This window comes from Actinoplanes sp. G11-F43, assembly GCF_050589265.1.
Taxonomy (GTDB): Bacteria; Actinomycetota; Actinomycetes; order Mycobacteriales; family Micromonosporaceae; genus Actinoplanes.
Genome location: NZ_JBNZCE010000041.1, coordinates 1 through 56373 on the forward strand (window position 1 = coordinate 1; position 56373 = coordinate 56373).

Annotated in this window: 50 protein-coding genes (1 of these 50 only partly in view); 19 read left to right on the forward strand and 31 right to left on the reverse strand. The window is 70.8% G+C overall.

Translation table 11 applies throughout. The features are described from left to right. Nucleotides 1-1030 precede the first annotated feature (1030 nt). From ACQ0O7_RS36355 to ACQ0O7_RS36380, 6 genes are read right to left on the reverse strand one after another with little or no spacing between them, the layout of a single operon-like run. Nucleotides 1031-3043, reverse strand: a complete 2013-nt coding sequence (locus ACQ0O7_RS36355) for a xanthine dehydrogenase family protein molybdopterin-binding subunit (RefSeq protein WP_430789296.1) — start codon at nt 3041-3043, stop codon at nt 1031-1033. Then, nucleotides 3040-4002 carry an FAD binding domain-containing protein gene (locus ACQ0O7_RS36360; protein WP_430789434.1) on the reverse strand — a complete coding sequence of 321 codons (963 nt, stop codon included), beginning with the start codon at nt 4000-4002 and terminating at the stop codon, nt 3040-3042. The genes ACQ0O7_RS36355 and ACQ0O7_RS36360 overlap by 4 nt, the downstream gene beginning before the upstream one ends. After that, a complete protein-coding gene (locus tag ACQ0O7_RS36365) occupies nt 3999-4445 on the reverse strand; it encodes a (2Fe-2S)-binding protein (protein ID WP_430789298.1) in 447 nt (148 codons plus the stop codon). Before ACQ0O7_RS36365 ends, ACQ0O7_RS36360 begins: the two co-directional genes overlap by 4 nt. 45 nt (nt 4446-4490) lie before the next feature. Continuing rightward, on the reverse strand, nt 4491-5540 hold the full coding sequence (locus tag ACQ0O7_RS36370) for a hypothetical protein (RefSeq protein WP_430789300.1): 1050 nt from the start codon (nt 5538-5540) through the stop codon (nt 4491-4493). Continuing rightward, the gene (locus tag ACQ0O7_RS36375) at nt 5537-6247 is read right to left on the reverse strand and encodes a hypothetical protein (protein WP_430789302.1); all 711 of its coding nucleotides are present in this window, start codon (nt 6245-6247) and stop codon (nt 5537-5539) included. The genes ACQ0O7_RS36370 and ACQ0O7_RS36375 overlap by 4 nt, the downstream gene beginning before the upstream one ends. A gap of 20 nt (nt 6248-6267) precedes the next feature. Next, nucleotides 6268-7095: a transglutaminase-like domain-containing protein gene (locus tag ACQ0O7_RS36380; protein WP_430789304.1), complete on the reverse strand. Its 828-nt coding sequence runs from the start codon at nt 7093-7095 to the stop codon at nt 6268-6270. 124 nt (nt 7096-7219) lie between these two features. On the opposite strand from ACQ0O7_RS36380, the gene ACQ0O7_RS36385 reads away from it, so the two are divergent. Next, nucleotides 7220-8197, forward strand: a complete 978-nt coding sequence (locus ACQ0O7_RS36385) for a nucleotidyltransferase domain-containing protein (protein WP_430789306.1) — start codon at nt 7220-7222, stop codon at nt 8195-8197. Here the strand turns inward: ACQ0O7_RS36385 and ACQ0O7_RS36390 are convergent. The 3 genes from ACQ0O7_RS36390 to ACQ0O7_RS36400 all read right to left on the reverse strand — a co-directional run bounded on the left by ACQ0O7_RS36390 (nt 8175) and on the right by ACQ0O7_RS36400 (nt 10197). Beyond that, entirely contained in the window at nt 8175-9050 is an 876-nt protein-coding gene (locus ACQ0O7_RS36390; RefSeq protein WP_430789436.1) for a sulfotransferase domain-containing protein, read from the reverse strand. The genes ACQ0O7_RS36385 and ACQ0O7_RS36390 overlap by 23 nt on opposite strands. Before the next feature lie 264 nt (nt 9051-9314). Beyond that, on the reverse strand, nt 9315-9926 hold the full coding sequence (locus ACQ0O7_RS36395) for a hypothetical protein (RefSeq protein WP_430789308.1): 612 nt from the start codon (nt 9924-9926) through the stop codon (nt 9315-9317). Beyond that, the gene (locus ACQ0O7_RS36400) at nt 9916-10197 is read right to left on the reverse strand and encodes a hypothetical protein (RefSeq protein ID WP_430789310.1); all 282 of its coding nucleotides are present in this window, start codon (nt 10195-10197) and stop codon (nt 9916-9918) included. Before ACQ0O7_RS36400 ends, ACQ0O7_RS36395 begins: the two co-directional genes overlap by 11 nt. 107 nt (nt 10198-10304) lie before the next feature. Here ACQ0O7_RS36400 and ACQ0O7_RS36405 point away from each other — a divergent pair, with 107 nt between their 5' ends. Next, on the forward strand, nt 10305-10691 hold the full coding sequence (locus ACQ0O7_RS36405; RefSeq protein ID WP_430789312.1) for a hypothetical protein: 387 nt from the start codon (nt 10305-10307) through the stop codon (nt 10689-10691). Between the two features lie 20 nt (nt 10692-10711). On the opposite strand, the gene ACQ0O7_RS36410 is transcribed toward ACQ0O7_RS36405, so the two are convergent. Together ACQ0O7_RS36410 and ACQ0O7_RS36415 are read right to left on the reverse strand one after the other, a co-directional pair. Beyond that, nucleotides 10712-12679 carry a molybdopterin cofactor-binding domain-containing protein gene (locus ACQ0O7_RS36410; RefSeq protein WP_430789314.1) on the reverse strand — a complete coding sequence of 656 codons (1968 nt, stop codon included), beginning with the start codon at nt 12677-12679 and terminating at the stop codon, nt 10712-10714. Next, nucleotides 12676-13152, reverse strand: coding sequence for a (2Fe-2S)-binding protein (locus ACQ0O7_RS36415; RefSeq protein ID WP_430789316.1), 477 nt, complete (start codon nt 13150-13152; stop codon nt 12676-12678). Before ACQ0O7_RS36415 ends, ACQ0O7_RS36410 begins: the two co-directional genes overlap by 4 nt. Before the next feature lie 20 nt (nt 13153-13172). Here ACQ0O7_RS36415 and ACQ0O7_RS36420 point away from each other — a divergent pair, with 20 nt between their 5' ends. The 3 genes from ACQ0O7_RS36420 (at nt 13173) to ACQ0O7_RS36430 (ending at nt 15968) form a co-directional block, all read left to right on the forward strand. Continuing rightward, nucleotides 13173-14216: a hypothetical protein gene (locus ACQ0O7_RS36420; RefSeq protein ID WP_430789318.1), complete on the forward strand. Its 1044-nt coding sequence runs from the start codon at nt 13173-13175 to the stop codon at nt 14214-14216. Next, on the forward strand, nt 14203-14868 hold the full coding sequence (locus ACQ0O7_RS36425; protein ID WP_430789320.1) for an enhanced serine sensitivity protein SseB C-terminal domain-containing protein: 666 nt from the start codon (nt 14203-14205) through the stop codon (nt 14866-14868). Before ACQ0O7_RS36420 ends, ACQ0O7_RS36425 begins: the two co-directional genes overlap by 14 nt. Nucleotides 14869-14966: 98 nt before the next feature. Continuing rightward, nucleotides 14967-15968, forward strand: coding sequence for a LacI family DNA-binding transcriptional regulator (locus tag ACQ0O7_RS36430; RefSeq protein WP_430789322.1), 1002 nt, complete (start codon nt 14967-14969; stop codon nt 15966-15968). 501 nt (nt 15969-16469) lie between these two features. Here the strand turns inward: ACQ0O7_RS36430 and ACQ0O7_RS36435 are convergent. Beyond that, nucleotides 16470-16958, reverse strand: a complete 489-nt coding sequence (locus tag ACQ0O7_RS36435) for a MarR family winged helix-turn-helix transcriptional regulator (protein WP_430789324.1) — start codon at nt 16956-16958, stop codon at nt 16470-16472. Nucleotides 16959-16976: 18 nt separating this feature from the next. Here ACQ0O7_RS36435 and ACQ0O7_RS36440 point away from each other — a divergent pair, with 18 nt between their 5' ends. From ACQ0O7_RS36440 to ACQ0O7_RS36465, 6 genes are all read left to right on the forward strand, one after another. Beyond that, nucleotides 16977-17393, forward strand: a complete 417-nt coding sequence (locus ACQ0O7_RS36440) for a hypothetical protein (protein WP_430789326.1) — start codon at nt 16977-16979, stop codon at nt 17391-17393. Nucleotides 17394-17570: 177 nt separating this feature from the next. Further along, complete coding sequence (locus ACQ0O7_RS36445; RefSeq protein WP_430789328.1) at nt 17571-17783, forward strand: DUF2283 domain-containing protein; 213 nt, start codon at nt 17571-17573, stop codon at nt 17781-17783. Nucleotides 17784-17857: 74 nt separating this feature from the next. Further along, nucleotides 17858-18163: a hypothetical protein gene (locus ACQ0O7_RS36450; protein ID WP_430789330.1), complete on the forward strand. Its 306-nt coding sequence runs from the start codon at nt 17858-17860 to the stop codon at nt 18161-18163. 33 nt (nt 18164-18196) lie between these two features. Next, nucleotides 18197-19102 carry a HEAT repeat domain-containing protein gene (locus ACQ0O7_RS36455; RefSeq protein ID WP_430789332.1) on the forward strand — a complete coding sequence of 302 codons (906 nt, stop codon included), beginning with the start codon at nt 18197-18199 and terminating at the stop codon, nt 19100-19102. 765 nt (nt 19103-19867) lie between these two features. Next, on the forward strand, nt 19868-20275 hold the full coding sequence (locus ACQ0O7_RS36460; RefSeq protein WP_430789334.1) for a hypothetical protein: 408 nt from the start codon (nt 19868-19870) through the stop codon (nt 20273-20275). A gap of 409 nt (nt 20276-20684) precedes the next feature. Then, a complete protein-coding gene (locus ACQ0O7_RS36465) occupies nt 20685-21251 on the forward strand; it encodes a DUF4240 domain-containing protein (protein WP_430789336.1) in 567 nt (188 codons plus the stop codon). Nucleotides 21252-21453: 202 nt separating this feature from the next. Here ACQ0O7_RS36465 and ACQ0O7_RS36470 read toward each other — a convergent pair whose 3' ends face one another. The 10 genes from ACQ0O7_RS36470 to ACQ0O7_RS36515 are packed head-to-tail and all read right to left on the reverse strand — an operon-like array spanning nt 21454 to nt 32261. After that, nucleotides 21454-22668, reverse strand: a complete 1215-nt coding sequence (locus ACQ0O7_RS36470; RefSeq protein WP_430789338.1) for an O-antigen ligase family protein — start codon at nt 22666-22668, stop codon at nt 21454-21456. After that, a complete protein-coding gene (locus ACQ0O7_RS36475) occupies nt 22665-23900 on the reverse strand; it encodes a lipopolysaccharide biosynthesis protein (protein WP_430789340.1) in 1236 nt (411 codons plus the stop codon). The genes ACQ0O7_RS36470 and ACQ0O7_RS36475 overlap by 4 nt, the downstream gene beginning before the upstream one ends. A 10-nt stretch (nt 23901-23910) precedes the next feature. Beyond that, on the reverse strand, nt 23911-25239 hold the full coding sequence (locus ACQ0O7_RS36480; protein ID WP_430789342.1) for a GNAT family N-acetyltransferase: 1329 nt from the start codon (nt 25237-25239) through the stop codon (nt 23911-23913). Beyond that, nucleotides 25232-26281, reverse strand: a complete 1050-nt coding sequence (locus tag ACQ0O7_RS36485) for a DegT/DnrJ/EryC1/StrS family aminotransferase (RefSeq protein ID WP_430789344.1) — start codon at nt 26279-26281, stop codon at nt 25232-25234. Before ACQ0O7_RS36485 ends, ACQ0O7_RS36480 begins: the two co-directional genes overlap by 8 nt. Beyond that, nucleotides 26278-27285, reverse strand: coding sequence for a glycosyltransferase family 2 protein (locus ACQ0O7_RS36490; protein ID WP_430789346.1), 1008 nt, complete (start codon nt 27283-27285; stop codon nt 26278-26280). The genes ACQ0O7_RS36485 and ACQ0O7_RS36490 overlap by 4 nt, the downstream gene beginning before the upstream one ends. A 9-nt stretch (nt 27286-27294) precedes the next feature. Then, a complete protein-coding gene (locus ACQ0O7_RS36495; protein ID WP_430789348.1) occupies nt 27295-28407 on the reverse strand; it encodes a DegT/DnrJ/EryC1/StrS family aminotransferase in 1113 nt (370 codons plus the stop codon). Further along, nucleotides 28382-29329: a transketolase family protein gene (locus ACQ0O7_RS36500; RefSeq protein WP_430789350.1), complete on the reverse strand. Its 948-nt coding sequence runs from the start codon at nt 29327-29329 to the stop codon at nt 28382-28384. The genes ACQ0O7_RS36495 and ACQ0O7_RS36500 overlap by 26 nt, the downstream gene beginning before the upstream one ends. After that, entirely contained in the window at nt 29326-30126 is an 801-nt protein-coding gene (locus ACQ0O7_RS36505) for a transketolase (protein WP_430789352.1), read from the reverse strand. The genes ACQ0O7_RS36500 and ACQ0O7_RS36505 overlap by 4 nt, the downstream gene beginning before the upstream one ends. Then, nucleotides 30127-30867, reverse strand: a complete 741-nt coding sequence (locus ACQ0O7_RS36510) for a TylF/MycF/NovP-related O-methyltransferase (RefSeq protein WP_430789354.1) — start codon at nt 30865-30867, stop codon at nt 30127-30129. Continuing rightward, on the reverse strand, nt 30864-32261 hold the full coding sequence (locus ACQ0O7_RS36515; protein ID WP_430789356.1) for a polysaccharide biosynthesis tyrosine autokinase: 1398 nt from the start codon (nt 32259-32261) through the stop codon (nt 30864-30866). The genes ACQ0O7_RS36510 and ACQ0O7_RS36515 overlap by 4 nt, the downstream gene beginning before the upstream one ends. A gap of 111 nt (nt 32262-32372) precedes the next feature. Between ACQ0O7_RS36515 and ACQ0O7_RS36520 the strand changes: the two genes are divergently transcribed. Next, complete coding sequence (locus ACQ0O7_RS36520; protein ID WP_430789358.1) at nt 32373-34142, forward strand: polysaccharide biosynthesis protein; 1770 nt, start codon at nt 32373-32375, stop codon at nt 34140-34142. 698 nt (nt 34143-34840) lie between these two features. On the opposite strand, the gene ACQ0O7_RS36525 is transcribed toward ACQ0O7_RS36520, so the two are convergent. The 4 genes from ACQ0O7_RS36525 to ACQ0O7_RS36540 all read right to left on the reverse strand — a co-directional run bounded on the left by ACQ0O7_RS36525 (nt 34841) and on the right by ACQ0O7_RS36540 (nt 44512). Then, nucleotides 34841-39799 (reverse strand): DUF4011 domain-containing protein, encoded by a 4959-nt coding sequence (locus tag ACQ0O7_RS36525; RefSeq protein ID WP_430789360.1) that lies wholly within the window; start codon nt 39797-39799, stop codon nt 34841-34843. 96 nt (nt 39800-39895) lie between these two features. Further along, nucleotides 39896-40678, reverse strand: coding sequence for a hypothetical protein (locus ACQ0O7_RS36530; RefSeq protein WP_430789362.1), 783 nt, complete (start codon nt 40676-40678; stop codon nt 39896-39898). Continuing rightward, the gene (locus ACQ0O7_RS36535; protein WP_430789364.1) at nt 40675-43899 is read right to left on the reverse strand and encodes a hypothetical protein; all 3225 of its coding nucleotides are present in this window, start codon (nt 43897-43899) and stop codon (nt 40675-40677) included. The genes ACQ0O7_RS36530 and ACQ0O7_RS36535 overlap by 4 nt, the downstream gene beginning before the upstream one ends. 97 nt (nt 43900-43996) lie before the next feature. After that, nucleotides 43997-44512 carry a winged helix-turn-helix transcriptional regulator gene (locus tag ACQ0O7_RS36540; protein WP_430789366.1) on the reverse strand — a complete coding sequence of 172 codons (516 nt, stop codon included), beginning with the start codon at nt 44510-44512 and terminating at the stop codon, nt 43997-43999. Between the two features lie 80 nt (nt 44513-44592). Between ACQ0O7_RS36540 and ACQ0O7_RS36545 the strand changes: the two genes are divergently transcribed. Further along, nucleotides 44593-45189: a dihydrofolate reductase family protein gene (locus ACQ0O7_RS36545; protein WP_430789368.1), complete on the forward strand. Its 597-nt coding sequence runs from the start codon at nt 44593-44595 to the stop codon at nt 45187-45189. Here ACQ0O7_RS36545 and ACQ0O7_RS36550 read toward each other — a convergent pair. After that, nucleotides 45171-46283, reverse strand: a complete 1113-nt coding sequence (locus ACQ0O7_RS36550) for a hypothetical protein (protein ID WP_430789370.1) — start codon at nt 46281-46283, stop codon at nt 45171-45173. The genes ACQ0O7_RS36545 and ACQ0O7_RS36550 overlap by 19 nt on opposite strands. Before the next feature lie 129 nt (nt 46284-46412). Here ACQ0O7_RS36550 and mptB point away from each other — a divergent pair, with 129 nt between their 5' ends. Continuing rightward, nucleotides 46413-47834, forward strand: coding sequence for a polyprenol phosphomannose-dependent alpha 1,6 mannosyltransferase MptB (gene mptB / locus ACQ0O7_RS36555; RefSeq protein ID WP_430789372.1), 1422 nt, complete (start codon nt 46413-46415; stop codon nt 47832-47834). Between the two features lie 84 nt (nt 47835-47918). Here the strand turns inward: mptB and ACQ0O7_RS36560 are convergent, their stop codons facing one another. After that, a complete protein-coding gene (locus ACQ0O7_RS36560) occupies nt 47919-48488 on the reverse strand; it encodes a TetR/AcrR family transcriptional regulator (RefSeq protein WP_430789374.1) in 570 nt (189 codons plus the stop codon). A 52-nt stretch (nt 48489-48540) separates the two neighbouring features. Here ACQ0O7_RS36560 and ACQ0O7_RS36565 point away from each other — a divergent pair, with 52 nt between their 5' ends. Together ACQ0O7_RS36565 and ACQ0O7_RS36570 are read left to right on the forward strand one after the other, a co-directional pair. Further along, entirely contained in the window at nt 48541-49518 is a 978-nt protein-coding gene (locus ACQ0O7_RS36565) for an alpha/beta fold hydrolase (RefSeq protein ID WP_430789376.1), read from the forward strand. Nucleotides 49519-49599: 81 nt separating this feature from the next. Then, nucleotides 49600-50865, forward strand: coding sequence for a CotH kinase family protein (locus tag ACQ0O7_RS36570; protein WP_430789378.1), 1266 nt, complete (start codon nt 49600-49602; stop codon nt 50863-50865). A 272-nt stretch (nt 50866-51137) separates the two neighbouring features. On the opposite strand, the gene ACQ0O7_RS36575 is transcribed toward ACQ0O7_RS36570, so the two are convergent. Further along, the gene (locus ACQ0O7_RS36575; protein WP_430789380.1) at nt 51138-52022 is read right to left on the reverse strand and encodes a LysR family transcriptional regulator; all 885 of its coding nucleotides are present in this window, start codon (nt 52020-52022) and stop codon (nt 51138-51140) included. A gap of 73 nt (nt 52023-52095) precedes the next feature. Between ACQ0O7_RS36575 and ACQ0O7_RS36580 the strand changes: the two genes are divergently transcribed. Beyond that, a complete protein-coding gene (locus ACQ0O7_RS36580) occupies nt 52096-52971 on the forward strand; it encodes a DMT family transporter (protein WP_430789382.1) in 876 nt (291 codons plus the stop codon). A gap of 486 nt (nt 52972-53457) precedes the next feature. On the opposite strand, the gene ACQ0O7_RS36585 is transcribed toward ACQ0O7_RS36580, so the two are convergent. Together ACQ0O7_RS36585 and ACQ0O7_RS36590 are read right to left on the reverse strand one after the other, a co-directional pair. After that, a complete protein-coding gene (locus tag ACQ0O7_RS36585) occupies nt 53458-54216 on the reverse strand; it encodes a nucleotidyltransferase domain-containing protein (RefSeq protein ID WP_430789384.1) in 759 nt (252 codons plus the stop codon). 801 nt (nt 54217-55017) lie between these two features. After that, nucleotides 55018-55527: a MarR family winged helix-turn-helix transcriptional regulator gene (locus ACQ0O7_RS36590; RefSeq protein ID WP_430789386.1), complete on the reverse strand. Its 510-nt coding sequence runs from the start codon at nt 55525-55527 to the stop codon at nt 55018-55020. 87 nt (nt 55528-55614) lie between these two features. Here ACQ0O7_RS36590 and ACQ0O7_RS36595 point away from each other — a divergent pair, with 87 nt between their 5' ends. Together ACQ0O7_RS36595 and ACQ0O7_RS36600 are read left to right on the forward strand one after the other, a co-directional pair. Next, nucleotides 55615-56235 carry an FMN-dependent NADH-azoreductase gene (locus tag ACQ0O7_RS36595; protein ID WP_430789388.1) on the forward strand — a complete coding sequence of 207 codons (621 nt, stop codon included), beginning with the start codon at nt 55615-55617 and terminating at the stop codon, nt 56233-56235. Between the two features lie 63 nt (nt 56236-56298). After that, nucleotides 56299-56373: the 5' end (the start) of an AAA family ATPase gene (locus ACQ0O7_RS36600; RefSeq protein WP_430789390.1), read on the forward strand. The gene runs 447 nt beyond the window's last position; the window shows 75 of its 522 coding nt (coding positions 1-75); the start codon lies at nt 56299-56301; the stop codon falls past the right edge of the window.

Below are 56373 nucleotides of genomic sequence, written 5' to 3' on the forward strand. Positions count from 1 at the left end.
TGCGGGGGTGGGTTCTGTTGCGAGGGGCTGTTCGGTTTTGCCTACGGCTGACCGCAACGAGAACGACCGTTCTGTCTTGCGAGAGTGGGCTCTGTTGTGAAGGGCTGTTTGTTATGCCCGCGGCCGATTGTAGAAAGAACGACCGTTCTGTCTTGCCTGGATGAGCTTCGGTCGTCGCGACGGGGGTGGGCGGCGGTTCGTGCCCATCGAGAACGAACGTTCTGTCTTGGGTGTGGGTGTCTCCGACGAGAACGAACGTTCTGTCTCGGGGAGTGGGTGCGCCTTTGCTGCTCCAGGCAGTTCAGTTGCCGCCATGGTGGCTCCGGCGGTGGTGGAATTCGCGGACAGTGCGCACCATGGCGGCTTGGCGTGAGCGGGGACTGTCGAATCTCTGCTCGACGGGCTGATTTGTTGTTGATCCATTGCTGGCGCTACCGGCAAAGTTGCAGGTCATAGCTGGTTAGCCAAGATATGCGGCTTTGTATAGAGCCGCGTCGCAACATTGACCGCCGAAATCGCGATCGTGGAGGATTTGCCGCCGGAAGAGAGTCTTGTTCTCGGCTGCCTGATCACTTGCGGTCAACCCCTCGCGCGGTCGACGCTGCTCAGCAGAGATCTTGGTGGATTTACCACCGGAAACGGTGGTAAATCCACCAAGGTCGACCAGGGTGGAGCTGGGAGGCGGACACTCGCTCGAGGAATTGACTGCGAGAGGGCCAGCAGCTGAGAAGAAGGCTCGAAACGGTGGTAAATCCTCCAAGATCTCAGCGAGGAGGGTTGTCCGAGCGGGGAATTAGTCGAAGTGCGGCACGGAACCCAGTAGACGACTCCAAACGGACGAAAAACACCGGGAAAGGCTGATGGGCTGCCAAACTTGAGGGGATTTACGGCGAGCCGTCGGGCCCAGACGGAAAAGGACAAGGGTTTTCGGTGGCGAAATGTCCGAAATTGGGCTGAGCTGGATGCTTACACGGTCCTGGAATGTCCGCGATCAAAGCCGGCCTGGATTGCCCGAATGGCGTGTGCACTCCTATATGGGCAGGTGGGGGAGGAGCTTGTCGAGGCGGGCCGGGAGGTCTCGGATTCGGAGGCCGGTGGCGTGGTGGAGGGCGTTCAGGATGGCGGCGGGGGAGCCCACGATGCCGATCTCGCCGATGCCCTTGCTGCCCATCGGGTTCAGGGACTCGTCGGGGGCGTCTATCCACGCCGCGTCGATCGATTCGATGTCGGCGTGGGTGGGGATGTGATACTCGGCCAGGTCGTGGTTGATCCAGGTGGCCAAGGCCGGGTCCAGGACGCCCTCCTCGTGCAGGGCCATGCCCATTCCCATGATCATGCCGCCGAGGAACTGGGCTCGGGCGGTGCGCGGGTTCAGGATGCGGCCGGCCGCGTACATGCCGAACAGGCGGGAGACGCGGATCTCGCCGGTGACGGTGTCCACCCGTACCTCGGCGAAGTGGGCGCCGAAGGCGTGCTTTCCGTCCTGTTTCTGCTGCTCGACCAGCTCGGTGCTGTCGAAGAAGGCCTCGGGAGCGCCCGACGCCAGCAGCGCGCGGCAGGCGCCGGTGACCGCCCAGCCCCACGATGCGCTGCCGGACGAACCGCCGGCCACCGACGCCTGCGGCAGGGTGCTGTCGCCGATCCGGATCCGCACCCGGCCCGGCTCGGCCGACAGTGCGTCGGCGGCGATCTGGGTGAGGATGGTGCGGGCCCCGGTGCCCAGGTCGGTGGCGCCGATCGCCACCTCGTAGCCGCCGTCGTCGAGCTGCCGGACCCGGGCGGTGGACGGCTGCACCATCGCCGGATATGTCGCCCCAGCCATCCCGGTGCCGACCAGCCAGTCGCCGTCACGCCGCACGCCGGGGCGCGGGTCCCGCCCGGACCAGCCGAAACGTTCGGCGCCGGCGAGCAGGCAGTCGGCGTATTCGGGAGTGTCGGGGATGTTGCGCAACCGCAGCTCGACCGGATCGATCTCCAGGTCGGTGGCCAGCTCGTCGAGGGCGCACTCCAGCGCGACCATGCCGGGCGCCTCCCCGGGCGCGCGCATCCACCGCGGCGTGGGCATGTCCAGCCGCAGCAGGCGGTGGCCGGTGCGGCGGTTCGGTGTCGAGTACATGCTCCGGGTCACCACGGCGGTCTGCTCGGCGAACTCGAACAGCCGGCTGGTCTGCCCGAACGCCAGATGATCGATCGCGGTCAGCACCCCGTCGCGACCGGCGCCGAGCCGGATCCGCTGGACCGTCGGGGTGCGGTGCCCGACCATGCTGAACATCGCCTGCCGGGGCAGCACCACCTTGACCGGCCGGCCGGTGACCCGTGCGGCCATCGCGGCGAGCACCGCGTTGGGCCGGGCGGTGCCCTTCGACCCGAAGCCGCCGCCGACGTGCTCGGTGATCACGTGCACCCGGTCCGGCTGGAGCCCGAACAGCTGACCGACGGTGGCGGCCACCCCGGACGGGTGCTGGTTGGAGTCGTACAACGTCAGGTCGTCGCCGTCCCACCGGGCGATCGTGGCGTGCGGCTCCATCGGGTTGTTGTGCAGCGCCGGCGTGGTGTAGGTGACGTCCACCGTGACCGCGGCCCCGGCCAGAGCCGAGTCGACGTCACCGGTCGTGCTCTCCGACGGGAAACCGGGATTGACCGTCTCCGGCGTGTAGATCTCCGGATGGTCGGTGCGCAGCTCGGCCTCGTGCGGCTCCTCGTCGATGTCCAGCCACAGTGACCGGGCCCGCTCCCGCGCCTCCTCGAGGGTGTCGGCGACCACCAGGGCGATCGGCTGGCCGCGATAGCTGATCCGGTCGGACTGGAACACCGCCAGCTCCGGATCGTCGGCGTCGGCCAGGCCCGGGGCGTTGCCGTGCCAGATCGCCTCGCCGCGCACCGCGGTCAGCCGCCCGCGAGCCACCGGCGACAGCACGATCCAGGCGTGGGCCAGGCCGTCCACCGGGTGGTCGGCGGCATAGCGTGCCCGGCCGGACACCTTCTCCGGGCCCTCCAGACGGGCCAGAGGCGTGCCGACCGAAGTGCTCAACGTCGAGGTCATCGGGCATCCCCCAAGGATTCCAGCACGGCGACGGACATTCGGCGCAACAGCTCCACCTTGTACGCGTTGTCACTCAACGGTTCCGCCGCCTCCAGCTCGGCGTCCGCGGCCGCCCGGAACTCCTCGGCGGTGGCCGGCCGGCCCCGCAGCCGCTGTTCGGCCCGGTGCGCCCGCCACGGCTTGGGCGCGACCGCACCCCACGCCAGCCGCACGTCCCGGACCAGCCCGTCCGTCACGTCCAGGGCGGCGGCCACCGAGCCGACGGCGAACGCGTACGACGCCCGGTCCCGTGCCTTGCGATAGGCCGACCGCGCGGCGAACGGCAGACCCGGCACGTCCACCGCCGTGATCAGCTCGCCGTGCTCCAGGACGGTGTCCCGCTCCGGGGTGTCACCGGGCAGCCGGTGCAGCTCACCGACCGGGATCTGCCGCGCACCGGCCGGCCCGTCGACCCGCACCACCGCGTCCAGGGCGGTCAGCGCGACGGCCATGTCCGACGGATGGGTGGCGATGCACGACGGCGAGCCGCCGAGGATGGCCAGGTTGCGGTGGTCGCCGGTACGGGCCGGGCAGCCCGAGCCGGGGGAGTGCTTGTTGCACGGGTCGGAGGCGTCCATGAAATAGCGGCACCGGGTGCGCTGCAGCAGGTTCCCGCCGGTGGTGGCCATGTTGCGCAGCTGGCCGGAGGCGCCGGACAGCAGGGCCTGGCGCAGCATCGGCGGCACCCGCGGATCGGCGGCCAGATCGCTGTTGCGCACACCCGCCCCGATCCGCAGCCCGCCGCCGGGCAGGTCGGTGATGTCACCGAGGGGCAGCCGGCTGACGTCGACCAGCACGTCCGGGGTGGCGACGCCCAGTTTCATCAGGTCGACCAGGTTGGTGCCGCCGGCCAGGAAGACCGCGTTCGGTTCCAGGCCGTCGGTGGGACTTCCGGCCGTACGGTAGGAGAAGGTCTTCATCGCCCGGCCGCCTCGCGGATCGCCGGAACCATCGTCGGGTACGCCCCGCATCGGCACAGGTTGCCACTCATCCGTTCCCGGATGTCCGCGTCGGTGAGATCGTCGACGGACCCGGCCTCGGCGAGCATCCCCACCGCCGAGCAGATCTGGCCGGGCGTGCAGAACCCGCACTGGAACCCGTCGTGCTCCAGGAACCCGCGCTGCACCGGATGCCCGTCCAGCCCCTCGATGGTGGTGACCGTCGCGTCCCGCTGGGCGATCGTCAGCACCAGGCAGCTGTTGACCCGCCGGCCGTCGAGCAGCACCGTGCACGCGCCGCACTGGCCGTGATCGCAGCCCTTCTTGGCGCCGGTCAGGCCCAGATGCTCGCGCAGCGTGTCGAGGAGGGTGGTACGCGGATCAAGATCGAGGTCGTGCTCGGCCCCGTTGACGGTGAGACGCATGCCCCCTCTCGTTCCCCGGCCGGCCCGGATCAACCACGCCGTCCGTCACCGGCTCGCCGGTCTCCCAGCGAGCCAGGTGGACACCGACGGCATCGCCAGCAGCAGGACCGCGACCAGGTGCAGGAGTACGGCCAGGACGTAACCGGTGATCGTGGCGGTCATGAAGACCACCCCGGTGTCCCCGCCGGTCTCCTCCGCGACCGTGGTGATCAGCTTGGCGAACCCGACGGCGGCCGGGATCAGGGGGACCGTGGTGACGAACCCGGCCACGTAGGCCGCCGCCCGCACGCCCGGCCGGCCCGCGACCCGGCCGATCACGACGGCACCGAGCAGCACGATCTGCACGACCGCGGTGGCCCCGGCCAGCACCGTGGCCCCGGTGAGCGCGGTGGTGATCCGTTCGGCGTCGCCCCAGGTCGCCACCTGCCGGGGATTGACCGCGGCGGCCACCGTGACCGCCAGGGTCGACACCGCCGCGAGACCGAGAAGGATCGCCGCCGCCGTCATCGTCCGCCGGCCCCGGCCGGCGCGGTCGGCCCGGCGGCGGCCCGCCAGATATGCCCGGGCGTCCGGAAGCAGCCAGACCGTGCCGCTGGGAGTGAGACCGGCGTAGAACAGCGCGGTGCCGGCGATCGACACCGCGGCCAGTACCCCCTCCGGCTGGCGCACCTCGCGGCCGTGGAAGATCCCCATGAACACCGCCGCGGACAGGGCGAGCGAGCAGGCCAGGATCAACGGTCCGAGCGACCACAGCACCGCCCGCCCGCCGGCCCGGCCGGCGACCGAGCGGATCGCGGCCCAGGCCGTCAGCACCAGCGGGGACAGGCCGACCGCGAGAACGGCCGCCAGCGGGAGGACCTCACCCGGCCGTCCACCGTGGTGCATCTCGTCCGCGATGATCAGGCCGAGCACCGCGGTCATCTGGATCAGTGCGCCGGCCAGCGCGAGCCAAGACGTCCACCGGGCGAAGCGCACCTCCGCGGGCATGGCCGACCGATGGCCGAGACCGGGCGTGGCCGACCGGTGGTCGAGGCCGGGCGTGGCGGGCTGGTGGTTGAGATCGGGCGTGGCGGGCTGGTGGCCGAGGGCCGTCATGCGGCGACCGTGCCCGCCGCGGCGTCCAGCAGCGCCCGCAGCCGCTCGTGCGGGAACCGGGACTCGCCGGGCGGCCCGGAGCGGGTGCTGTAGAAGTCCCTGGTGGGCCGGCCGGACTGGACACCCCACCGGTTGCCGGCCACGTCACTGTGCCACTGGACGCCCTGCCCGCGCAGGTCGGCGCGGCTGAGCCAGTCGGCGCCGGCCGGCCAGTAACCGGTCCAGCCGGCCGGGCGCAGCGAGGCGAACGCCGCGTCGACGGCGGCCACCGCACCCGCCACGTCGTCGTCCTCGAACACGGCGGCGAACCGGCACAGCAGGGCCAGCGCGGAACCCTGCTTCGGCGACGGGTCGGCGACGGCGATCGCCCGGCAGATCAGCTCCAGCTCGGCCCAGCGGAACGCGAACGGATGCCAGTGGGCCAGGTCGTCCCAGCCCAGCTCGGCCGGTTCGTCCTCGCCGGGACCGAGGATCCCCAGCTCGTACGAGTCGAGCGACGGGTCCAGGGACAGGCTCAGCCGGTGCCCGCCGCCGGCGTCGAACCGGACCTCGATCTCATAGTCCTCGTCCTCGTCGAAGTCGTCGTCGAGCTCGTCGATCAGGTCACCGAGCCGGTCGGCGCCCGGGCCGTCCTCGTGGGCGAACAGGTACCGCGCCCAGAACGCCGGCTCGTCCAGCTCGGCACGCAACTCCAACGGGATGACCATCGGCCGATCATCGCAGCCGCTCAGGTGGTCAGCGCCGGGGGGACCTCCAGATCCTCGGACTTGTGCAGGGCGGCGAGCGCGGCCGGGTCGTCGGCGGCACAGGTGGCGGCGATCCGGTCGATCAGGCGGTCGTAGTCGGGGCCGGTGCGGCCCTGATAGGACGCGTCCATCCGGCCCCACTCGTCCCACGGCAGGGTCTCCACCCGGTTGAGGGCGGCCAGATCGCGGACGGCGTTGCCACGGATCTCGGCGGGCCCGAAATTCTCCGTGTGGATCACCCCGAATCGGTCGCCGTCCATCCGCCCCTCCCGGAACGCCGTCCACGCCTCGCCGCCGGTCAGGAACCGGCCGGGCTCCAGATCGGTGGGATCCGGCAGCTGCGGCAGCGCGTGCAGGCCCATCGCCTCCGGGTCGGCGCGCCGCCACGGCCCGGAGCCGCGGCGGAACTCGACCACCCAGTGATCGAGGGCGAGACCGGGCTGGAAATACGTCGCGAACCCGCACCGGGCGCGGGCCGCGACACCCTGATGCCGCAGCAGGGCGACGGTGAGCACCGCGAAGTGCCGGCACGTCCCGACCACCCGACGCTCCGGTGGCCGGCCGGTGACCAGCGGCGCCGGATCGAGGGCGAGCAGCGCGCGGATCAGGCTGGCGGCCGGGCGCAACTGGTTCTCCGCGAAGCGGCCGGGTGGGAGATCGAGCTGGCCGGCGTCGGCGGGCTGGATGACCAGCCGATGCGCCAGCGCACAGATGGCGAGCGGGTCGTCGGGCAGGCCGTCGAGGGCGGCGCGGCTCACCGTGCCCAGGTCGGTCATCGGTCCGGGTGCGCTGTAATCGATCCCCGTCATGCCCGCATCGTATGCGCGGGGTCTGACATTCCCCGCCATCGCGACGGTCACAGGACACGGCCCGACGGGCATAGGACACGATCATTGGGTACGCGTACCGAATGATCGTGAAAGGACGGTGACCATGCGGCCTCCCGGTCGATGGAGGGATCTGCTGGACCAGCGGGTCGCGGAGGCGGTCGACTTCCTCGGGCGGGCGCCCGGGGTGGCCGGATTCCTGATCGCGGGCAGTGTCGGGCGCGGCGACCCATGGCCGATGTCCGACATTGATCTGCTGCCGATCTATCTCGGCGACCACCCGCCGGCCGCGCTGTCCCCCGAGCTGGATCAGCGCCGGGCCGAACTCGTCGACTGGTGGGCCGGCTCCGGCCGGGCGCAGACCCTGGACCTGGCCTGGCTGTCGTTCGCGACCGGCGAGATCGGGGACGCGATGCGGGCCGGTCCGGACCAGGTGGCCGCGCGGATGACGGACCGGCGGTGGTTCCACGGCATCGACAAGGCGTACGGGGCCCGGACGGCGGGCGCGGCCGACCCGGGGATCGCCGGGTGGCTGACCGGGATGCGGTTCCACCCGGCTGTGGTCGCGGCCCGGCTGGCCGAGTGGCGGCGGCAGGCGGACAGCGCTCTGGCGGAGGCGGAGCGGCTGCGCGAGTCGGATCCGATGACCGCTACCTATCATCTGCGCGAGGCGGCCCGGGGCTTCCGGCTGGTGCTCATCGAGGGCTGGGGTGAACGGCTCGGGTCGATGGGGCGGGAGTGGACCCGGTTCGAGCGGATGGCGGGCAGATACGGTCAGCCGGAGCTGGCCGCCCGGATCGCCACGGTGGGCGGGGCCGGCGTGCGGGAGACGGCGGCCCGGGCGGCGATCGCGCCGGTGTGGCTCCAGGAGCGGATCGAGTCGTGCCGGGCCGCGCGCCTGGCCGTGGGCGAGGACGTCACCGAGGAGGAGAACGCGCGGGACCAGCTGGCCGCGTACACCGTGCACGTGGTCCGTAAGCGCCCGGAGCTGGGCGGTCCGTGGACCGCCAGCCCGGACCCGCGGCTCGGTGAGCATCTGGCCGAGCTGCGGGAGATCGCGATCACGCTGCCGGGGTCCGGGTGATCGTGTCGTCGTAGCCGAGCCGGTCCATCAGGTTGCCGGTGGCTCGCGCGAACGCCTCGGTCAGCTCGTCGTCGAAGTGGTTGCGCCAGTCACCGGACTGGCCCTTGCGGTAGTGCGAGATCCCGCCGGCCTTCTTCCGGTCGTTCATCCGGCTGAAGCTGTACTTCTCCAGCAGGGTGGTCAGCTCGTCGCGGGGGATCGTGATGCCGCAATGGCGCATCAGCGCGTCCATCTCGTCGAGCTGGTTCTCCCCGGTGAGGTCCTCGTATCGGATCAGCCGGACGTTTTCCGACGGGGGCGCGGTGACCCAGGAACGCACCGCGTTGAACATGCCCTTCTTGGCGAGATGGTCGATCAGATAGAGCATCCCCTCTTTTTTCGACCGGTCTCGTAGGATTGCGCGGACTTCCAGCACATCGCCCATCGGCGTGTGCGAGTCACGGGTCGAGAAATAGCTGGAGACGACCAGATCCCGCGGGTCCCGGTAGATGAAGAACGCGCGATGCGCATCCGGCTTCGGCATCTTCGCGAAACGCTTGTACGGGAAATACAGCGACAGGCCGATCCGGTGCGCTGGAACGACCCGCGGGTCCTTCCAGCCGTAGTAGCGCGGATCGTAGGTGACCAGGCCGGAATGCCGGTACACGATCGGGTCGCTGAGCACCGACTTCACCCACTGGCTGGCGGTCTTGCGCACCGCGCAGTGATAGATGTTCACGAACTCGCAACGGTCCGTTACCGGAACCGTCAGCCGCAGCCGGGTGTTGTGTGCCTCTAGTTGTGCGCGGCGTCCGAACACGCGCACGGAATCGGGGGAGTGCTGCTTGGCGAACATCATCGCGCGATTGAACATCGTCAAAGTCCCAATTCCTTGCCGGGCGGCCGTCGGGCGTTAGAGCACTTTACAAGAACATCGACAGTGTTACGAGAGTGTCTCGTCTTGCCGTGCGCTCCCAGGCTGTGAAAATGCTTGGGCCGAGCTGGGCGGGATCTCCCGCGGGCAGCCGCTTCACCAGGGAAAACGATCGAGGGAGGGAGGCGTGACGGGCGCGCCGAAGCTGAAAGGATTCACAGTTTACCGGTGTTGCGGGACAATCACGTCCTCGTCAACGACCGGTCAATCCTCGTCGATCCCCGCCCGGAGAAAGCCGCCCAGCCGCCGCAGCCGGTCCAGCGTCGCCGCGTCCGGGGCGACCACCTGCACGCCGTCGCTGTAGTCGTCCATGAAGAACGGGACCGGCTCCCCGGACGGATGCCCGGTCCAGCAGGCCACCGGCGGGCAGGGCAGCATCCGGCGGCCGGACGGGAGATCCACCGCCAGCTCCGTCAGCCAGGTGAAATCCGGTTGGGCCGCGACCCAGTCATCCGTGGTGACCGAGGTGATCCGGGCGGACGGCCGGGGAGCCCGCTCCACGCTGGTGATCCCGGTGCCGTCCCAGTCGTAGACCTCGTCCGCCTCACCGGCCACATGAGCGTCCAGCTCCACGGCGATCTCGATCATCCGGCGCACCAGCGGATCTCCCGGGCTCTTGGTGTGCAGATGCCCGTCGTCGAACATCAGCCAGTCGTCCGCGCCGACCGTCACCAGAATGTGCTCGTCCGACGTGGACTCCGGGATGTCCAGGTCGGCGGCCGACCGGACCACCGCACGGACCTCGGCGCCGGTGATCGGGAACCGCGTGCTGTAGTAGGCCGGTACCGCCCGGGTGATGTACAGGTTATAGCCCATCAAACTGCTCCCAGCGTCGGCGGCGTTCGTCCAGGGACTGATCCCACCATGGCGTGCCACGCTCACCGAGAGCCACCTTCGCGGCGTGCACCCGGGCGCGGGCCGGCGCCGGATCCCGCCCGGCCCGCAGCGCGGTCCCCACGTCGCGGCGCGCGGACATCAGGGCTTTGCGCAGCTCGGCGGCGACATCCTCGGGGATGGCCGGATCGGTGGCCCGCCAGCGGCGCCCGGAGATGACGACGTAGTGCCCGTCGTCGGTCAGTTCCGTCACGCCCCTCCTCTTACCCCGCCAGGCCGCCGCTGATCTCCGTGCCGGTGTCTGGCCGGCCCGCCCGCCGGCGCGCGAGGCCGAGGGACGTTGATCACTAGGGTGGTCGGATGACACTGCCGGAGTTGATTCCGATCGCGTACGAGGCCGACTACCGCACCGACACCATCGGCCGGTACGACGACGGCCAGTTCTACGCCAACGGCTGGGATCACCACGCGTTCGTGCACTTCTTCGACCACGACGGCACCTACCGGGAGTCGACCGTGGTGCGGGTGGAGCACCGCCGTGACCTGGAGCGGGTCGTCGGTGAGCTGGTGGCGGCGATCCCGGGGCGCACGTTCGGGGACATCGCCGTCGGCCTGTTCGAGTTCGAGCGGGACGGCGTCCGGTTCGGCCTGGTCGACGAGTCGGCCGAGCGGGACGACGCCTGGGCCGAGCTGTACCCGGACCGGCTGGGCTTCACCGAGCCGTGGGACGGCCTCTACTCCACGTGAGGCAGGGGACCGGGGCGTGATCAGCCGACCGGCATCCCGTACGGCATCCCGGTGACCGGCTCCCCCGCGGCGAGGGCCGAGGCGATCGCCGCCGCGGCCGGCGGGTAGGCGAGTTCGCCGAGCCCACCGACCGGCGCGGTCGACGGCACGATGTGCACGGCGATGTCGGGACAGTCACCGATCCGCGCCCACCGGTAGTCCCGGAACGACGACTGCACCACCGCCCCGTCACGGACCGTGATCTGCGCGCCGAGCACCGTCGACACCGCGTCCATCACCGCGCCCTCGACCTGCGCGATCACCCCGGACGGGTGGACGGCCACGCCGACGTCGACGGCGGCGGTCACCCGCAGCACCCGGCGGGCGGCCGGGTCGGCGTGCACCAGGATCGCGATCGCCGACCCGTAGTCGAGGTGGCAGGCCACCCCACCGGCCGGGCCGGGGTGTGCGGCGCGGGCGGCGTCCAGGACGGTGCGCAGGCGGGAGCCGGCGGGCAGCAGCCGGCGCCGGAACTCGACCGGGTCGTGGCCGCCGCGGTGGGCGATCTCGCTGAGGAAGCACTCCTCGGCGTATCCGAACTGCCCGGCGTAGACGGCCCGCCAGAAGCCGGTGCGCAGCGGGGCGGGGGTCAGGGTGACCGAGACGGGGCCGGGTACGGCGTACGGGAAATGGTCTCCGCTGGCCTTGACCACGACCGGGTTGCCGAACGCCGGCACGACCGTGATCGGCCAGGTCGACACCTGGTGGGTGCGGCCGGTGGGCAGGCCGTCCGGGCCGAGGACGGCGGTGAGGCGGTGTACCGACATCGGCCGGTACGAGTCGTGCCGGGTGTCGTCGTCGCGGGTCCACCGGACGGTGACGGCTTTCCCGGCGGCCCGGGCGCAGGCCACCGCCTCCAGGACGACGTCGCTTTCGATCCGGCGCCCGAATCCGCCGCCGGCCAGGGTGGGCCGGACCTCGACGGCGATGCCGGCGCGGGCCAGCTGGTCGCGCAGCCCGCCGGGGTCCTGGACCGGCGCCCACACGGTGGTGGCGTCGGCGGTCGCGTTCATCGGTTCCATCGGGGCGTGCGCGAGCAGCGGCAGCCGGTAGACCCGTTGCATGTCGGGGGTGCCCGCGACCGGGGGCAGGGCGGCTTCGAGCTGGTCGAGCCAGGTCCGGCTGTCGGCGTCCGGGGTGCCGCCGGTCCAGGTGACCCGCAGCGCCTCTCGTCCGCGCAGCGCCGCGTGGGTGGAGGTGGCGATGACGGCGACTCCGCCCTGCCCGGCGCCGGGCGGGTCGAGGCGGGTCACGGTGACCACTCCGGGTACGGCGCGGGCGGCGGTGTCGTCGACGTCCGTCACCCGCGCGCCGATCCAGGGCGGCCGGGCCACCACCGCGGTCAGGGCGCCGGCCGGTGCCGATTCGGCGCCGTAGCGGGCCCGGCCGGTGACGATGTCGCGGGCGTCGGAGCGCCCGGCCCGGGTGCGCCCGATCAGCCGCCAGCGTTCCGGCGGGGTGAGGGTGACCGGCACGGTCGCCGGGTCGAGGGCGGCGGCGTCCTCGACCAGGTCCCGGTACGCCAGGGGCCGGTGCCGCGGGTGCACGACCCGGCCGCGGAGTGCCGTGCATTCGGCGGCGGGCACCGACCAGCGGGCGGCGGCGGCCGCGATCAGCAGGCAGCGGGCGGTGGCGGCGGCGGTGCGCAGCGGTACGGACAGGTGCCGGCTGGAGGTGGAGTTGGCGACCGCCTGGGATCCGTAGGCCACGGTGTCGCCCGGGGCCTGCTCCAGCAGCACGTCCTCGACCTCGATCGCCAACTCCTCGGCGACCAGGACGGCGGCCATCGTGCGCACGCCCTGGCCGGTGTCCGGGCGCGGCACGGTCGCCACCACCCGGCCCCGCCGGTCCACGCGCACGAAGACGGTGGGGGCGAGATCAGGAGCGCCGCGATCGAGGGGTACGCCCACCACCAGCGCCGCCCCGAGGAAGGTCCGGCGGCTGATCATTTCGTGCCCCGTACCAGCGCAATGGCCCGGCGCACCGCGGACCGGATGCGAGGATAGGTCCCGCACCGGCAGATGTTGTCGTGCAACGCCTCGTCGATCTGCGCGTCGGTGGGGTCGGGGTTGTGCGCCAGCAGCGCCACCACCGTCATGATCTGGCCCGGCTGGCAGTAACCGCACTGGGCCACGTCCAGTTCCGTCCAGGCCCGTTGCACCGGGTGGTCGTCGAGTCCTTCGATGGTGGTGATCCGGGAGTGCGCGGAGTCGGCGACGGTGCGTACGCAGGGCCGCGCGGCCTCGCCGTCGATCAGCGACACGCACGCCCCGCAGGCGCCGACGCCGCACCCGTAGCGGGGCCCGGTCAGGCCGAGCTCGTCGCGCAGCGCCCACAGCAGTGGGGTGTCGCCGGGCGCCGTGACGGTTCGCCGCCGTCCGTTGACACGCAATCGGTACCGGTCCACACCATCTCCAGGCATCGATGAACCATACTGCGATGATGGTCGATGAAACAGGGGTGCGCAGCGAACGGGTCCTGCTTTTCGCGGTGCCGGCGGTGGCACTGCTCACCGGCCTGGTCTGGCTGCTCGGGCAGAGCCTCGACGACGTCGCGCTGCTCCCCGACCAGGGCGCTTCGTGGTACGAGTGGAAACTCCCGGAACCTACCGTGTGGACCCGGCTCTCGGCGTGGATCGGCTACGCGGCCCACCAGATCGTGTCGTGGGGTCTCATCTACTACGCGCAGACCCGGGCCCGGCGCTGGACCCGCGGCCTGAAGACGGTCAACGTGGTCGCGCTCGCCGCCACCCTCGGCTTCATCGCGCTGCACCAGGTGCAGACCAGGCTGTTCTACGACGGCCTGGCCCAGGACGTGTCGATCTTCAGCTCCCAGGCGTCGGTCGTCCTGCTGCTGGTCGCCGTGCTGCTGATGGAGAACCGGCGGCGCGGCCTGGTCGCCGGCCGGCCCGCGCCCATCCCGGCGACGGTCGTCGACTTCGCCCGCCGCTACCACGGCTATCTGTTCTCGTGGGCCATCGTCTACACCTTCTGGTACCACCCGATGGTCACCACCAGCGGTCACCTGATCGGGTTCTTCTACATGTTCCTGCTGCTGGTGCAGAGCTGCCTGTTCTTCACCACCGCGCACACCAACCGGTGGTGGACCATCACCCTGGAGCTGATGGTCGCGGTGCACGGCACCCTGGTCGCGGTGATGAACTCCGGACCGGACGGGGCGTGGCCGCGATTCCTGTTCGGGTTCCTGGCCGTCTTCGTCATCACCCAGATGCACGGGCTCGGGCTGTCCGCGCGCACCCGCTGGCTGCTGTTCGGGGCCTGGCTCGCCGGGGCCGCCGCCGTCTACTGGAGTCGTGGCCTGCAACACCTGCACGAGGTGCTGCGGGTGCCGATCGCGGAATACCTCGTACTGGCGATCATGGTCCTTCTGCTCTGGCCCTTCGCCCTGCTGGCCGCCCGGCGGCGCAGGACGCCGGATGAACCGCCGGGCCAGGTGGCGAGTACTTCAGGGCGTGCCGTTTCCTGACAACGCCCTGGAAGTCGTCCTGCTCGACGTGTGGCACGGCGAGGTGCCGCCGGGCGCGCTGGTGGACGCGCTCGGCGAACACCCGGTGTGGGTGCCGCTGGAGGCCGGTGAGCTGCCCCGCCTGATCCTCGACGGGGAGCCGTACCTGGTGGTCTTCACCTCGGTCCGGCAGGTGGGCGCGGGTGGGGCCGGCGACCTGCGGCAGATCCGTCTCACCGGGCGGCAGCTGTCCGCCCGTACCGCCGCCGGGGTGGGCTTCGCCGTCAACCCCGGCTGCCAGGTCGGCCTGCCGGTGCCCGCCTCGGCGGTCGACCGGCTGCGCGGCCCGGAGCCCGGCATCGGCCTGCGGCTCCCCAGCCCGGAACCGCGCGAACTGCAGAACGCCCTGGTCGCCGAATTCCAGCGGCGGCCGGCGATCGTCGAGGCGCGGATCGTGCTGCGTGCCGGCCGCGACGGCCCGGGCAGCCTGGTCGTCGGAATCCGCCCGGATCGATCCGTGCCGTCCTGGGACCGGCACGCGCGCGACGCCGTCGACCTGGCCACCCGGCGGCTGCCGCTGGCCTACACCGTCGACGGGCTCTTTCTCGACGAGCCCGGCACGACCGCGGACTGGATGATCCGGAAAGCGGAGAGCTTCTATCTCCGATGGTAGCGGCGCGGTGTTTCGGAGTCGGCTCCGGTTGAACTAGGCTGACCTCTCATCCGAGTTGCCGAAAACGTTTTCGAGAACGTAATGAGAAGGAAAAATCCTTGTCACGAGCCACCCTTCGGGACGTCGCCAAGCTGGCCGGCGTCTCGGTCGCGACCGCTTCCAAGGCGCTCAACGGCCAGCCGCAGGTCCGCGCCGAGACCCGGGAACGCGTCGTCCGCGCCGCCGAGCAGCTCTCCTTCTCACCCAACACCCTCGCCCAGGGCCTGATCACCCAGCGCAGCGGCACCGTCGGCCTGCTCACCTCCGACCTGGAGGGCCGCTTCTCCATCCCGATCCTGATGGGCGCCGAGGACGCGTTCGGCTCCGACCAGACCTCGGTGTTCCTGTGCGACGCGCGCGGCGACACCATCCGGGAGAAACACCACCTGCGCGCCCTGCTGTCCCGCCGGGTCGACGGGTTGATAGTGGTCGGCGCCCGCCCCGACAGCCGCCCGTCACTCGGCGAACTGCCCATCCCGGTCGTCTACGCCTACGCCCCCTCCGACGACCCCGGCGACATCTCCCTGGTCACCGACAACGTGGGCGGCGGCCGGACCGCGGTGGACCATCTGATCCGCTGCGGCCGCCGCCGGATCGCCCACATCACCGGTGATCCCGGCTACAGCGCCGCCCAGGACCGGGCCCGCGGCGCCGTCGACCGCCTCACCGAGGAGGGCCTGGAGCTGTCCGGCGGCGAGGTGTGGTTCGGCATGTGGTCCGAGGCGTGGGGCCGCGGCGCCACCCGCATGCTCCTGGACCGGGATCCGCAGGTGGACGCGATCTTCGCCGGCTCCGACGAGATCGCCCGCGGCGTGCTGGACGTGCTGCACGAGGAGCGCATCGACGTACCGTCCCGGGTGGCGGTGATCGGCTTCGACAACTGGAGCGTCCTGGCCGCCAATTCCCGCCCCCCACTCACCACCATCGACCTCAACCTGGAACAACTCGGCCGGATAGCCGCCCAGCGCCTGTCCGCCGCGATGGACGGCCACCCCGCCTCCGGCGTCGAGACGTTCCCGGTCCGCCTGATCACCCGCGAGTCCACCGCCCCCTTGCGCTGACCGGGAAACCACAAGATCAACACCGATCGGGGATACGCCCGGCACCTCCCCGCCGATCCACCCGTCCCGTCTCGTCCGCGCGAGCCGGGCGAAACACCGGGCCGCCCCGCGACCGCCGGGCCGAATGCGGTGGTCCCGGACACCGGGGCGCAGGGCCGGGACCGGACAGCGCCGGCGTCACCGATCCCCGCGGGCCAGGGAAACCCCGACCGGTCACCGTCGCGCCGGCACCGCCGTCGGCGCGGCAGCGGGATAGGCACATCCCGTCGTGGATCGTTCGGGCCGGACTGTGGGGCGCCGCAGCGGTCCACGGTCCGATGATTGACCCGTCGGAGGCGCTTGAGCGGCGTCCCACGCCGATGGTCGCCATGTGTCGTTGTCGCGTCGTTCTCAAGCGGTCATAGGATTCGTCGCCGCGACGGGGTCATCTATGGTGGGGAAATAGGCGTAGACCGAACGGTCGGCGTGCGGGGCTGCCGCCGGAACCTCACCTCAAGCAGATCAGTGTGCTTTCAGCGTGGCCGCCCCGTCGGCGGCGTTCTGCGCTCGCACCAAACGTTCCATGAGCGTCATGAGGGTCTCGACGTCCTCGGCCGGCCAGTCGGCGGTCAACGTGCGCAGCACCTCATCCTGCCAGGCGTGTGCTTGCCGCAGCAGTTTCTCGCCGGCGGCGGTATTCGTGATCACGGATGCCGCGCCGATCCGGCCCGGCGCACGCCGGACGACGAAGCCCTGCTGTTCCGCGCGGGACACCATCCGGCTGACGCCGGATTGATCAAGTCCCAGCTCTCGCGCCAGATCGTTGACGGAGGTGGGCCGGCTCTGCTCGCTCAGGGAGTGAACCGCCTCGACAACCATCACATCCCGGCCGCGCTGCGACTCGGCGCTCGGGCCGGCACCCGTCCAGCGTCGTGACCAGAAGCGAACGAACGCGAACAACGCCTGACCCCGAACCTTCATGAGCATCTCCGTCATCGTCGGCGTATGCATTTCGCATACAGTGTTGGTATGCGCAACGCATACCAGGAGGATGCCATGCTCAAGCCCTTGATCAACGCCTGGCACGATGCGGTCAACAACCGCGACCTTCCCGCCGCGGAGGCGACCGTCACCGATCCGGTGGAGGTTTCCGGCCCGCGCGGTACCCACACCATCACTGCCCGGGAGTTCTCCGACTGGATCATCAGGTCCGGGATCCGGCTCCGCCCGTTGTCGGCACATCCCGTAGACGACGTCACCGTGGTCATCGAACAGGAGGCCACCTGGCCGGACAGCGCGGACGCGGATGCGGCAGCGACGCCCTCCACTCCGGTGGCCACACTGTTCAAGATCCGTGACGGCCGCCTCGCCACCATCCGCCGGTTCGGCTCGCTACCCGACGCCCTCCGCGCGGCGGACGACCAGAGACCACAGCCCGGACGGTAGCGACTGACATGTCCACCGCCGGAACGCACTCTCACCGGCTTCGAACTGGCCGGCGGCTGCCACGGACAGGGCCGCCGCGATCGATGTGTCGGCGGGGTCCGGTGAGCACCTCCGCCGATACCCCGCGGAGGATCCGGCTTCGTTCCCGTGCCGGGCATGCTCGAATGACCTATGCGCATGAGCTACGACAGTGAGGCGAACGCGGCATACCTCGCCATCGAGGAGGACGTCTCCAGCGGCTCGGCAACGGAGAACGTCGTCGTCGAGCGCGCCGGCCGCGGCGATATCGTGCTGGACTTCAGCTCAAACGGCCGGTTACTCGGCGTAGAGGTCATCGGCGCCAGAGAACTTCTCAGCACCGCGGTGCTGTCGACGGCAGATGAGCCTTGAGTCCACACCGTCCGCGGCAGACATATCCGTGCGGGCACCGCGGGGGCATTGACGCGGATGGCTAGATTCCGGCTGTGGTCAGTCAAGGACGGGCTCTCGCCGTCGCCGCCGCCTGGATCGTCGTTCCGTCAGTGATGGGCGCGTGGACGTTCACGCGCGCCTTCCCGGAACGAGACGGATGGGACGCGTCGGTCCCCGCGCTGGGGATTGCGGCGGTCGTCTGCTTGACACCACCGGCCATGTTGGCAGCCGCGATCTGGATTGCTCGACGCGCCGACGAAGGGCGGTCCGCTGCCGTGCTCGGAGCGCAGGCAGGTTCGATCGGACTGGCCACCGCGGCCTTGGCCGTGGCCGGCTTCATCGCATCTCACTGGAACTGACGATCGATCTCCGGCGGTCCGCAGACTGGAATAGTGGAAGACTTCCGGCCGACAGAGATCAAGCGGTTACCGATCGATCACCTGATGCGCATCGCTGGGCGGGAGGTCAAGGAGGACGATGCAGATGCACCTGTGCCGTTTCTGGTGGCGTTACATCAGCGACCGGTTCGGGAGGTGTTCGAACGCGCGGCCGTTCTCGTGAATGACGGCGATGCTACGCGTCGGATTCTTGGCGTACGGGTGCTGCGGGAACTCGGTGAACAGCAGCCTGATGGATGTCGACCGTTCACCGCCGAGACGATTCCGCTGCTCAGAGACCGGCTGAGGAAGGAGTCAGAACCCGATGTGCTGCGCTGGATCGTGTCTGCCCTCGGGTTTCACCGCGCCCGTGAAGCGCTGCCCGAGATCGTGGTGCTTGCCCGGCATCCGGACGCGCGGGTGCGGTTCCACGTCGCGGCGAATCTGACACGCCTGGTCGATCTCAGGGCCGTGGATCCCGACGCTGCTGACGCCTTGATCCGGCTCTGCCATGACGACGACCCGGATATTCGCTACTACGCCCTGTATGCGGCCACCCGTGAGATCGCCGGCATGAACGTAGAGCTGGTGACCACCCTGACCGCTGAGCTGAGGAGCGACCCTGATACTCAGATCGGCACGATGGCGGCCAGACATCACCAGGCCATCGATGCTGTTCGGCGCTTCCTGAACGACGGGAACGCCGGCCGCGTCTTCGTTCAGGATCTCCGCACCGACCATTACGACTACATGATCGGTCCGATCTTGGTAGCACTCGCCTGTGAGGCTGGAGTCCCCGAGATCCGTGATGTCCTGAACGAGGAGATTCGCCGCGGCTTCGGTGTGTGTTCCCCGCCCGTCGACATCACCAATATGGCAGAACGGCTGGTTGCATGGTGGCGTGCGGAGAGCGCGGCGTGAGTGCTCCGCCGGCGCCGGCAGCTGCGTCACCGGTCCGGCCAAATCGGCTTCACGGCCGCCATGGCGGATGCCTGATGACGAATCCCGCTCTGGCCGCCGAAGGATCTCCACACACGCATCCTTCCGGTACCGCGCACGATCGGCGCCAGGTCGAGGACGTTCTTTTGGCCGGTGCGGCGCGATGGTGGCCGAATCGTGTCGGTGGCTCGTTTTGGTTCTGGTCCGGGAATGCGATTTGGCATGATCGACTTCTTACACTTCTCGGCCGGGGTCCGGGAGAATTCTGGGTATGGCTCAGATGTCGTTGTTCAGCCGGGCCCAAACTGCTGCGATGCGGGATTGGACCAAGGCCCGTAATTACGATCCGGATCGTGCGGAGTTTCGTCGTCAGCACAAGATTCGCCGTGACTGGGGTCTGCAGCGGCGCCATGCCGAGAAGCTTCGACGTCTCCGGGAGAGCGGCAACCCGCCGCGGACTCCCGCCGACATCGCCGGCTCCCGGGCTCATGCCACGCCGCGTCCCGCACCGTCGCCGGCAGCAGCTTCGACACTGGCCACTCTCGTCCCGCAGCATCCATCCGTGACGCGATCGGCGCCTGCAAGGCAATCGGCATCCGTCACGGGTCCGACGCCCGCCATGCGATCGGCGTCTGTAAGGCAATCGGCATCCGTCACGGGTCCGACGCCCGCCATGCGATCGGCGTCTGTAAGGCAATCGGCATCCGCCACGCGCCCGACGCCCGCCGCACGACCGGCGCCCGCGTCATGTCCGGTTCTTACGGCTTCACCTGGCGTTACGCTTCACCCGGCGGGCCGGCGGCAACCATCGGCAACAAGCACGCCGGCTCCAGCAACCCGGCCCGCAACAGCCGCAGCGCCGCCGGTGTCCCGGCCGGCGCCGCGAGCCCCGCAACCCGGCAGACCGAGCCGACGGCCACGGACGAACCGGCAGCCTGTGGCCCCAACGCCGGATGCAGCCCCTGCCCCGGCGCCTGCCCCGGCCCCGGCACCTGCCCCGGCGCCTGCCCCGGCCCCGGCACCTGCCCCGGCGCCTGCCCCGGCCCCGGCACCTGCAACGGCGCCTGCCCGGGCCCCTGCCCCGGCGCCTGCACCGGCACCGGCCGCGGCATCCGCCCCGGTTGGGCCAGCGTGGGGTTGTCTTTTTATGAATGAGTGTGGCCGACGCGGGACGGTGGTCACGGAGACATTCGATGTGGGCGGGACGGACAGGTTGCCGAGGGTTTCCGTGCGGTGGCCGAAAGGATTTCTGTCCGGATTCCTATGTGAAATTTCCGGTCTTCGACAGTTTTTTCTCACGGCTTTCAGTTTTCACGAAAATGCCGGATGGAAGCGTGGGGCGCCAGTAGATCCGGCTATTTTCGCGTGGATTTCCCGGCAGGGCAGAGGCGCCCCGCATCGGCAGATGATCGCGTTCCGGGCATGCTTCCGCTTCCGCTGCTCTGCGGAGCCCGTCGTCGTGGCCTTCGCTGAGAGGTGAATGGTCTGCGGTTTTGTCGGACCTGCTCGTTAGGCTGCCGGCTGCCGGCTCGGACGAGGCGGCGGCGATACGGGGAGAGACAGCGTGGACATCGACGGCTTCTGGGCGGTCATTGAGGGGACCGGGCGGGGCGCCGGCCTGGACGAGCGGAGTGACCGGCTCGCGGCGGCACTGACCGAGCTGACGGTCGAGGATCTCCTGGACTTCCAGGATCACCTCGAAGCGCAACGCGGCCGGGTGTCCGGCGATGTCATGGGTGACGCCGCCACTCTCATCCTGCTCGGCTGCGGGGATGACAGCTTCGCCCGGTTCACCGCGTGGCTGGTGGGGTTGGGCCGGGAAACCATGGACCGGATCGCCGAGGATCCGGACCGGCTCGCCGACGAGTGCGAGGTGCGGGCGCTGGCCGACCGGCATCCGCGTGACTGGTCGGACGATGAGTATCCATGGTGGGAGGAGCTGGAGTTCGCCGCCGTCCACGAGTATGAGCGGCGTGAGCTGGATCCTGCCTGCATGCACTGCGCGCGGAAAGCCCGCGTCCCGGAGGGCGGGCGGTCACCCTGGCGGGAGCCGGAGCGGGACGACCGCGACCCGGAGGAGTCGCTGCCACGGCTGACGGCGATGTTCGACGATGGCCGGCTCTGGGACTGACACGGACCCGGTCGAGATCTCACCGAGAGGGTTGTCTCTGGCACCGGCGGGGTCGAGGTGGTGATCGGTGAGGCGGAGGCGGGGGCGGTGGAGTTCGGGTTCGGGGTGGGCCGCCTGCGGAGCGTCGACGGACTCGACGAGAACCGGGGCGAGGTGGCGTGGCGAGCCGGGACCACGTCCGGCATGCGCTGGTGCGTGGGTGTCACAGGGGTGCCGGCCGCTGAGCGGGGCCGGTGGATGCCGGGGTGTGGTGGGGCCGGGGTGGGACGGAGCGGACGGCGGCCAGGATCAGCAGGATCCACATCAGGCGGGCGTCGAAGTAGTCGCCGGAGAACAGGCAGGTGGCGCCGATGAAGATGCCGCAGTACGCCGCGGTGCGGGCCTCCAGGGAACGCTCGGCGCGCGGCGCCCTGATGTAGGCGTGCCAGATCGTGAACCAGGCCAGGCCCAGGAACGCCAAGCCCACGAAACCGCCCTCGGCCGCCACCGACAGCGGCAGGTTGTGGACGTAGCGTTCGCCTTCGCCCAAATCGGCGATCGCGTGGAAGCCGTTGATGCCGGTGCCGATCAGGGGGTGCTGCCAGAACAGGCGTAGCGCCCACGCGAACAGCACGTCCCGGTCCGAGGTGTAGCCCTGGCCGACGGTGGCCTCGACGAACCGGGACTGGACGAAGTCGGCGATCAGGCGGCCCGCCGTCACCGTCACCATCGCGGACAGCACCAGGAGCAGGGCGCCCGGTTTGGCCAGGCGGTTCCAGCGCGGCCGGGGGCGGATCGCCAGCAGGGCCACGCCGACGGTGATGGCCAGGGCCGCCATGCCGCCGCGGGAGCCGGAGGCGATGGCGCCGAACATGAACGCGGGGATGCCGACCAGCCAGCGCAGCCGGTCGCCGGAGCGGACGTACAGGTACAGGCTGGTGATGACGCCGAGGATCATCACCCGGACGAAGACGTTGGGGCCGCCGCCGAGGGCCGCCCACCGGCCGCCGGGGGCGTGGCCGCGGCCGGTGCTGGCGGCCAGGAAGTAGACCCAGGCGGCGGCCTGGAAGCAGTACAGGGTGACCCGGGTGACGTGGTCACGGTCCCATTTGGCCAGCACGTAGTAGACGAAGACGAGGAACGCGGTGGCGGCGATGTCGCCGGCCATCGGGCCGGTGACCGCGTGTGCCGGGGCCCAGGTCGAGGACAGGATCTGGTAGGCGAACAGGCCGAGCACCGGCAGTACGCAGTAGGCGCCGGCGGCCCGGCGCGGGCCGATCCGGTGTGACTCCAGCATCAGGCAGAGCAGCAGGCCCAGGTAGAGGGGGACCCGGACGTCGTTGAGGATCGGCACGTCCAGGCCGACCCGGGTGAGGGTGAACCGGCCGGCCAGGGCGGTGAGGAACGCGAACGGGACGACCAGGCCGGGGTGGTTCATGTGGTGAGGGCCCGTTCGACCAGGGCCACCGACCAGATGCCGAGCAGCAGGGCGGCCGCCGACATGGCGATCAGGGCGGCGTACGGCGCGGTGGTCACCAGCATCAGCAGGTGGGTGAGTGCCACCTGGAGGGCGAGGCAGCCGAGCAGCATCCGGTTCAGGCGGGGTGGTTCGGGCAGTGCGTCCAGGGTGGGGCGGGCGGCGTAGAACATGGCCAGCGGTACCGAGGCGAAGATCCCGACGTGCAGCACGCCGAGGGCGGCGCCGAACTCCGGACCCAGAAAACCTTCGATCAGGTACGGGCCCAGCAGCGCGATCGCCACCGCGGCGACCGCGGCCAGCACTGCCGCGAGCATCGGCAGGGAGGTGAGGATCCGCCGCGTGTGCCCGTCGTGGCCGTGCCGGTGGAACATCCGGCTGAGCCGGGGCAGCAGCACCGGGGAGAGGGTGCCGAACAGCGAGCAGATCATCGTGATGGCCGAGGTGACGAACCCGACGTAGCCGGCTTCGGCCCCACCGGGCAGGGCCGCCGCGACCACGAGAGTGGGGTAGGTGAAGAGCGCGGGCAGGGCCATGTCCCCGGGCAGGCGCTGTAGCCCGTACACAATCAGGGTTTTGAGGGTGGGGTCGGGTTTTCCGGGGTGTGGCGCCGGGCGGTGCCGGACGGTGAGCATGCCGGCGACCGCGACCACCGACGCGCCGGCGCCCTGCAGGATCAGGAATCGTTCGATGCCGCCGGTCATCTGGATGGCGGCGAGCGGGACCAGCCCGAGCCCGGCGGCGGCGACCACGTTGGCGTGCACGACCTGATGGGTGCCGCGCAGGGCCGCCACCGCGATCGTGCACAGGCAGGTGCCGGTGAGCAGGACCAGGGTGGCCCGCACCGATGACGCGCCGCCGGGCAGGCCGAGGAACCGGTCGGCCCACGGTGACAGGGCCAGGCCGATCAGTACGAATCCGGCGGCGACCGCGGCCTGCACCCCGAACACGCCGCGGGCCAGGCGTTCGGGGTGGGTGTGCGTGCGCGGCAGGTAGCGGTGCAGGCCCTGCGCCATCCCGGCGGTGACCAGCGGCTGGAAGGTGCTGACCACGCCGCGCGCGATCTGGTAGTAGGCGAAGCCGCCGACGCTGCCGACCGCGGCGACCAGGTGGAACAGGTACAGGCCGGAGCCGAGGACGAACCACTGCACCAGGGTCGTGGCCACGTAGTCGCGGGCCAGCGACCGGATCACACGCCGTCGGTCACCGCCGAACATGCGCCAGGTCGAGCGGCACCGCCCTCTGCAGCATCTCCCCGGTCCGGCGGTATCCGAGCAGGGTGAGCGCGGTCAGCGCGAGGATCCACAGGTCGGTGCCGAGGCCCCGGTTCTCCACGTAGGCCAGCCCGAGGGCGATCTTGCCGGGGCGGATCAGTTCGTCGTACGCCCGGTCCACGTCGTCGTGCCCGGCCAGGATGACCCCCTCGTCGTGGAAGACGATGGACGCCCAGTCGGTGACGCCGGGCCGCACGTCGAGCAGCCGCATCTCGTCCTCGGTGTAGCGGCTGACGTCCGAGGCGACCTGCGGGCGCGGCCCGACCAGGCTCATGTCGCCGGTCAGCACGTTGACCATCTGCGGCAGTTCGTCGAGTTTCCACCGGCGCAGGAACGCCCCGGTGCGGGTCAGGCGCGGGTCGTCGTCGGCGGTGGACGGCCCGCCCAGGGTGGACGCGTCGACGACCATGCTGCGGAACTTGAGCATGGCGAAGGGTTTGCCGTACCGGCCGACCCGGATGCCGTGGTAGAGGACCGGGCCGCCGTCCTCGCGGCGGATCGCCCAGGCCACCGCGGCGGCGACCGGGGTGGCGGCGAACAGCACACCGGCCGCGACGGTGATGTCCAGCGCCCGTTTGACGGTCTCGTAGCGACTGGTCATCTCCGGAGCGTAACCATCGGTGATCGGGGCCGGGCCGGATTCGGCGAGCGGCTGGACGTAGATCCGGGACGCGGTGCCGCGGTGCACCTCGGTCATGCCGTGCAGGATCGCGCCGGACTTCTCGTAGAAGCCCTGCGCGCGCCGCTGCCGCTCGCCGGTGACCACCTTGACCTCGGGCACGTGCTGGTGGACGAACCAGTCCATCAGGTGCTGGTAGAGCCGGGTGGCCACACCCCGGCCGCGTAGCGACGGCACCACCACGAAGTTGATGATCTCGGCGCCGGGCAGGCCGGGGTCGGCCGACGACGGGTAGGCGATCGTCTCCATCAGCCGCAGGATGCGGGCCGGGCGCAGCAGCCGGGGCAGCACCATCGGCACCGCGACCGGCCACGCCTGCTGGACGAACTCGCGCAACAGCGACCCGGTGCCGGTGGAGCCGCAGATGTAGCCGAGCGGTTCCCCGGTCGCCACCGACTCGGCCATGAACAGCACCGCGTGCGGGCTGCACGCCAGGTGCCGGTACAGCATCCGCAGCACCGGCTCGCCCAGCGACGTCAGGAACCCCTCGGGCACCTCGTCGACGTGCATCCGTGCGACCGCGCTGATCTGGGCGTGGGTGAACGGGCCGGAGACGACCCGGAACTGTTCCTCAGGCATGGGCGTCCACCGCCCGGAACTCGTTGAGCAGGTCGGCGGCCCGGCCCACGTCCGGCGGCCGGGTGGTGGACCGGACCGGCAGGGTGACCACGTGCGCGGCGGCCCACTCGGCGTTCGGGCAGGAACCGGCGGTGTAGCCGGCGGCGGCCAGGTCGGGCCCGGACAGCGGGTGCACCGGTGTGGCGAACCAGTCGCCCAGTTCCACCCCGGCCTCGGCGGCGGCCCGCAGCGCCCCGGCCTTGTCGCCGACCAGCACCGGGAACCGCAGCGGCACGCCGGGCATCAGGCGCTGGAACTCGATCTCGTACGCGTCCGCGATCTGCCGCCGCCGGTGCAGCTCGGCGCGCCCGGCGGTGATCCGGGCGGTCAGCCGGCGCCGGGTGCCGCAGCTCATCCGCCAGCCGTACTCCGGGCTGGCCCGCGGGTCCGGCGCATATGACCCGACCACCAGACCCATGCCGGCCAGCCGCCGGTAGAGCGCCCGCAGCCGGTGCACGATCCCGGCCCGTTCGGAGGCCCGGTAGGCGGCGTATTCGGCGCCGATCATCAGTTCCCGCCTCGACGGCGGCGCGGTGTAGCGGTGGTGGTTCGCGCGCATCGCGGTCGCGAGTTCCGCATCGTGCACCACGGCGGTCCCGCCGATCCCGGCCACCACCGGCTTGCCCCATTCGAAGGAGTAGAAAGCGGCGGCGCTGCGGGAGGTGTCGATCAGGCCCGGGGTGACGTGTGCGCAGTCCTCGATCACCGGCACGTCCACGTCGATCTCCTCGACCGGCGCCGGGACGCCGAAGGTGTGCTGCACGATCACCGCCCGGGTGCGGCCGGTGACAGCGGCGGCGATGGCGTCCGGGTCGGGGCCGAACGAGTCCGGGTCGATGTCGGCGTAGACCGGGGTGACGCCGAGGCGCAGCAGCGGTTCGACGACGGCCGCGCAGGTGTACGCCTGGACCACCACCTCGTCGCCGGGCCGCACCCGCAGCCCCTCCAGGATGGCGTGCAGCGCGACCCGCCCCCGGTGGTAGTGCAGGATCGTGCTGGTCATCGGCTGCCTCCTCGTCGGTCCAGGGCGGCCCGGATCGAGCCCGCCCCGTAGATCACGTGTGTGGCCAGGAAGATCGCGGGCAGTGCGGCGGCCAGCCCGGGATCGTGGTGCCGGCGGGCCTCCCGGACGGCGAAGGCCAGCGCGGCGGTGCCGTAGGTGGCCAGCACCCCGGCGGTCAGGCGGCGGGCGGTGCGGCTGACCGGCGACAGCGCGGCCCCGGCGGCCACGGTCAGCACGAACCCGGCCGGGACCACGTTGCGCCACGAGCCGATCCACCGCCCGACCAGCCGGCTGGCCTGGAACGGCCAGTAGCCGGCCTCGAACGTCCACCCGGCGAACTCCCGCAGGTCACTGCGCGCGTAGTAGACGCAGGTGATCTCCGGTAGCAGCAGGATCTGCCCGCCGGCGGCCCGCAGCCGCTGGTTGAACTCGCGGTCCTGGGCCCGGGTCAGCTTCTCGTCGAAGAACCCGATCCGGTCGAACACCGAGCGCCGGTAGCAGCCGCCGAACACCGTGTCCACCCATTGCGGCTCGGTGGCGCCGGTCCGGTAGCGGGAGTTGCCGGCCCCGAACACGCTGGTGGTGGAGACCGCGATGGCCCGGCCGAGCAGGGTCTCGTCGCGGGCCTTGGACAGCCGGACGCCGCCGACGTTGTCGGCGCCCGGGTGGTCCAGCAGGCCGCGCACGCAGCGTTCCAGATAGTCCGGCGGGTATTCGGCGTGCACGTCCAAGCGGATGATCACCTCGCCGCGGGCGCGGCGGACGGCCCGGTTGAGGCCGGCGGGTTTGCTGTGGCCCGGGTTGTCGATCAGGTGTACGCGTGGATCCCGGGTGGCGTAGCGGCGCACCACCTCGCGGGTGCCGTCGTCGCTGTACCCGTCGGCGAGCAGGATCTCCATCCGGTCGGCCGGATAGGTGTTGCCGAGCACCGAGTCGAGGAATCCGGCGATGAACCGGGCCTCGTTCCAGCACGGGATGATCACACTGAGGAACGGCAGTTCCACTGTCGTCCCCTAACTCGCGCCGAAGAAGCGGCGGATGCTGTCGGCGACGATGTCGACCTGGTCGTAGTCCAACTCCGGGTGCAGCGGCAGGGACAGCACCCGGCGGCACAGCTCCTCGGTGCGCGGCAGGCTCCAGTGCTGCAGGTCGAGCCCTTTCTGCTGGTGCATCGGGATCGGCCAGGAGATCAGCGTCTCGACGCCGTCGGCGCGCAGATGCTCGGCCAGCCGGTCCCGGGCGTCGGTGGTGACCGGGTAGTTCTGGAACACGTCGTAGCGGCGGCCGTCGTCGTTCGGGCCGACCGGAAGATCCAGCTCCGGTAGGTCGCGCAGCCGCTCGTCGTAGCGCCGGGCCAGCTCCCGGCGGCGGGCGATCCACTTCGGCAGCCGCTCCAGCCGCCAGTCCAGAACCGCGGCCTGCAGGTTGTCCAGGCGGCAGTTGTAGCCCCAGCCGTCCATCTCGGCCTTGGCCACCCGGCCGTGGTCGCGCAGCTTCAGCAGCCGGTCGGCGAGCGGCTCGTCGTCGGTGAGCACCGCGCCGCCGTCGCCGAACGCGCCGAGCAGCTTCGCCGGATAGAACGAGTAGGTGCTGGCCAGGCCGAACGTGCCGGCGTTCTGCCCGTCCAGGGTGGCGCCGAGGGCCTGCGCGGCGTCCTCCAGCACGGTCGCCCCGGCATCCAGGGCGATCCGGTTGACCTGGAGCATGTCCACGGTCCGCCCGTTCAGGTGCACCGGGATGATCACCTTGGTGCGTTCGGTGACCTTGCGTTCCAGGTCCTCGACGTCCATCAGATGGTCCGGGCCGATGTCGGTGAAGACCGGGGTGGCCCCACGCAGCACGAACGGCGAGACCGTCGCGACGAAGGTGTGCGCCACCGTCACCACCTCGTCGCCCGGCCCGATGTCCAAGGCGTGCGCCAGCAGCCGCAGCCCGTCGGTGCAGTTGCTGACCCCGACCGCCCGGCGCGAGGTGTTGAACTCCGCCAGGTTCTTCTCGAAGTCGGACAGCTGATGGCGCAGCATGAGGTCACCGGCCGCGAGGGTGCCCTCGATCAGCGGCAGCAGCTCGTCGCGCTGCCGCCGCCACTGCTCGGGATAGTCAACGAACCTGACTCGCCAGTCCACGGTGGGCCTCCAGATGGTTACGGACCCGCCGCCGGATCGACTCCGGGTCCAGCTCGTACGCGCCACGCAGGTAGTCCTGATCACCGACCACCGACATCGACTGGGCCGGCAGCGCGATCCGGACCAGCGGTGTCCCGGCCGCCGACTCGGCGAGGACCTCGGCGACCGCGCTGCCCAGGCCGCCGACGATCGAGTGCTCCTCGACCGTGACGATCGCCGCGTAGGCGCCGGCCGCCTCCCGCACCGCGATCGTGTCCAGGGGATCCAGCCAGGGGAAACTGCGCACGTCGGCCCGGATGCCGTCGCCCGCCAGCAGTTCGGCGGCCGCGCAGACGTTGCCGAGGATGGCGCCGGTGGAACACAACAGCACCTCACCGCCGTACGACAGGGGGATCGACGTCCCGCGCGGCGCCTCGATGGGGTGGGCGTGGACCGTACCCTCGCCGGTCTTGCCCAGCCGGAGATAGGCGGGCCCGCCGGCGGCCAGCAGATCGGTGAGCACCGCACCCACCTCGGCCGGGTCGCCGGGCGCGGCGACCGCCATGCCCGGCAGCGCCCGCATGATCGCCAGATCCTCGGTGGCGTGGTGCGACATGCCGAGCGCGCCGTACGCCATCCCGCCCCCGACCGCCACCACGGTCACGTCGGCGCGGTGGTAGCAGATGTCGTTGCGGATCTGTTCCAGGCAGCGCAGCGTCGGGAAGTTGGCGATCGAGTAGGTGAACACCCGCCCGCCGGCCAGGGCGATCCCGGCGGCCAGCCCGGCCATGTTCTGCTCGGCCACCCCGGCGTTGACGAACTGGCCGGGCCGGGCGGCGGCGAACTCGTCCACCGCCCCGAACCCGAGATCGGCGGTGATCAGCACCAGATCCTCGTCGACCAGGGCGGCGGCCAGCAGTCCCGCGAAGAACCGGTCCCTCATCCGGCGCCCACCTCGGCCAGCGCTGTCCGCAGTTCGTCGGGAGACGGCGCGCGGTAGTGCCAGAGCACCTGGTTCTCCATGAACGAGACGCCTTTGCCCTTGACCGTGCGTGCCAGCACGCAGCGGGGTCTGGCCCGGCCGGGATCGCGCGGGACCCTCGTCTTTTCCGACAGATCGGTCAGGGAGTGCCCGTCCACCACCGCCACGTCCCAGCCGAACGACTCCCACTTGGCGGCGAACGGCTCCAGCCGCAGCGTCTCCTCGGTGGTGCCCATCGACTGCAGGCCGTTCCAGTCCACGATCGCGACCAGGGTGCCCAGCTCGTGGTGGCCGGCGAACATGGCCGCCTCCCACACGCTGCCCTCGTCGCACTCGCCGTCACCGAGCAGCACGAACGTGCGCCACGGGCGGCCGGTCTGCCGGGCCCGCCAGGCCAGTCCGGCGCCGACCGACAGGCCGTGCCCGAGCGAGCCGGTGGAGAACTCGACGCCGGGGATGCCGACGTGGCTGACGTGCCCGGACAGGTAGGAGCCGTTCTGGTAGTGCCGGTGCAGAACCGCCGGGTCGAAGAAGCCGCGCTCGGCCAGAGCCGCGTAGAGGGCGGCCCCGGCGTGGCCCTTGCTCATGATGAACCGGTCCCGGTCCGGCCAGTCCGGGCGGGCCGGGTCGACGTGCATGATCTCGCCGTAGAGCACGGCCAGGATGTCGGCGCAGGACAGCGCGGATCCGACGTGTGAGCTACGCCCGATACTGGTCATGGTGAGGACATGACGCCGGATAGCGGAGGCCAGTGACACCTATACCACCGCGTATCCGATATATGGGTCGAAGTCGAACCGGCGTAGTTCCAGGCTGCTGATGCCCACCTCGTCCAGCACGGCCGCGGTCTCACCCGGCCACAGCGGGTTGTCCAGCTCGTCGAAGGCCAGCACCGCGCCCTTCGGCATCCGGGGCAGCAGGTGCCGCAGCGCGGTCTTCGTCGGCTCGTACAGGTCCAGGTCCAGGAAGAGCAGGCTGATCATCAGGTGCGGGTTGTCCGCCACGAACCGCGGGATCGTCTGGGTGACGTCACCCCGGATCAGCCGGGCCTTCGGCAGGTGACCGAGGAAACGGTCGGTGTCGTAGATCTCCAGCAGCCTCGTCAACTCGTCGTAGCTGTCCGACGCCAGATCACCGGCGCGCGCCCCGGTCGCCTCCGGCCGGTCCCGCGCACCGACCTCGGGGAAGCCGCCGAACGAGTCGAAGCCGTACAGCCGGCGGGTCAGGTTGGTCGGCTCCAGGGCCGCACTGAGCTGGGCGAACGTCATGAAGCTGCTGCCCCGGAAGACACCGCACTCGACGATCGAGCCCTTCACCGGCAGGGCCAGCTTGAACAGCTCGTACAGGGCGGCGAACCGGGTCACCTGGGCGCGCCGGGCGTACCGGGCCATGTTCGCCAGCCGGGTCGGCAGATCGTCGCTGCTGTTGGTGAAGACCTCGGCGATCGCCGCCGGCACCTGCCGCTCGGCCGTCGTCTGCAACGCTCCGGGACTGGTCACGCCGCCACCTCCATCGACATCCGGCCGCCCCACCAGCGCCGCTGCTCCGGCCGGGGCGAGGTGTACTCGTCGAAGCTGGGCGCGGCGTCCGGATCGCGGCGCGGCACCATGTTCAGCACACAGCCCAGCAGCGAGGCGTTCACCCCGTGCAGGGCCCGTACCGCCGAGGTGACCTGCACGCTGGTGGTCCGCCGGGAGCGCACCACCAGCAGGGTGCCGTCGGCGCGCGCCGCCACCACCTCACCGTCGGTCACCGGCAGCAGCGGCGGGCAGTCGAAGATCACCACGTCGAACCGGCGCCGCACCTCGTCCACCAGGTCGGTCATCCGGGGGGAACTCAGCAGCTCGCTCGGATTGTGCGGGGGAGTGCCACCGGCCAGCAGCCACAGACCCACACCCCACGGCTGGACGGCCTGGTCCAGCCCGGCCGACCCGTTCAGCACGTCACTCAGGCCGGTCTGGCCGTCCAGCGCGAGGAACCGCCCCAGCCGGGGACGGCGCAACTCGGCGTCCACCACCAGCACCCGCTGGCCGGTCTCGGCGAACAGCAGGGCCAGGCTGCACACGATCGCCGACCGGCCCTCCCGGGGCACCGCGCTGGTCACCGCCAGGGTCTTCAGCGAACTCCCGGCGGCGGCCGACTGCAGCAGGGTGCGGACCTGGCGCAGCGCCTCGGTCCGCGCCGACGTGCTCGGCGACACGAACGGACCGGACACCACCGGCGCGTCGGCGTCCTGCGGCACCCGGGCCAGCACCGGGGTGGCGGTCAGCTCCCGCAGCGAGTCCGCGGACCGCACGGTGTTGTCGGAGACCTCCCGCAGCACCGCCGACGCGGCGCCGACGATCAGCCCGGCCATCACCGCCAGGGCGTAGTTGTCGATCGGGCGCGGGGCCACCGGGTCGGGCATCATCCGTGGGCCGTCGACCACCTCCACCCGGATCACCGGCACCCCCTGCGGCTGGGTCTCCAGGTTCTCCACGGTGGTCTTGAACAGCACCGACAGCCTGCGGGCCAGCAGCATGGCGCGCTCCGGAGAGGTGTCCTCCACGGTGACCTCCATCAGGACGGTGTCGGCGATGGTCTCGGCGGAGATCCGCTCGCCGATCTCGTCGGGGGCCAGGTTCACGCCCGGTACGGCGGCGAGCGGCAGTTCGATCTCCTCACTGGTGAGCAGTTCGGCGTAGGTGGCCAGCCGGCCGGAGGAGAACATGCTGGCCGGGTAGAGCTCGGCGGCCTCGGCCATCGGCGCGGTGAAGAAGAACGTGATCCGGGCCGCGTGGACCGGGGTGGTCCGGACGTTGACCACCAAGGCCACGCCCAGCGCGAGGACGACCGAACTCACCAGCAGCCACCACTGTCTCCGGGCCACACGGAGGTAGTCGCGTAGGCCCATGCAGACCTCCCCGTTCCGTGGCTATCCGTCACGATAGGGGGATAGCGGACAGTGCACTCGGATACGAATAAATCCCGCTTTCGGGGGTACGGGCGCTGATAGCCTGCCGACGTGCGCGCCCTCCCACCGGCCGTCGACGCCGCCGCCTGGGTGCTGGGCCTGGTCGCCGCGGTGCTCGCCCGCTACGACATGCAACTCGACGGGCGGCGGATCGCCGGGCTGGCCGCCGGCATCGTGCTCACCGTCACCGTGCACGGGGCCGCCGCACACCTGCATCGCGGCCGGTACCCGTACGCCAGCCTGGAAGAGGTCCGGGCCCTGGCGGTGACCGTCGCGCTCGCCGCCGGCAGCCTGATCGCCTTCGTGGCGGTGCTGCCCCGGCATCCGCTGCCACTCAGCGCACCCCTGATCGGCGGGGTGATCGCTCTGGTGCTGATGCTCGGCGCCCGCTACGCCCACCTGCTGCGACAGCAGCGCAGCCGCCGGCCCGACGAACGCACCGCCGCACCCGTGCTGCTGTTCGGCGCCGGAGAAGCCGGCACCCTGCTGCTGCGCTCCATGCTCACCGACCCCGGCGGGCGGTACCTGCCGGCCGGGCTGATCGACGACGACCCGCGCAAACGGCGGCTGCGGGTGTTCGGGGTGCCGGTGCTCGGCGGGCGCGACGACATCGGGGCGGTGTTACGGCGTACCGGCGCCGGGTCGTTGATCTTCGCCGTCGCCAACGCCGACGCCGACCTGGTCCGCGACGTCCGCGACCGGACCGTGGCCGCCGGCGCGGAGTTCAAGACCGTGCCGTCGATGACCGAGCTGATGGACCATCCGGTCGCCGTCGACGACATCCGTGACGTGCAGGTCGCCGACCTGCTCGGCCGGCACCAGATCGACACCGACCTGCGGGGCGTCGCCGGATACCTGACCGGCAAACGGGTGCTCGTCACCGGGGCCGGCGGCTCCATCGGCTCCGAACTGTGCCGGCAGATCCACCGCTTCGCCCCGGCCGAACTGATGATGCTGGACCGCGACGAATCAGCACTCCAGGCCACCCAGCTGTCCCTGGACGCCCGGTCCGGCATCGACGACCCGGCGGTCATCCTCGCCGACCTGCGCGACGCCGCCCACCTGCGGCAGATCTTCCGCACCCGGCGGCCCGAGGTCGTCTTCCACGCCGCCGCCCTCAAACACCTGGCGTTACTCCAGCGGTTCCCGGGTGAGGCGTTCAAGACCAACGTGCTCGGTACGCTGAACGTGCTCGCCGCCGCCGAACACGTGGAACGGTTCGTCAACATCTCCACCGACAAGGCCGCCGACCCGACGAGCGTGCTCGGCTACTCCAAACGGATCACCGAACGCCTCACCGCCTGGACCGCCGACCGCTACCCCGGCACCTTCCTCAGCGTCCGGTTCGGCAACGTGCTCGGCAGCCGCGGCTCGGTGTTCACCACGTTCACCGCGCAGATCGCCGACGGGGGCCCGGTCACCGTCACCCACCCCGACGTGACCAGGTATTTCATGACCGTCCAGGAGGCGGTGCACCTGGTCGTGCAGGCCGCCGCGATCGGCCGCGACGGCGAGGCCCTGGTCCTGGACATGGGCGAGCCGGTGCGGATCGCCGAGGTGGCCCGGCAGATGGTCGAACTGCGCCCCGACCCGGTGGCGATCAGCTACACCGGCCTGCGCCCCGGCGAGAAGCTGGCCGAAACCCTCTTCGGCGCCGGCGAAACCGACGAACGCCCCTTCCACCCCCTGATCTCCCACGTCGAGGTGCCGTCCCTGAGCGCGGCCGACGTGGCCCGCTTCGACCCGGCCGGCACCCCCGAGGACACCACCGCCGGCCTGGCCCGCCTGTGCACCCTGCCCGCCCTCCACGCACTGCCCTGACACGACCCCGGGTCGGCGTCCGTCTCCAGGCCGCCGGTCATTCTCAGACCCCGTTGAAGTACGCCAATCGGCCCCACAAGAATCGGACCGCCCTGTCCGGTCCGCGCGACGCAGGCGTCACACCGGACCGTCCAGCGACCGCCGGGCCGAATGCGGTGGTACCGGAGAACCCCAACCGCCCGCATGTCGGCGGGTCGGCTTTCGGCCGGTCCGCACGTTGGCGGGGTGAGCGCGGTCCACCCCGCGTGCCGCCCAACGTGCCGCCCCGCGGTCCACCCCGCGTGCCATTCCGCGTGCTACCCGCGGTCCACCCCGCGTGCCATCCCGCGTGCCATCCCGCGGTCCACCCCGCGTGCTACCCGCGGGTCACCCCGCGTGCCGCCCAACGTGCCGCCCCGCGGTCCACCCCGCGTGCCATTCCGCGTGCTACCCGCGGTCCACCCCGCGTGCCATCCCGCGTGCCATCCCGCGGTCCACCCCGCGTGCTACCCGCGGGTCACCCCGCGTGCCGACTTACGGCGCGGACCGCGCCGTAAGTCGGCACACCGGCCCGCGTCGCCGGCAGTGTGGTCTTCTGTGGTGTGGACCGCGCCGTAAGTCGGCACACGGTTGAGCCTGGACCACCGCATTCAGCCCGGCGGCCGCTGGACGGCACACCGGGCGGCCTGAGACCGATCCACACCGGGCGGCCCGCGGGCCTATATGCGCACGCCCTCGCCCAACGCCAGCACCTCGCCGGCCAGGGAGTGGCCGGCTGGGCGGTCGGACAGGACCATCCGGGGCTTGCCGGCCGCCAGTTCCAGGGCTGAGCGCAACCGCTCCTCCTCACGGTCGCGGTCGCGGTACCAGGCGATCGCCCAGATGCGGTGCAGTTTCCAGCCCAGGCCGGTCAGGACCTGGCCGCTGAGACGGTCCCGGTCGCGGGCTGCCGAGCAACCCGCGTAGGGTGCGCCGTCGCACCGGATGCCCAGGGCGTATCCGGCGTCGGCGCGGCCCGGGATCTGCACGCCGATGTCGACCCGGCCGCCGGACGAACCCAGTGACGGGAACGCCGGATAACCCCAGGAGCGCACGGTGGCCAGCACCGATTCGGTGAACGGGCTGCCCGCCTCGGCCGGTGCCTCGGTGGTGAGCGCGCCGTGTTCGGCGTACTCCAGATAGCCGGCCAGCAGCCGGACGCCCTCGTTCTCGGTCACCGGGACGTCCCGGGCGCTGATCGAGGTGACGATCTCCACCCGGTAGCGGGCCCGGGTGATCGCCACGTTGAGCCGGCGCCAGCCGTTGGGCCGGTTCAGCGCTCCGAAATTGGCGGTGATCCGGCCGGATTCGTCGAAGCCGTACCCGATCGAGAAGATCATCACGTCGCGTTCGTCGCCCTGCACCGATTCCAGGCTCTTCACGAAGAAGCCGTGCAGCCGGTCGTCGTCCAGGATCCGTTCCAGTCCGGGGCGGCCGGCGGCGAGGGCGGTCACCGCTTTCTCGATCGCCTCGGCCTGCGCCACCGAGAACGTCACCACCCCCAGTGACATGCCGGGCCGGGTGGTGAAGTGGTGCAGGATCCGCTCGGCCACCCGCTCCGCCTCGACCGGGTTGTCCCGCGTGCCGCTGCGCCGGTAGACGCCGTCGGCCGGCACCAGCGCCACCCCGGTGTCCGCCCCGGCCGCTGTCGCGCTCGGGAACACGCTCAGCCGGTTCTGGTAGAACTCGTGGTTGGAGAACGCGATCAGCGCCTCGTGCCGGCTGCGATAGTGCCAGTTCAGGCCCAGGCTGGGGAACGCGCCGCACCCCTTGGCCAGCTCCAGCACCGATTCGAAGTCCAGCACCGGCAGTTCGGCGTCGGGCTCGTCCGGCGTACCGGTGGATCGGTCGAAGAATGACGTCGGCGGCAACTGGCGGTCGTCACCGGCGGTGATCAGTGCGGCCCCGCGATAGACGCAGTTGATCGCGTCGGCCGGGGTGACCTGCGACGCCTCGTCGAAGATGACCACGTCGAAGCGGATGTCCGGCGGCAGCGAGTGACTGACCGTGAGCGGCGACATCAGGAAACACGGCCGCAGCCCGAGCACCAGGTCACGGGCCTGCCCGATCAGTTCCCGCACCGGCAGATGCCGGCTGGCCTTCATCGCCTCCCGGCGGATCAGGTCGGCGCCGGGCCCGCCGGTGTCCGGGCGGCGTGACATGACCGCTTCGGCGATGTCGGCCGCCGCCGCCGCCCCGAGCCGCAGGTCGAGGCTCTGGAAGTCGGCGACGAGACGGTCCCGGTCGGCTGTCCGCCACGGGCGCAGCCGCTGGTCGGACTGGATGATCGCGTCCGCCCAGGAGCGGAAGAACGCCCGCTCGACGGCCGGGCGCACCTCCTCGGCGGTGACCCCGCGGTCGGCGCAGAACTCCACCACCCCGTCCAGGCCGTAGCCGCTGAGCACCGCGCGGGCGTCCTGGGCGGCGAACCACTCCTCCTGGCCGCCCGCGTCGCCGCGGATGCCCTGCAGGAACTCGCGGGCCCGCTCATGATCACCGAGCACCGCCTCCAGGTCCGGGTGCCGGGCCGGGGCGAACGCCTCCAGCACCGCCTCCCGGGCCATCGCCCACTGGTCGGCGAGCCGGCTCAGCCCGGCCACCGGCCGCAGGTTCCGCAGTGCGGCGGCCTGCTCGGCGGTCATCGGCTGCTCGTCACCGGTCAGCAGGCGGCGTGCCGCGGCCGTCCACTCCAGGGCCTCGGCGAGGGCTTTCTCGTCGGTGTCGGCACCCCGGTAGACCTCGCCGAACACGGTCGCGTAGTCGTCGGCCCGCTCGGTCATCGCCGCCTCGGCCCGGTCCACGTCCTGCCGCAACCGGCCCAGATGCGAGACCTCGGCGAAGTCGAGGGTACGGCCGGTCGCCACGTCGTACGCGTGCACCACCGCGGCCACCGCGGCCAGTGCCGTGCCGTGCGCGCGCAGCCATGCGACGGCGTTGTCGATCGGGCCGGTCACCAGCTCCGGGCGGTCCGCCGCATACGGCCCCTGCTTGTTGCCGAGAACCGCCTCCCGCGCGGTGGTGGCCAGCCGGATCAGCTCCGGGTCCGGTTTGGCCGAGCAGACGTACGCCGCCACCGAGCCGACCGACGGCGCCGGCGCCAGCCGCAGCCCCGCCTCCACCACGTCGAGGGCTTCGGTGACTGCGGTGAAGTCGGTGCCCGGGCCCTGCCAGTACCGGCCGAGCACGGTGCCGTACGCCTGTTCGGCCGCGGCCAGGTCGTGCCGGGCCCGCTGCCACGCCACCGCCGTCTCCAGCCGTGGCAGGGCGTCCCGGATCGAGGCGGTGGGCAGCACGAACGCGCCCACCACCCGCTTGTCCTTGCGGTACCCGCCGAGCATCTTGCGCCAGCCCCGGTGCACCCGCGCGAACCGGTCGGCGAGTTCGTCGACCGGCTGGGTGAGGATGGCCTCGGCGAAGAACGGCCGGGCCCGGACCTCGGCGGCCACCAGGTTCTCCAGGGCCCGGCGCAGCACCTGCGCGCCGGTCGCCACGGTCGCCGCGGTGCCCTGCCCGAACCAGAACGGCTCCGGACGGTGGGTCCGCGCGCCGAGCTCGGCGATCGACGCGACCCGGCTGATGTCGGCGACGGTGACCGCGTTCGGCAGGCCCAGTTTCGCGGTCACCCGGTCGATCACGGCGTGCTGCCGTTCCAGGGTGTCGGCGGCCTCGATGCAGGCCCGCGCCTGCCGGTCGGCTTCGGCAGCGGTCAGCCGGTTCAGGTCCACCGGCTCCGGCGACAGCCCGGACAGGTTCGGCACCGACGGCAGGTCAGCCGGTGCGGGCAGCGCCGACCAGGTGGTCCCGGAGCGTTTTCCGGCCGCGTCCCGGGCCGCCCGGACCGCGGCCAGGTCCCGGCCCAGCGTGTCCACCGCCTTGCGCATCGGCGCCAGGTCGGCGGTGGTGATCCACTCGTCGCGGGCCGCCGCCGGGCGTTTCCCGGCGTGCCCGGCCAGGGTGGCCAGCTTCCCGGCGTCGCCCGGCCCGTCCAGCCCGAACGGCGCGGCCTGCCCCGGCTCGGTGTGCAGCGACCGGGCCAGCCCGGCCAGGGTGCGCTCGGCCCGGGACAGCACCGGATCGAGCGGTTCCCGGCGCAGCACGTCCCGCCAGGGCAGGGTGTCCCGGTCGGCGACGGTGCGCCAGGCCGCGGACAGACGGTCGGCGGCGTCCCGGATCCGGCGCAGCGACTCCGGGGTCACCGAGGCCGGTGGAATCACCGGGACCGGCGCGGCCGGCGCGTCCGAGAGCCGCGAGCAGATCCCCAGCACGTCGTGCAGGCTGCGGCCGAGCGGTTTACGGACTTCATTCATCGCGTACGCGTACGCACTCAGTTGTTCCCGCAGCTCCCGCGGCGCCCGGCGGTCCAGGGTGTCCGGCCGCCGCGTCTCCGGATCCTCGTCCAGGGCGGCGGCCAGCGCGGTCGCCACCTCCTTGCGGCCCGCCTTGTGCCCGTGCAACTCGAGGACGTGCCGGTGCAGCCCGGCCTCGGCCAGCCGGTGGTGCACCACGTCCAGGGCGGCGGCCTTCTCGGAGACGAACAGCACCCGTTTCCCGGCATGCAGCAGGCAACCGATCATGTTGGCGATGGTCTGCGACTTGCCGGTGCCGGGCGGCCCGTCCATCACGAAACTGTGCCCGGCCACCGCGGCCGCGATGCACGCCCGCTGCGAGGCGTCCGCGTCCAGCACCAGCGGGATGTGCTCGGGCGGCGCCATCCGGTCGATGTCACCGGCCTGGATCGCACCGAACCGGAAGTCACCGGTCTGCTCGCCGTCCGCGGTGGCCAGCGCCCGCACGATCGGGTGGGCGGCGATCCGGTCCTCGTTGACCAGCAGATCCCGGTAGATCGCCTCCTTGTGGAAGGTCAGCCCGCACAACATCATGCCGCGCTCGACATGCCACCCGCGCCGCCGCGACACCTGACTCTGCAACGCGGACCACAGAGCGTCAACATCAAGATCAGATTCTTGCCGTACGGCCGGGGGCTCGATCCCCATCGCCCGCAACCGGATCGCCAGGGCCGGGTTGAACACCACGTCGTCGTCCCGGAGCCGCAGCCGCGGCGGCTCTCCCGGACCGGGCGTGACCAGGTCGACCGGCAGCAGCAGCACCGGGCTGGCGAACTGCTCCTCCCGGTTGGCCGCGTCCCCCCGCGCGCGCCGCTCGAGCCCGTCGCCACTGTCCGGCCGTTCGCCTGTGCCGCCCCGCCGGCCTGTGCCGCCCTGCTCGCCTGTGCCGCCCTGCTCGCCTGTGCCGCCCCGCTCGCCCGGGTCGGCGCTCTCGGCGCGCCACCGCAACATGCCGAGCGCCAGATGCAGCACCGACACACCCCGGTCCAGGTATTCCTGACGAGCTCGCCGGGCCATCCGCCGCAGTGCCGCGTCCAGCTGAGCCTCGGGCATCTCGGCGCGGAACACATCCCCACCGGCGGCCAGCCGCTCCGGATCGGCCCCGGTCCCCACCAGCCCACAGTCATCCCGCCGGTGCAGCGCAGCCACCACCGCGGCCGGCTCCGGCCCGACGATCTCCACCAGATCCGGGTGGTCGGCCGGAAAGTCGATCAACCGGTTGGTGTCACCCAGGTCGACAAGGCTGTCCCGCCAGGCATGCAGCGCCGCACGGACGTCAACACGGTCTCTCATGCCACGATTGCAACAAGAGCCACCCCCTCTTCGCTGGCGAATCAGAATCCCCGTCGGATCCGGTACGGCTCGGGAGCTGTATTCCTCCTCGCCGGGTCAGCTGGTTCCGAGCAGCCAGGTCTCCTGGACCCGGTCGAGGAAGGCGTCACCGGTCAGGCGAGTCGTCTGACTGACCGCGTAGGCGATCAGCAGCGCCGACCGCGCCTGGTAGGAGCCGAGCAGACCCAGGCGGTCGAGGACGGAGTGGTAGGGCACGGGCAGCCTGGTGTCCTGGGTGGAACTGACCTCCTGGGCGCAGAACTCCTCGACGCGGGCCCGGATGTCCGGGCCGGGCCGTAACCGCCGCCGCCGGTGGTCGATGTTCCGCAGCATCGCCTGGCGTCTGCCGTCCGGATAGCTTGCCTTCAGGTCGTGGCAGACGGCCGCGAAGATGGCTTCGGTCTGGACCGAGGTCATCTCCCGCCACGCCGTGCTGTGCTTCGGGTTGCGCCGTACCGTCGAGCTGATCCGGGCCAGTGTCCCCAGCGCCCGGTCCGCGCTGTCGAGGAACGCCGCGGACGCTTCCGCCCAGCTCCGGCCGGCGGTCCACTGGGTGTAGAAGGCCGTCGCCGTCCGGTTGTCGTTGTGTTGCCGGGCCGTGCGCAGCTGGTAGACGGCGGTGTCGAACGACTTGATGTCGGTGTGGTTCTCCACCGACCGGAGGAAGGCCACGTCGTCCCGGATCATCTCCCGCAGGAGCTTGTAGAACTCTGTCACCAGGGCGTCGAAGCCGTCCTTGTGGTCCGGCAGGGGATCAGGTGTGGCTGGTTCGCGGTAGCTGAGTTCCACACCGGTGCACATCTTCTTGTTGAACGCCAGCGTGGTGAGGTGCGCGCTCATCGCGGCCGCTGCTCGCGATAGAGAGAGCGGGGCTCGGCGACGGCGCCTCGGGTCGGTTTGAAGCCGATGTTGAAAGCTGGTAGCTGCTGGTTCTTGGTGAACTGCTGGGACCGGGAGAACAGTCCGGGCTCGAAGTGCACACTGGTTCTGAGTTCATTGACCCACACCTCGCCGACCCGGTCGTTCACCCATTCGACACGCCCGGTGAAGTGCACCGGCGCCCCGTTCTCGTCACCGAGTACCACGAGCGTGTAGATGCGCCGAGGAAGCTGGCGGGTCATCTTCTCGACCTCCCGGAACGCCTGCCGGGCCTCCGAGTGCCGGCCGGCGACGAACAGCGCGAGGCCTTTGACGAAGGTCAGCTTGTACTGGTCCGGAAGCACCGTGTTGCGGAGATCCCCGGCGAGCGTCAGGAACGTGTCGATGTCGGCTTCGGCGAGATGCACCGGAATGCGATCGCCCCGGAACAGACCGTGCCCGGTGATCTCGGTCCAGGTGAGTTCCAGGAGCAGCTGGGCACACCGCCAGTCCTCACGGACCTCCAACGGCGCGGCGCGGAGCCGGGCGAGTGCGGCGGCCAGCCCGGCCGGCCCGGCGTCGGCCTCGAACTTCGCGAGGTAGTAGACCGCGGCCGGGTCGGCGTTGTCCTCCAGGTTGCGCAGATGGTGCTGAAGGGTCTTGTCGTTGTTCACCAGGCGGCTCAGTTCGCCGCCACGCCGGTCCAGGTTCGCCGACTGGCCCTTGCTCAGGGCGCTCCGGTCGATGGCGTCGATCATGGCGATCGCGTTGGTGTAGTAGTTCAGCCGCTGGTGCAGGGAGAGCGCGTTCGTGTTGATGGCGTCCCGGGTCGACCAGGCCAGCACATCGACGGGGTGCAGGTTGCCGGGGTCGATGGTCCGGGCCTGGAGGACAGTGGACAGGATGTCGTCGAGCCGCCCGACGATGCCGGTGGTCATCGCCTGGGTGGCCGGCTCGGACTGCTTGAGGAACTCGTGGGTGATGGCGCCGAGCGTCGACGCCAGCTCGACCATCAGCGACAGCCGCATCATGTTGCGGACCGTGCCGTCGGACAGTATCTGGTCGAGCAGGTCCCGGTTGAACTCCAGATCGGCGATCCGCTCCTCCACCGTGTCGTGCCCCTGGTTCTGACGCCAGTGGACGAACCCCCGGGCGAGCTTGGACTCCTGGAGCACCAGGCGGGGATGGAGGCGGCCGGTCTCCAGACGGCGATCCGCGAGGGCGTCGGAGATGTCGCCGAGGTGCGGGTGGTAGCGGGTGTCCAGTGACTTCGCGTCGAGCCTGTCGAGTAGCGAGACCAGGAAGGAGACCTCGTCCGAGACCCCGATGTAGCCCTCGTTGATACGGACGTGGCGGATCACCTCGATGATGATCTCGACTTCGACCTCGACCGAGATCTCGTGCTGGGCCAGCAACTCGGCCTCCAGCAGGGACCGGATGGTGAGGAAGTACTCGCCGGTGTCGTCCTCGATGTCACGGATCAGGTCGAAGGAGTTCAGGACGTCCATGATGGTCCGGGAGCCCTCCCGGCCGAGGATGCGCAGCGCCAGGTCGATCGGCACCGGGACCCCGTGCCGGCTGGCGACCAGCACGAGTGCGGTGACCTGCTGGATCTGGCTCCGTTCGCCGAACGACTGCTCGATCAGCGGCTTCTCGTCGGGTGCCGCGCTGGGCAGCAGCGTTCCGATGTCGAAACCTGCCGCCGCGAACGCCGCGGCCATGGAGGTGAGCCGGTCCCGGGGGCTCTGTCGCTTGCCCCGTTCCCGGACGAGTTTCTCCATGCCCTTCTCCGCGGCCCGCATCTCGTGGGCCAGGCCTCGGGTGAGCCCGAAGTGCGAGTCCGGAAGGGTGTGGTAGAGGAACGCGAGGAAGCTGGTGTCCACGGCCGCCCCGGGCGAGCGCGCGTCGATGCCGAAGGACTTCAGGAGCGCCAGGAGTTGTGCGAGCTCTCGTTCGGTCATCTCGATCGGCGCGTTGACCGAGGCCGGATCGTCGTCCTGGCTGGAGTAACCGGATCCGACGATGAGCACCTTGCGTCCCCGGCTGCGGAGCTGGCGCAGCAGAGCGGCGTACTCGTCGGTGTCGACCATCCCGTCCCAGATCAGGATGGTGGCCTTGGCGCCGTTCTTCTCGGCCCAGGAGGCGTACATGTCGATGTCGTCGAGCGCCGGCCGGGCGGTGCGCCGCGACTGGTGGAGCACCGCCCAGTCGCCGGTGCGCGCCAGGTCCATCGCCAGTGCGGCCAGGGCGACGCTCTTCCCGGTCGTGGTCTGCCCCCGGAGCACCACCGGTGCGAGCAGGTCCGGGTTCTCCAAGGCGGCCGTGACGTCGGCGGCGAGCCGGGCCTCGAAGTCGCGGCGGATGTTCATGCCGGCGGCGATGCCGCGCCAGTGCGGGACGCCCTCGGTGGCGCCCGCGAAGTTGCGGTACTCCTGATAGCGGGCCGCCTCCGAGCTGAATACCGGAGGGGTCAGAAGTTCGAGGTCGATGGGCCGGGCGGAGCGCCGTACCTGATTCCAGGTGTGAATGTCGATCTCGGTGAAGCCCTCACCGAGGGCGACGACGTGCTGGGAGCCTCTCTCGGCGCCGACGTTGCCCACGGTGAGGGCGCCGGATCCGGAGAGATTGGTGATCGCCTCGTCGAGCGACTCGTCATGCAGGACGATCTGCCCGGTCCCGGCGAGGCTCCCGACGAACGGGTCGTCGGCCCAGACGCCGGCGGAGAACAGGTGCAGCTGGCCCGGGCCCAGTGACCGCAGTGCCGGGATCAGATCGTCGACCCGCAGTTCGTCACCCGGGGCCCAGTCGTCGATGACCACCACACCGCGTGGTGTCACGGTTTCGGTAGCGAGGCGCACCAGCTCCTGGATGCACCGCATGCGGGCGTCCGCCGCTTCGAGCGGGTTGGTGGGCGGACGTTCCGACGGGGGCAGGTCGATCCCGCCGAAGAGGTAGCGGACCTCGAGCGCCGTCTGGCTGCGTGCGGGGGTGGCGGACATCGCCCCGAGGGGCGTGGTCACCCGCCATTCGGAACGGAAGCGCGCTGCCACGGTCGCGTCGGTACGCGTGGTGTAGACACCGCTCCAGCGGTAACCGTCGGCGTACTTCGCGGTGTCCGCACCGGACCGGCCCAGCAGCAGGAAAGCCGGGCCACTGGCCAGCCTCGCGGCGAAGCTCTGCAGTTCAGGCCTGGTTTCCGGCATCGCTCTCCTCAGGGGAAGCAGTGGGGGAGAAACAGGATCACCCTAGTTCAAACGGTCGCTTCGGACAGTGACCGCGCGGGCGGTGTCATATCGGTCGTCAGGTCACTTCCCGCTCTGGCCCGGAAAGTTCAGCCTGGTACGCCTCGGTCAGTTCCTTCAGGACCGACGGTGTGCCCGCGGGGCGGGGGATGCCCAGATGCAGTTCACGCAACTCGTCCATGAAGCGGTCCCACAGCGGTGGCCCGCCGCGTTCCAGCGACTCGGCGCGGACCGACAGTGACGGTGTGACCGGCAGATGGCGGCGCCCCCACGCGCCCAACTGCGCCATCACCGGGACCAGCTGGATGGCCGGCTCGGTCAGACTGAGCAGGTGGCGCTGTCGGTGGCGCGGGTCCGGGGCCGAGGTGATCAGGCCGAGCCGGGTGAGCCGTTGCAGGCGGTCGGCGAGGATGTTGGTGGCGATGCGCTCCTCGGAGCGGGTGAGCAGGGCCCGGAAGTGGCGCCGGTCGCCGAACATCATGTCGCGGATGATCAGGAGCGACCAGCGGTCTCCGATCACCTCCAGGGCCAGGTTGATCGGGCACCCGGACCGGGGTTCCGCGGAGTGGATCATGCGCGCCTCGTTCCCTCACCAACCGGTTGCAGTCTACTATCGGTTTCACAACGCAACCGGTTCGACAGTGAGGATAGATGATGGCCTTCGTGACAGTCTCCGTCGCCGTTTCCGTGGACGGGTTCATGGCCGGGCACAACCAGCGGCTCGACAAGGCGTTCGGGGACGGGCCGACCGACGAGATCATGCGCTGGATGATGGAGACGCGGGAGGAGAACGCCGCGGAGATCGCGGAGATCGTCGACGCGGACGCCTTCATCATGGGCCGCAACATGTTCAGCCCGGGGCGGGGCGAGTGGGATCCGGAGTGGACCGGCTGGTGGGGCGAGGATCCCCCGTACCACAAGCCGGTCTTCGTCCTGACCAGCCACGCCCGCGAGGATCTGCCGATGGCGGGTGGCACCACCTTCCACTTCGTCACCGGTGGCCCGCACGAGGCCCTGGAGCGGGCGGTGAAGGCCACCGGCGACGGGCGGATCTCGATCGCCGGCGGCGCCACCACGATCAACCAGTTCCTCACCGCCGGCCTGGTCGACCAGATCGTCCTGCACGTGGCACCGGTGATCATGGGGGCCGGCACGCGGCTGTTCGACGGGGTGCCGGCGATGAGACTGCAGCTGCTCGGGTCACGGTCGGCGTCGCTTGCGACCCACATCACCTACAAGGTCGTTCGCTGAAATCGCGGTCGCCAGGCGGTCGTGCCGTCGGCCCCGGCCAGCGCCTCGGCGACCGCGTCGCTCAGCTCCGGCAGGTCCAGGGTGGCGAGCTGGTTGGCCAGCTCGCGCCACGCGTCGGACTGCGCCCAGGTCCGTAATCTGGTGTGCCGGACCAGTTCGGTGTCCAGGCTGCGGGGGAGGGTGGCGCATTCGCCGAGCCCACCGCCGATCTCCAGCGCGATCATCGTGGTGACGCAGTCGTCGCAGGTGCCACAGTTGACGCCGGGTTCGCTGTGCGTGCACACGGTCAGGGTGCGCAGGGCCAGCGCCGAGTGCACCAGGTACTGGGAGATCTTCTCGATCCGGGCGGTCTCCACCCCGTCGTGGACCAGGGCGAGGCCTTCGGTGGACCAGAGCGGGTCGAGCAGCGGGTGTGAGCCCCACGGCGACAGGTGCCCGTAGTCCTCGGTGGATGCCAGCAGGCAGGTGCCGAGCACACCTTCGCAGGCCAGCGCGACGGCGGCCAGGGCCGCGCCGTGGTATTCGTTCCAGCCCACCACCTCCTCGGTCAGGGTGCGCAGGTTGGTCTCCACCACGAGCAGCCGTTTGCCGGTCTCCCGGGCGACCTCGGTGAGCCGGGTGAGCAGGCGTTCGTGGTCGGGGCCGTCGTCCTGCAGCACGTTGGCGAAGACCAGGTGGGTGATCTCCCGGTGGCCGGGGGCCTCGGCCCGGCGCAGGTCCTTGAGCAGGCTGTAGTGCGAGTCGGCGCCGGCGGTGAAGAACAGCCCGACCCCGTCGGCGGCGGCGGTCGGCCCGGCGGTGGAGGCCGGCACGATCTCCGCCGGTTTGACGTCCCACCAGCGCTGGTAGAGGTCCATGGCGTCGCGGGCGCCGCGCAGCAGCCGGCCGGAGACCGGCGCGTTGATGATCAGCGGCTCGCCGATGGCCATCGCGGGCAGGGCGAAGGCGGGCACGAAGGTGTTGCCGGGGTTGGCCGGTGGGGGTGGGGGTGGCCCGCCGGAGGCGTCCCGGATCCGGAATTCGAGGAGTTCGCCCTCGCTGCGCGGCCATCGGACCATGCCCAGCACACGGGTCTCGTAGGCTCCTGTCTCCACTGCTACACGTTCGAGCATCACCTGAACCATTTTTCCGGATATTCCGGACGTATCGGGCATTATGTGCTGAAAAGTCCCTCTTCAGAGGCCGGTCGACTGGCGTTCATGGAGTACAGACACGATGTGCCTGTGCTGACGTACCTCCGCCTCCTCGGTCTCGCCGGATCGCTCATGCTCGTCACCGCCGGGTGGCTGGGCGGCGCGCACCCGCACGCGGACCTCAGCTCCAACCCGGTCAGCATCGCCCGCGGACCCTACGGACCGGCGATCCTGAGCCTCTGGCTGGTCGGCACCGGCTTCCAGGCGTGGGCCTGGTGGTCGGCCCGGGACCGCACCCCGTCGGTGCGCTGGGCCACCGTCACCGCGCTGCTGTGGATGCTGCCGTTCCTGTTCGTGCCGGCGATGGGCAGTCGCGACGTCTACTCCTACACCTGTCAGGGGGAGATGTACCTGCACGGGATCGACCCCTATCGGTTCGGCGTGTCGGCCCTGCCGTGCACCTGGCTGGAGACGGTGTCGCCGATCTGGCGGGACACGCCCACCCCGTACGGCCCGCTGTTCATCCTGATCGCCGCCGCGGTCGTCAAGGTGGGCGGCGGGCTCACCGGCTCCCTGATCATCTTCCGGCTGGTCACCCTGGCCGGCATCCTCGCCGCCGGTCTCGCTCTGCCGGCGCTGGCCCGCCGCTGCGGCGTCGATCCCGGCCGGGCGGTCTGGCTCGCGCTCGCCGGTCCCCTGGTCGGGGCACACATGCTGGCCGCGCCGCACAACGATGCGATCATGCTCGGGTTGGCGGTGGTCGCTCTCCATCTGCTGGTACGCCTGAGCCCACGCCCCGCCGTGCTCCTCGGGGCCGGTGCGCTGCTCGGACTGGCGGTCTCGGTGAAGGCGACCGCCGGGGTGCTGATCCCGTTCGCGGTGCTGCTGGCGGCCCGCCCGTTCCTGTCCTCGGCGCTGCTGATCGGCACCGGATCACTGGCGTCGTTCGGCGCGGTCACCGTGGCCAGCGGCCTGGGTCTGGGCTGGATTCCGGCGATGCGGGTGGGTGACGGGCTGATCCAGTTCACCTCGCTGCCGACCGCGATCGGGATGACCCTGACGTACACCGGCCGGTTGTTCTCTCCCGGTTTCGACGCTGTCCCGTTCATGCGTGACCTGGCGCTGGTGGTGCTCGCCGGCACGCTGGTCCTCCTGTGGTTCCGGGCGCTGCGGGCCGCCGACCGGGGGAGGGCGGCCCTGCACGGCGCCGCCCTCTCGCTGGTCGCGTTCGTGGCCCTGGTCCCGGTCTTCCACGCCTGGTACATCCTGTGGCCGCTGACTCTGCTGGCCGCGACCACGGTGCGGACCCGGCTGCTGATGGTGCTGACCATCGCCGCCGCCTTCCTGGTGCTGCCGGACGGCGGTGGGCTGTCCCGGTTCGTCAAGTTCCCCGGGGCGCCGCTGGCGGTGGTCGCCCTGATCACCGTGGTGACGATCCGGATCCGGCAGCGCCGTTCCGGGCCGGTTGCGGTGCCCGGCTCACCGCAGCCGTCCGGTGGAAGCCCGGGATGAGCACGGCCGCGACCCCCACGGGTCAGCGCCGCCGCCACCTGGCTCCCGCCGCCCGCCGCCCCGCCCGGGAAGGGAGCACACGACCTAGCGCAGGGCCTGGCCCAGCAGGGTGATCAGGGACTCGGTGGCGGCGGTGGTGTCGAAGGACGGGTCGGACAGGTTCTCGGCGACTATCGCGTCCAGGGCGCCGTTCACGATCACCGCGGTGACCCGCGGGTCCACGTCGGGGCGGTAGTCGCCGGCGTCGCGGGCCGCGGTGATCAGAGCGGCCACCGCGTCGCGGCGGCTCGGAGCGTTCGGGGTGTCCTCGACGGCCGGGGACTCGCCGATGCCCTCCACGATCATGCGGGTGTGTGCCGGGTTGTCCCGCAGGTAGCCGGTGATCGAGCGGAGGTACGCCGCCAGCGCCGCCGCCCCGGACTCGGTGGCGACCGCCGCGCCGACCCGCGTGGTCAGCCCGTCGATGACCGTGTCGTACGCCGCCCGCACCACCGCGTCCTTGGACGGGAAGTGGTAGAGCACGGCGGCTTTGGAGATGCCGGCCGCCTCGGCGATCCGGGCCAGTGAGGTGCCGGCGTGGCCGTGCCGCGCGATCAGGTCGATGGTGACGCCGATCAGCTGGGCGCGGCGGGCGAGTTCGGTGAGCGTGGGCACCGCACTACCCTACCGGTTGAATTTTCTACCATGCGGTCAGTAATCTGACCGCATGGTTAGTAGAGCGAAACTTCGCTGGGCGGCGCTCGTTCTCGTCGCCCTGGCCGTCGTGGTGGCCTACGCCCTGCGCGACCCGTCCCCGGTCGGCTACTTCACCTCGGCCGGCGCCCATGACCGGTTCCGGACCGCCTACCGGTCGGCGATGGCCGACATGCCGGCCCCGGAGCGCACCCTCGACATCCGCACCGGCTACGGCGTCGTGCGGGTCTACCGCTTCGCCGGCGGTGGTGAGCCGGGCGGCGGCGCCCCGGACGCCGCACCACTCCTGCTGCTGCCCGGCCGCGCGTCGGCGTCCCCGGTCTGGGCCGACAACATGCCGTCCCTGCTCGCGCTGCGCGACGTCTACACCGTCGACCTGCTCGGTGAACCCGGCCTCAGCGTCCAGCAGCGCCCGATCGAGACCGAATCCGATCACGCCCAATGGCTGCACGAGGTGCTCTTGGCGCTGCCCGAGCCCCGGATCCACCTGTTCGGGCTCTCGTTCGGCGGCTGGACCGCGATGAACCTGGCCCTGCACCGCCCGGAGAAGGTCGCCGGGATCATCCTGCTCGACCCGATCCTCACCTTCGGTGACCTGTCGTTCGGTGCGGTGCTGCGGTCCATCCCGGTGAGTGTCGGCTGGGCGCCCCGGTCCTGGCGGGAGAGCTTCGCCAGCTGGACCGCGAACGACGCACCGGTGGCGGACGTGCCGGTGGCCGACATGATCGAGGAGGGACTGCGGGCGTACGCGATGAAACTCGCCACCCCCACCCGGCCGGACCGGGACCGGCTCGCCGCGCTGACCGTCCCGGCACTGGTTCTGATGGCCGGCGAGTCCCGGATGCACGACGCGGAAGCCGCCGCCGGGTACGCCGGGCGCGTCCTGCCCCGGGCCACGGTGAAGACCTATCCGGAGGCCTCGCACGCGATCAACGGAGAGTATCCACAGGAGATCGCCGTAGACGTGGCCACGTATCTGAACGTCAACTGACAGGGCCGGCACAGCCCGTACACAAGGCAATCGTCTTTTCTGGGAGACATCCGGAACCGCCGCTACGAAGGGTGACCCTCGATGCCTCCCTACACCCTGTCCCGTCGCTCCTTCGGGGCTGCCCTCGCCGGCGCCGTCGGCCTCGTCGCCCTCGGCGCCTGCGCGTCGACCGCCACGGCGGAGAGCGGGACGACGGCGGGCGCCGGGCTGTTCGACCCGGCCGTGGTGCACGACATCGACTTCACGTTCGCGCAGGCCGACTACGACGCGATGATCGACACCTACCTGGACTCCGGCGACAAGAAGTGGATCGAGGCGACGGTCGTCGTCGACGGGACGACGTTCGAGCGGGCCGGCCTGCGGCTGAAGGGCAACTCGTCGCTGCGCGGGCTCACCAAGGGTGATTCCACCGAGACCGGCAACCCACAGAACCTGCCCTGGCTGGTACGCCTGGACAAGTACGTGGACGGCCAGAACCTCGGCGGCTACACCGAATTCGTGGTCCGCTCGAACAATTCCGCGTCGTCACTGAACGAGGCGGTCGCCCTGGAGCTGCTGGGCGAGGCCGGGCTGGCCACCCAGAAGTCGGCGTCCACCCGGCTGAGTGTCGCCGGCGGCACCGACGTGCTGCGCCTGATCATCGAGAACCCGGCCGACAAGTGGGCCGCCGACAACTTCACCGGTGCCGGTGTCCTCTACAAGGCGGAGGCGAACGGCGACTACAGCTATCGGGGTGACGACGCGGCGAGCTACACCGACGTGTTCGACGTGGAGGCCGGTGACGAGGACTTCGCGCCGCTGACCGCGTTCCTCAAGTTCCTCAACGAGTCCGACGACGCCACGTTCGGCAGTGAGCTGGGTGATCATCTGGACACCGGGGCGTTCGCCACCTACCTGGCGGTCCAGGAGCTGATCAAGAACTCGGACGACATCGACGGGCCGGGCAACAACTCCTATCTGCGGTACACGACCGACAAGGATCAGTTCACGGTGGTCGCGTGGGATCACAACCTGGCGTTCGGCGGGATGGGGGGAGGCGGCGGTAATCGCGGCGGGGGCGACCGCGGCGGAGCCCGGCCCGAAGGAGGCGGCCAGCAGCGGCCCGACCAAGCCGGGCGGATGGGCGGCCGGAGCAACATCCTGGTCACCCGCTTCAACGCGAATTCGACCTTCAAGGCGGCGTACGAGAAAGCCCTCACCGACCTGAAGGCCGATCTCTACACCAGTGGCCGGGCCGCCGAGATCCTGCGGACCCGGGCCGCGGTGCTCACCGCGAACGCCACCGACCTGATCAGCGCAGACACCGTCACCAGCGAGGCGAACAGCATCAAGGCGTACTTCGCATAGGCCGGCCTTGACGGAGCTACCGGGGAAAGGAGCATCACTTCGCGCCGGTACGCGTCGACGACCGGCTGACACTCGGCTTCATGACCGTCGGCCAGCCGACCGGAAACGCACCGGCCTTCGACGTCGACCCGGACACCTTCGGCCGGGTGCTGGGACGTCCGCGGGCCGGGGGAGTGCCGTTCGGCAGCGAACCGGACGTCCCGGACAACTGCCACGTCGATCACCCGCGGTGCGCCCGGGGCCTCTACCGATTCCCGGCCGTGCGTCTCCCGTCACGGCGCTTCGGGCGGTGTGATCGCCCGCAGCGCGTCCAGGACCGCCCGGACCGACGCGCGGTGCAGGGTCTCCGGCCGGGCCAGCACGTCGATGTGCCGGGCCACCGGCAGATCGGTGAGCGCGCGCAACGCCAGCCGCGGGCCGGGGACCGTGGTCCGGCCGGGCAGCAGAGCCAGCATGTCGCCGGCCGCGACCAGCGAGGCCGCCACGGTGAACTCGTTGACCCGGTGCCGGACGTCCAACGGCCGCCCGGCCGCCGCGGCGATCGCGGTCAGCACCCCGGTCAGCGGGAAGCCGTCGTGCACGCTGATCCACGGCCAGGCACCGACGTCCGACGCGGTGAGCGGTTCGCGCGCGGCCAGCGGATGGGTCAGGGACATCGCCACGTACAACGGCTCCCGCATGATCGGGATGACCGCGATCCGGTCCGCAGGCCACGGCGGACTGTGCGCCAGCCGGTGCGCGATGACCAGGTCGTAGTCGCCGACCAGCGACGGGAAGTCGGCGTGTGCCACGTCCCGGTCCGTGCAGCGCACCTGCGGGGCCCGCGCGAACAGCGGCGCGAACCAGGTCAGCGCGGCACTGTTGAACGCCGCGACACTCACCGGCGCGCCCGGATCGTCCAGGTGGTCACCGACCGCCCGGGCGGCCCGGTCCAGCGCGGCCATCACGTCGACGGCCGCCGCGGCCAGCGCCTGCCCCGCCGCGGTCAGCACCAGACGGCGGCCCCGGCGCTCGGTCAGCGGCACCTTCGACTGCCGCTGCAGCGCGTTGAGCTGCTGCGACACGGCGGACGGGGTGATGCGCGAGGCCCGCGCGACAGCGGCGAGGCTGCCCCGCTCGCCCAGCTCCCGCAGCAGTCGCAGGTGGTGCGGATCCATTAGGCCCCACTACATCGTTGTTTCAACAGATGGCATCTTGTCTACCGGATCGGCGCCCCGCACGCTTGCCGATGTGACCGGAGACCTTCTTCTGCTGGCTGTGGCCGCCATCTGGGGGAGCAGCTACCTGGCCGCCAAAACCCTGGTGGTGGCCGGTGGCGTGCTGCTCGTGCTGGCCCTGCGCTACCTGGTGTCGGCGGCCGTGCTGCTCCCACTGATGCTGCGGCGGCGCGTCCGCCGTCGCGAGCTGGCGGTCGGGCTGCTGCTCGGCGGCACCCAGGCGGCGGTGCTGGCGTTGGAGACCTACGGCGTGTCGATGACCAGCGCCACCAACGCGGGCGTGCTGATCAGCCTGACGATCCTGATCACACCCCTGATGCAGGGCGGCCTGCCACCCCGCTTCTTCGCGGCCGCCGCCCTGGCCACCGCGGGCGTGGCGTTGCTGGTGGCCGGGCCCGGGTGGCGTACCCCCAACTGGGGTGACGTCCTGATGTTGCTGGCCGCGCTGGTCCGGGCCGCGCACGTGACCCTGTCCGGCCGCCTGACCAGGCCCGCCGACGACACGGTGACGTTGACGACCATCCAGACGGTGGTGGGCGCCGTGTTGTTCGGCGCCGCGGCCTGGCCGTTGACAACGACCGGATTCGGGGCGGGGGAGTGGGCCGGCATCCTCTACCTGGCGCTGGGTTGCAGCGTGTTCGCGTTCCTGGTCCAGTTGTGGGCGATCCGCCGCACATCCCCGGCCCGAGCCAGCCTGCTCCTGGGCACCGAACCGGTGTGGGCAGTCCTGATAGGCATCAGCCTGGGCGGCGAACACCTGACCCTGTTGGCCACCGCGGGCATCACCCTGGTCTTGGCCGGCACGTGGTGGGGCCAGCGCGTCGAACGCGATTCCCGCCTGCCAAGCCCGCATCCCGCCGCCCCGTCACCGGTAGCCGCGGCCCCCTGACCACCCCCATCACCCTCACCCATCCCTAATCCACGAAGCGTCCCTGCGTCCCGTGACTCGGTCCTGCGTTTCGTGACTCGGTCCTGCGTTTCGTGACTCGGTCCCGCGTCCCGTGACCCGGTCCCGTGACTTGGTCCTGCGTCCGTGACTCGGACCTGCGTCCCGGCCCTGCCTCCGCGCCGAACGCGGTCCCGGCCCCACCTCTACTCCTGGGCCGTCTGGACCGCTCTCGCACCCCGCGTTCCCGCATCCCGGCTCTGCGGCCCGCGTTCCCGCGCCCGGCCTCGGGTCCTGGCCTCGCGTTCCGGCGCCGCATCCGGTGTTTCCGCGGCGATGGCGCCTCGCGTTGGTTCACGTTCCGGGAGAACGAACGTTCTTTCTGCTCAAAGCGACGCGCGACCGTTCCGGCGGTTGTTGGAGCGGCGAGGGTGGTCAAGGATCCCGATGGGGTCGGGTTCGGCGCGGAGCCGACGTGGGTTTCCGGCTCTAGGCGGATCCCCAGCGATGGTGTGCGTCAGCGACCACGGCATCGATGGAGTCGGCGACGGTGTGCGCGTCGGCGGAGGTGAACACGACCGGCTCGCCGCGCCGCCAGCGGACCGCTCGGGCGGCGACATCGGCGTACTCCGGAAAGAGTTCGCCCAGGTAGGCGGCGGCACCAGCCTTGGAGACGACATCGTGGTGGGCGAGGGTGAAATGCAGCCGGGCCGGCCCGAGCACACACCAGGCGATCGCCTCGGGCTGGACGGTGTCGGTGGTGCGGAGCGGTTCGGCGCCGGGTGCCCAGTAGGTTTCGAGGTTCCCCAGGTTGTAACGGCGCAACGCCTCGTAGTCGACGGTGAGACCGAGATCGGCCACGCTCGGCCCGCGCACGGGAATGCCGTAGCGCGTCAACAGCAGCCACAGCACCGGGTTCAGTTCACCGCACGGCCGACCGGTGCGAAACTCGCCGTCCACCACGAACGGCACCACCTGCTGCTCAGAGGGTTGTCGAATCAACGTTTCCCGATCCAGGTAGACGCCGTCAAGATGTGGACGCCCGGCCCTCGCCGCATGCAGATCCGCCAGGATGCCGAGATCATCGTCAGTAGCGTGACGACTGGTAACGATCAGCGTGTCGATGTCGCTGGCCCCGGGTTGGTAGGCCCCGAGCGCGACCGATCCCGTCAGATACAGCTTCTCCACGAACCCGGGCAGCGCTTCGTCAACGACAGCTAGATAACGTGAGGCAGTCTGCTCAACCATGCCCGCCGACGCTACTAGCCAGGTCCGCCGCCCGCCTGCCCCCAGAACGAACGTTCTGTCCATCCGCGGCTCCTGGCCTCGCTTTCAACCGGCCGGCATTCCGCGAGAAAGAACGTTCTCCCTACCGAGGGGCCGTAGCTGAGGGGCTGTGGCCGAGGGGCTGTGGCCGAGGGGCTGTGGCCGAGGGGCTGTGGCCGAGGGGCCGTGTCCGAGAGGCTGTGGCCGAGGGGCCGTGTCCGAGAGGTCATGTCCGAGGGGCCGTGGCCGAGGGGCCATGGCCGAGGGCAGTAGCGGGAGGGGCAGTAGCCGGAGGGGCGTAGCCGATGAGCGTCCGCCTGCGAAAGATCTTGGTCAATTTGCCACCATTTCGAGCTTCGTTCTCGGCCGCCTGATCACTTGCGGTCAATCCCTCGCGCGGGCGACCCGCTCAGCAGAGATCTTGGTGGATTTACCACCGGAAACGGTGGCAAATCCACCAAGATCGGCCAGGTCGGAGCTGGAGGGCGGACATTCGCGCAAAGAAATGACCGCGAGCGGGCCAGCAGCCGAGAAGAAGGCTCGAAACGGTGGCAAATCCTCCAAGATCGGCCAATGCGCGGCAGGTGGCCGACCAACGCGCGGCGAGCGACCGACCAAGACGTGGCACGCGGCCGGACGCCCGCGCGGGAGGATGACCGCGAGCGGGCGGAGTGCCACCCGGAACGTACATAAATATGTAAAACGGCACAGACCAAGGTGTGAAACGCCATCGTTCCGGGTCGCGTGTGCCCTAGGTCTCTCGCCTCCGGGGCCAGCGGGCGGCTAGGTGTCCTCCGGCTGGGGGCCCAGGCAGGCGCGCATGTGCGGCGCCGCCGTCATCAGCAGCTGGGTGCCGATCGCGGCGAGTTGGCCGACCTGGTCCGGGGTGAGGACGTCGAAGACCAGGCGACGGGCCTCGCGGACGTGATCGGGGGCGGCGGCCACGACCGCGTCCCAGCCGGCGTCGGTAAGTGTCGCCCACACGCACCGGGATTCGGTGGCCGTCTCCACACTGTGGCGTTCGACCCAGCCGTGTTTTTCCAGCCGGGAGACGGCGTGTGAGATCCGGGAGGGGGTGCCGGCGGCCAGGTGTGCGAGTGCCCCCATCCGTACCGACCGGTCGGGTGCCTGGGAGAGGGCGGACAGGATCGAGTATTCGAAGAAGTTGACTCCGGAGTCCCGTTTGAGCTGGGCGTCGATGGCCGCGGGGACGGTGGTGAGCACGGAGATGAGTGCTTTCCAGGCGCGGGTTTCCTCGTCGGAGAGCCATGGGACGGATGTGCTGTCGCTCACGGAACAGAAGAATACGCGATGGGCGACTTGAACGTTCAACAGCGGCCGTGGCATGCTCCTGTTGAACATTCAAATGAAGGGACCCTCATGGCCATCCTGCGTATCGACGCCAGCATCCTCGGCCCCAACTCCGCCAGCACCGAGCTCGCCGACCTGGTGGAGAAGGAACTGAGCGGCGCGGAGATCAAGCGACGGCACCTGGGCTCCGACCCGCTGCCCGCCGACGCCTGGGCCACCGCCATCCAGGCCGCGTACGTGCCGGTCGACCAGCGCAGCGACGCCCACCACGGCGCCGTCGCCCTGGCCGGTGAGCTGGCCGACGAGCTGCGTGCCGCCGACGCCGTGATTCTTGCCCTGCCGTTCTACAACTACGGCGTCTCCCAGCACGCCAAGACCTGGATCGACCTGGCCATCGCCGGCGGCGAGAACGGTGAGAAGTTCCTCGAGGGCAAGCCGGCCGTCGTCCTCACCACCCGTGGTGGTGCCTACGGCGCGGGCACCCCGCGTGAGGGCTGGGACCACAACACCGACTACCTGCGCCGCGTCGTCGGTGACATCTGGGGTGCCGAGCTGACCCTGATCGAGCGCGAGTTCACCCTGGTCGGCGTGAACCCGGCGCTGGACGCCTTCACCGACACGGCCGCCGAGATGCGCAAGAACGCCCACGAGGCCGCGTCCGCCGCAGGCCGCTCGCTGGCCACCCGCTGACCCCTCGCCCGGCCGCGTCCACAGTGTGGTGGACGCGGCCGGCGTACCAAATATGATTCGGGAATGCCCCGGCTGATCCTGCTCAACGGCCCTCCGGCCTGCGGCAAGTCCACGCTCGCCCGGATGTTCGCCGACCGG

What these genes read in the sequence shown, in the direction of transcription:
- ACQ0O7_RS36420 (WP_430789318.1), top strand. Translation starts at nt 13,173, where the DNA reads ATGGTCGATGAAACAGGGGTGCGCAGCGAACGGGTCCTGCTTTTCGCG.
- ACQ0O7_RS36365 (WP_430789298.1), bottom strand. Translation starts at nt 4,445, where the DNA reads ATGCGTCTCACCGTCAACGGGGCCGAGCACGACCTCGATCTTGATCCG.
- ACQ0O7_RS36565 (WP_430789376.1), top strand. Translation starts at nt 48,541, where the DNA reads ATGGTTAGTAGAGCGAAACTTCGCTGGGCGGCGCTCGTTCTCGTCGCC.
- ACQ0O7_RS36410 (WP_430789314.1), bottom strand. Translation starts at nt 12,679, where the DNA reads ATGATCAGCCGCCGGACCTTCCTCGGGGCGGCGCTGGTGGTGGGCGTA.
- ACQ0O7_RS36390 (WP_430789436.1), bottom strand. Translation starts at nt 9,050, where the DNA reads ATGTTCAATCGCGCGATGATGTTCGCCAAGCAGCACTCCCCCGATTCC.
- ACQ0O7_RS36485 (WP_430789344.1), bottom strand. Translation starts at nt 26,281, where the DNA reads ATGACCAGCACGATCCTGCACTACCACCGGGGGCGGGTCGCGCTGCAC.
- ACQ0O7_RS36385 (WP_430789306.1), top strand. Translation starts at nt 7,220, where the DNA reads ATGCGGCCTCCCGGTCGATGGAGGGATCTGCTGGACCAGCGGGTCGCG.
- ACQ0O7_RS36470 (WP_430789338.1), bottom strand. Translation starts at nt 22,668, where the DNA reads ATGAACCACCCCGGCCTGGTCGTCCCGTTCGCGTTCCTCACCGCCCTG.
- ACQ0O7_RS36595 (WP_430789388.1), top strand. Translation starts at nt 55,615, where the DNA reads ATGGCCATCCTGCGTATCGACGCCAGCATCCTCGGCCCCAACTCCGCC.
- ACQ0O7_RS36525 (WP_430789360.1), bottom strand. Translation starts at nt 39,799, where the DNA reads ATGAGAGACCGTGTTGACGTCCGTGCGGCGCTGCATGCCTGGCGGGAC.
- ACQ0O7_RS36540 (WP_430789366.1), bottom strand. Translation starts at nt 44,512, where the DNA reads ATGATCCACTCCGCGGAACCCCGGTCCGGGTGCCCGATCAACCTGGCC.
- ACQ0O7_RS36570 (WP_430789378.1), top strand. Translation starts at nt 49,600, where the DNA reads ATGCCTCCCTACACCCTGTCCCGTCGCTCCTTCGGGGCTGCCCTCGCC.
- ACQ0O7_RS36515 (WP_430789356.1), bottom strand. Translation starts at nt 32,261, where the DNA reads ATGGGCCTACGCGACTACCTCCGTGTGGCCCGGAGACAGTGGTGGCTG.
- ACQ0O7_RS36445 (WP_430789328.1), top strand. Translation starts at nt 17,571, where the DNA reads ATGAGCTACGACAGTGAGGCGAACGCGGCATACCTCGCCATCGAGGAG.
- ACQ0O7_RS36530 (WP_430789362.1), bottom strand. Translation starts at nt 40,678, where the DNA reads ATGAGCGCGCACCTCACCACGCTGGCGTTCAACAAGAAGATGTGCACC.
- ACQ0O7_RS36545 (WP_430789368.1), top strand. Translation starts at nt 44,593, where the DNA reads ATGGCCTTCGTGACAGTCTCCGTCGCCGTTTCCGTGGACGGGTTCATG.
- ACQ0O7_RS36500 (WP_430789350.1), bottom strand. Translation starts at nt 29,329, where the DNA reads ATGAGGGACCGGTTCTTCGCGGGACTGCTGGCCGCCGCCCTGGTCGAC.
- ACQ0O7_RS36380 (WP_430789304.1), bottom strand. Translation starts at nt 7,095, where the DNA reads ATGACGGGGATCGATTACAGCGCACCCGGACCGATGACCGACCTGGGC.
- ACQ0O7_RS36360 (WP_430789434.1), bottom strand. Translation starts at nt 4,002, where the DNA reads ATGAAGACCTTCTCCTACCGTACGGCCGGAAGTCCCACCGACGGCCTG.
- ACQ0O7_RS36395 (WP_430789308.1), bottom strand. Translation starts at nt 9,926, where the DNA reads ATGGGCTATAACCTGTACATCACCCGGGCGGTACCGGCCTACTACAGC.
- ACQ0O7_RS36405 (WP_430789312.1), top strand. Translation starts at nt 10,305, where the DNA reads ATGACACTGCCGGAGTTGATTCCGATCGCGTACGAGGCCGACTACCGC.
- ACQ0O7_RS36535 (WP_430789364.1), bottom strand. Translation starts at nt 43,899, where the DNA reads ATGCCGGAAACCAGGCCTGAACTGCAGAGCTTCGCCGCGAGGCTGGCC.
- ACQ0O7_RS36440 (WP_430789326.1), top strand. Translation starts at nt 16,977, where the DNA reads ATGCGCAACGCATACCAGGAGGATGCCATGCTCAAGCCCTTGATCAAC.
- ACQ0O7_RS36575 (WP_430789380.1), bottom strand. Translation starts at nt 52,022, where the DNA reads ATGGATCCGCACCACCTGCGACTGCTGCGGGAGCTGGGCGAGCGGGGC.
- ACQ0O7_RS36480 (WP_430789342.1), bottom strand. Translation starts at nt 25,239, where the DNA reads ATGCCTGAGGAACAGTTCCGGGTCGTCTCCGGCCCGTTCACCCACGCC.
- ACQ0O7_RS36355 (WP_430789296.1), bottom strand. Translation starts at nt 3,043, where the DNA reads ATGACCTCGACGTTGAGCACTTCGGTCGGCACGCCTCTGGCCCGTCTG.
- ACQ0O7_RS36585 (WP_430789384.1), bottom strand. Translation starts at nt 54,216, where the DNA reads ATGGTTGAGCAGACTGCCTCACGTTATCTAGCTGTCGTTGACGAAGCG.
- ACQ0O7_RS36460 (WP_430789334.1), top strand. Translation starts at nt 19,868, where the DNA reads ATGTCCGGTTCTTACGGCTTCACCTGGCGTTACGCTTCACCCGGCGGG.
- ACQ0O7_RS36370 (WP_430789300.1), bottom strand. Translation starts at nt 5,540, where the DNA reads ATGACGGCCCTCGGCCACCAGCCCGCCACGCCCGATCTCAACCACCAG.
- ACQ0O7_RS36375 (WP_430789302.1), bottom strand. Translation starts at nt 6,247, where the DNA reads ATGGTCATCCCGTTGGAGTTGCGTGCCGAGCTGGACGAGCCGGCGTTC.
- ACQ0O7_RS36415 (WP_430789316.1), bottom strand. Translation starts at nt 13,152, where the DNA reads ATGCCTGGAGATGGTGTGGACCGGTACCGATTGCGTGTCAACGGACGG.
- ACQ0O7_RS36435 (WP_430789324.1), bottom strand. Translation starts at nt 16,958, where the DNA reads ATGCATACGCCGACGATGACGGAGATGCTCATGAAGGTTCGGGGTCAG.